This window comes from Zobellella taiwanensis (genome assembly GCF_003012795.1).
In the GTDB taxonomy this organism is placed as follows: domain Bacteria; phylum Pseudomonadota; class Gammaproteobacteria; order Enterobacterales; family Aeromonadaceae; genus Oceanimonas; species Oceanimonas taiwanensis.
On record NZ_PXYH01000010.1, the window covers coordinates 1 to 56804 of the forward strand.

The 56804-nt window shown below is 58.5% G+C and carries 52 protein-coding genes and 3 pseudogenes (1 of these 55 running past the window's edge); 21 read left to right on the forward strand and 34 right to left on the reverse strand.

What is annotated here, in order from left to right; translation table 11 throughout:
* Positions 1 to 140 precede the first annotated feature (140 nt).
* Complete coding sequence (locus C7I36_RS08580) at positions 141 to 1049, reverse strand: LysR family transcriptional regulator (RefSeq protein WP_219899625.1); 909 nt, start codon at positions 1047 to 1049, stop codon at positions 141 to 143.
* Positions 1050 to 1215: 166 nt separating this feature from the next.
* Between C7I36_RS08580 and C7I36_RS08585 the strand changes: the two genes are divergently transcribed.
* Positions 1216 to 2010, forward strand: a complete 795-nt coding sequence (locus C7I36_RS08585; protein ID WP_106453311.1) for an SDR family NAD(P)-dependent oxidoreductase — start codon at positions 1216 to 1218, stop codon at positions 2008 to 2010.
* 3 nt (positions 2011 to 2013) lie between these two features.
* On the opposite strand, the gene C7I36_RS08590 is transcribed toward C7I36_RS08585, so the two are convergent.
* On the reverse strand, positions 2014 to 2892 hold the full coding sequence (locus C7I36_RS08590; protein ID WP_106453312.1) for an aldo/keto reductase: 879 nt from the start codon (positions 2890 to 2892) through the stop codon (positions 2014 to 2016).
* A 143-nt stretch (positions 2893 to 3035) separates the two neighbouring features.
* Here C7I36_RS08590 and C7I36_RS08595 point away from each other — a divergent pair, with 143 nt between their 5' ends.
* A complete protein-coding gene (locus C7I36_RS08595; protein ID WP_245880078.1) occupies positions 3036 to 3371 on the forward strand; it encodes a hypothetical protein in 336 nt (111 codons plus the stop codon).
* Here the strand turns inward: C7I36_RS08595 and murQ are convergent.
* From murQ to C7I36_RS08610, 3 genes are read right to left on the reverse strand one after another with little or no spacing between them, the layout of a single operon-like run.
* Complete coding sequence (gene murQ / locus C7I36_RS08600) at positions 3368 to 4282, reverse strand: N-acetylmuramic acid 6-phosphate etherase (protein ID WP_106453313.1); 915 nt, start codon at positions 4280 to 4282, stop codon at positions 3368 to 3370. The two genes, C7I36_RS08595 and murQ, sit on opposite strands and share 4 nt — an antisense overlap.
* 10 nt (positions 4283 to 4292) lie before the next feature.
* Positions 4293 to 5384, reverse strand: coding sequence for an anhydro-N-acetylmuramic acid kinase (locus tag C7I36_RS08605; protein ID WP_106453314.1), 1092 nt, complete (start codon positions 5382 to 5384; stop codon positions 4293 to 4295).
* 2 nt (positions 5385 to 5386) lie between these two features.
* Entirely contained in the window at positions 5387 to 5569 is a 183-nt protein-coding gene (locus C7I36_RS08610) for a hypothetical protein (protein ID WP_106453315.1), read from the reverse strand.
* A gap of 102 nt (positions 5570 to 5671) precedes the next feature.
* Between C7I36_RS08610 and C7I36_RS08615 the strand changes: the two genes are divergently transcribed.
* The gene (locus tag C7I36_RS08615) at positions 5672 to 6118 is read left to right on the forward strand and encodes an EVE domain-containing protein (protein ID WP_106453316.1); all 447 of its coding nucleotides are present in this window, start codon (positions 5672 to 5674) and stop codon (positions 6116 to 6118) included.
* A gap of 78 nt (positions 6119 to 6196) precedes the next feature.
* Here C7I36_RS08615 and C7I36_RS08620 read toward each other — a convergent pair whose 3' ends face one another.
* From C7I36_RS08620 to C7I36_RS08645, 6 genes are all read right to left on the reverse strand, one after another.
* Complete coding sequence (locus C7I36_RS08620) at positions 6197 to 6991, reverse strand: Cof-type HAD-IIB family hydrolase (RefSeq protein ID WP_106453317.1); 795 nt, start codon at positions 6989 to 6991, stop codon at positions 6197 to 6199.
* A gap of 44 nt (positions 6992 to 7035) precedes the next feature.
* Entirely contained in the window at positions 7036 to 8076 is a 1041-nt protein-coding gene (locus tag C7I36_RS08625) for an alpha/beta fold hydrolase (protein ID WP_106453318.1), read from the reverse strand.
* Between the two features lie 87 nt (positions 8077 to 8163).
* The gene (gene spoT, locus C7I36_RS08630; protein WP_106453319.1) at positions 8164 to 10281 is read right to left on the reverse strand and encodes a bifunctional GTP diphosphokinase/guanosine-3',5'-bis pyrophosphate 3'-pyrophosphohydrolase; all 2118 of its coding nucleotides are present in this window, start codon (positions 10279 to 10281) and stop codon (positions 8164 to 8166) included.
* A gap of 96 nt (positions 10282 to 10377) precedes the next feature.
* On the reverse strand, positions 10378 to 10653 hold the full coding sequence (gene rpoZ, locus C7I36_RS08635; RefSeq protein ID WP_106453320.1) for a DNA-directed RNA polymerase subunit omega: 276 nt from the start codon (positions 10651 to 10653) through the stop codon (positions 10378 to 10380).
* A 49-nt stretch (positions 10654 to 10702) separates the two neighbouring features.
* A complete protein-coding gene (gene gmk, locus C7I36_RS08640) occupies positions 10703 to 11332 on the reverse strand; it encodes a guanylate kinase (RefSeq protein WP_106453321.1) in 630 nt (209 codons plus the stop codon).
* A 264-nt stretch (positions 11333 to 11596) separates the two neighbouring features.
* Complete coding sequence (locus C7I36_RS08645) at positions 11597 to 13510, reverse strand: LTA synthase family protein (RefSeq protein ID WP_181256328.1); 1914 nt, start codon at positions 13508 to 13510, stop codon at positions 11597 to 11599.
* Positions 13511 to 13708: 198 nt separating this feature from the next.
* Between C7I36_RS08645 and C7I36_RS17430 the strand changes: the two genes are divergently transcribed.
* Positions 13709 to 14023: a DUF6482 family protein gene (locus C7I36_RS17430; RefSeq protein WP_181256330.1), complete on the forward strand. Its 315-nt coding sequence runs from the start codon at positions 13709 to 13711 to the stop codon at positions 14021 to 14023.
* Positions 14024 to 14150: 127 nt separating this feature from the next.
* Positions 14151 to 15308, forward strand: coding sequence for a cytochrome P450 (locus tag C7I36_RS08650; RefSeq protein ID WP_106453323.1), 1158 nt, complete (start codon positions 14151 to 14153; stop codon positions 15306 to 15308).
* Here the strand turns inward: C7I36_RS08650 and C7I36_RS08655 are convergent.
* The 5 genes and pseudogenes from C7I36_RS08655 to greB (C7I36_RS08675) form a co-directional block, all read right to left on the reverse strand.
* Entirely contained in the window at positions 15292 to 16098 is an 807-nt protein-coding gene (locus tag C7I36_RS08655; protein ID WP_106453324.1) for a glycosyltransferase family 32 protein, read from the reverse strand. The two genes, C7I36_RS08650 and C7I36_RS08655, sit on opposite strands and share 17 nt — an antisense overlap.
* 657 nt (positions 16099 to 16755) lie before the next feature.
* Positions 16756 to 17136 (reverse strand): annotated as a pseudogene (locus tag C7I36_RS08660) (S1 RNA-binding domain-containing protein); the annotation flags it as partial.
* Positions 17137 to 17291: 155 nt separating this feature from the next.
* Positions 17292 to 18746: a S1 family peptidase gene (locus C7I36_RS08665; protein WP_106453325.1), complete on the reverse strand. Its 1455-nt coding sequence runs from the start codon at positions 18744 to 18746 to the stop codon at positions 17292 to 17294.
* 434 nt (positions 18747 to 19180) lie between these two features.
* Positions 19181 to 21523, reverse strand: a complete 2343-nt coding sequence (locus tag C7I36_RS08670) for a Tex family protein (RefSeq protein ID WP_106453326.1) — start codon at positions 21521 to 21523, stop codon at positions 19181 to 19183.
* Positions 21524 to 21526: 3 nt separating this feature from the next.
* Positions 21527 to 21868: pseudogene (greB, locus tag C7I36_RS08675) on the reverse strand (transcription elongation factor GreB); the annotation flags it as partial.
* 105 nt (positions 21869 to 21973) lie between these two features.
* Here greB (C7I36_RS08675) and gmtY point away from each other — a divergent pair.
* The 8 genes from gmtY (at position 21974) to C7I36_RS08705 (ending at position 32218) form a co-directional block, all read left to right on the forward strand.
* A complete protein-coding gene (gmtY, locus tag C7I36_RS08680; protein WP_106453327.1) occupies positions 21974 to 23302 on the forward strand; it encodes a gamma-mobile-trio recombinase GmtY in 1329 nt (442 codons plus the stop codon).
* Positions 23286 to 26027, forward strand: a complete 2742-nt coding sequence (gmtZ, locus tag C7I36_RS08685; protein WP_106453328.1) for a gamma-mobile-trio integrase GmtZ — start codon at positions 23286 to 23288, stop codon at positions 26025 to 26027. Before gmtY ends, gmtZ begins: the two co-directional genes overlap by 17 nt.
* Complete coding sequence (gene gmtX, locus C7I36_RS08690; RefSeq protein WP_106453329.1) at positions 26027 to 26632, forward strand: gamma-mobile-trio protein GmtX; 606 nt, start codon at positions 26027 to 26029, stop codon at positions 26630 to 26632. The genes gmtZ and gmtX overlap by 1 nt, the downstream gene beginning before the upstream one ends.
* A gap of 6 nt (positions 26633 to 26638) precedes the next feature.
* The gene (greB, locus tag C7I36_RS08695; RefSeq protein WP_106453430.1) at positions 26639 to 27115 is read left to right on the forward strand and encodes a transcription elongation factor GreB; all 477 of its coding nucleotides are present in this window, start codon (positions 26639 to 26641) and stop codon (positions 27113 to 27115) included.
* 86 nt (positions 27116 to 27201) lie between these two features.
* Positions 27202 to 28383 (forward strand): antiviral reverse transcriptase Drt3a, encoded by a 1182-nt coding sequence (gene drt3a, locus C7I36_RS08700; RefSeq protein ID WP_106453330.1) that lies wholly within the window; start codon positions 27202 to 27204, stop codon positions 28381 to 28383.
* A complete protein-coding gene (locus tag C7I36_RS17260) occupies positions 28376 to 28894 on the forward strand; it encodes a hypothetical protein (protein WP_146137321.1) in 519 nt (172 codons plus the stop codon). Before drt3a ends, C7I36_RS17260 begins: the two co-directional genes overlap by 8 nt.
* Before the next feature lie 11 nt (positions 28895 to 28905).
* A complete protein-coding gene (locus C7I36_RS17265) occupies positions 28906 to 30675 on the forward strand; it encodes a hypothetical protein (protein ID WP_146137322.1) in 1770 nt (589 codons plus the stop codon).
* A 181-nt stretch (positions 30676 to 30856) separates the two neighbouring features.
* Positions 30857 to 32218: an IS1380 family transposase gene (locus tag C7I36_RS08705; protein ID WP_106453331.1), complete on the forward strand. Its 1362-nt coding sequence runs from the start codon at positions 30857 to 30859 to the stop codon at positions 32216 to 32218.
* Between the two features lie 287 nt (positions 32219 to 32505).
* Here the strand turns inward: C7I36_RS08705 and C7I36_RS08710 are convergent, their stop codons facing one another.
* Complete coding sequence (locus tag C7I36_RS08710; protein ID WP_106453332.1) at positions 32506 to 33474, reverse strand: chromate resistance protein ChrB domain-containing protein; 969 nt, start codon at positions 33472 to 33474, stop codon at positions 32506 to 32508.
* Positions 33475 to 33554: 80 nt separating this feature from the next.
* Between C7I36_RS08710 and chrA the strand changes: the two genes are divergently transcribed.
* Together chrA and dmeF are read left to right on the forward strand one after the other, a co-directional pair.
* Positions 33555 to 34931, forward strand: coding sequence for a chromate efflux transporter (chrA, locus tag C7I36_RS08715; RefSeq protein WP_106453333.1), 1377 nt, complete (start codon positions 33555 to 33557; stop codon positions 34929 to 34931).
* Between the two features lie 147 nt (positions 34932 to 35078).
* Positions 35079 to 36086, forward strand: coding sequence for a CDF family Co(II)/Ni(II) efflux transporter DmeF (dmeF, locus tag C7I36_RS08720; RefSeq protein ID WP_245880079.1), 1008 nt, complete (start codon positions 35079 to 35081; stop codon positions 36084 to 36086).
* A gap of 4 nt (positions 36087 to 36090) precedes the next feature.
* Here dmeF and C7I36_RS08725 read toward each other — a convergent pair whose 3' ends face one another.
* From C7I36_RS08725 to zigA, 3 genes are all read right to left on the reverse strand, one after another.
* Positions 36091 to 36366, reverse strand: a complete 276-nt coding sequence (locus C7I36_RS08725; protein ID WP_085919469.1) for a metal-sensing transcriptional repressor — start codon at positions 36364 to 36366, stop codon at positions 36091 to 36093.
* A 194-nt stretch (positions 36367 to 36560) separates the two neighbouring features.
* Positions 36561 to 37112: a hypothetical protein gene (locus C7I36_RS17975; RefSeq protein ID WP_425445040.1), complete on the reverse strand. Its 552-nt coding sequence runs from the start codon at positions 37110 to 37112 to the stop codon at positions 36561 to 36563.
* Between the two features lie 59 nt (positions 37113 to 37171).
* Positions 37172 to 38371: a zinc metallochaperone GTPase ZigA gene (gene zigA, locus C7I36_RS08735; RefSeq protein WP_106453334.1), complete on the reverse strand. Its 1200-nt coding sequence runs from the start codon at positions 38369 to 38371 to the stop codon at positions 37172 to 37174.
* Between the two features lie 97 nt (positions 38372 to 38468).
* Here zigA and C7I36_RS08740 point away from each other — a divergent pair, with 97 nt between their 5' ends.
* On the forward strand, positions 38469 to 39095 hold the full coding sequence (locus C7I36_RS08740; protein WP_106453335.1) for a DUF1826 domain-containing protein: 627 nt from the start codon (positions 38469 to 38471) through the stop codon (positions 39093 to 39095).
* A 217-nt stretch (positions 39096 to 39312) separates the two neighbouring features.
* Positions 39313 to 41478 carry a methyl-accepting chemotaxis protein gene (locus C7I36_RS17435; RefSeq protein ID WP_219899626.1) on the forward strand — a complete coding sequence of 722 codons (2166 nt, stop codon included), beginning with the start codon at positions 39313 to 39315 and terminating at the stop codon, positions 41476 to 41478.
* A gap of 1 nt (position 41479) precedes the next feature.
* Here C7I36_RS17435 and C7I36_RS08750 read toward each other — a convergent pair whose 3' ends face one another.
* The 9 genes from C7I36_RS08750 to C7I36_RS08790 form a co-directional block, all read right to left on the reverse strand.
* Positions 41480 to 41725: a Rho-binding antiterminator gene (locus tag C7I36_RS08750; protein ID WP_106453336.1), complete on the reverse strand. Its 246-nt coding sequence runs from the start codon at positions 41723 to 41725 to the stop codon at positions 41480 to 41482.
* A gap of 16 nt (positions 41726 to 41741) precedes the next feature.
* Positions 41742 to 42227, reverse strand: coding sequence for an Lrp/AsnC family transcriptional regulator (locus tag C7I36_RS08755; RefSeq protein ID WP_106453337.1), 486 nt, complete (start codon positions 42225 to 42227; stop codon positions 41742 to 41744).
* Between the two features lie 309 nt (positions 42228 to 42536).
* Positions 42537 to 42893 carry a RidA family protein gene (locus C7I36_RS08760; protein ID WP_106453338.1) on the reverse strand — a complete coding sequence of 119 codons (357 nt, stop codon included), beginning with the start codon at positions 42891 to 42893 and terminating at the stop codon, positions 42537 to 42539.
* 52 nt (positions 42894 to 42945) lie between these two features.
* Complete coding sequence (locus tag C7I36_RS08765) at positions 42946 to 44346, reverse strand: FAD/NAD(P)-dependent oxidoreductase (protein WP_106453339.1); 1401 nt, start codon at positions 44344 to 44346, stop codon at positions 42946 to 42948.
* Positions 44333 to 44665, reverse strand: coding sequence for a (2Fe-2S)-binding protein (locus C7I36_RS08770; RefSeq protein WP_106453340.1), 333 nt, complete (start codon positions 44663 to 44665; stop codon positions 44333 to 44335). Before C7I36_RS08770 ends, C7I36_RS08765 begins: the two co-directional genes overlap by 14 nt.
* Positions 44643 to 45767, reverse strand: coding sequence for an NAD(P)/FAD-dependent oxidoreductase (locus tag C7I36_RS08775; protein WP_106453341.1), 1125 nt, complete (start codon positions 45765 to 45767; stop codon positions 44643 to 44645). Before C7I36_RS08775 ends, C7I36_RS08770 begins: the two co-directional genes overlap by 23 nt.
* A gap of 52 nt (positions 45768 to 45819) precedes the next feature.
* The gene (gene dctP / locus C7I36_RS08780) at positions 45820 to 46821 is read right to left on the reverse strand and encodes a TRAP transporter substrate-binding protein DctP (RefSeq protein ID WP_106453342.1); all 1002 of its coding nucleotides are present in this window, start codon (positions 46819 to 46821) and stop codon (positions 45820 to 45822) included.
* Positions 46822 to 46839: 18 nt separating this feature from the next.
* A complete protein-coding gene (locus C7I36_RS08785) occupies positions 46840 to 48138 on the reverse strand; it encodes a TRAP transporter large permease (RefSeq protein ID WP_106453343.1) in 1299 nt (432 codons plus the stop codon).
* Complete coding sequence (locus C7I36_RS08790; RefSeq protein WP_106453344.1) at positions 48131 to 48688, reverse strand: TRAP transporter small permease; 558 nt, start codon at positions 48686 to 48688, stop codon at positions 48131 to 48133. Before C7I36_RS08790 ends, C7I36_RS08785 begins: the two co-directional genes overlap by 8 nt.
* A 162-nt stretch (positions 48689 to 48850) precedes the next feature.
* On the opposite strand from C7I36_RS08790, the gene C7I36_RS08795 reads away from it, so the two are divergent.
* The gene (locus C7I36_RS08795) at positions 48851 to 49795 is read left to right on the forward strand and encodes a LysR substrate-binding domain-containing protein (RefSeq protein ID WP_106453345.1); all 945 of its coding nucleotides are present in this window, start codon (positions 48851 to 48853) and stop codon (positions 49793 to 49795) included.
* On the opposite strand, the pseudogene C7I36_RS08800 reads toward C7I36_RS08795, so the two are convergent.
* From C7I36_RS08800 to hslR, 4 genes and pseudogenes are all read right to left on the reverse strand, one after another.
* Positions 49788 to 49925, reverse strand: a pseudogene (locus C7I36_RS08800) (Lrp/AsnC family transcriptional regulator); the annotation flags it as partial. The gene C7I36_RS08795 and the pseudogene C7I36_RS08800 overlap by 8 nt on opposite strands.
* Positions 49926 to 50501: 576 nt before the next feature.
* On the reverse strand, positions 50502 to 52115 hold the full coding sequence (pckA, locus tag C7I36_RS08805) for a phosphoenolpyruvate carboxykinase (ATP) (RefSeq protein WP_106453346.1): 1614 nt from the start codon (positions 52113 to 52115) through the stop codon (positions 50502 to 50504).
* A 282-nt stretch (positions 52116 to 52397) separates the two neighbouring features.
* A complete protein-coding gene (gene hslO, locus C7I36_RS08810; RefSeq protein WP_106453347.1) occupies positions 52398 to 53264 on the reverse strand; it encodes an Hsp33 family molecular chaperone HslO in 867 nt (288 codons plus the stop codon).
* A gap of 20 nt (positions 53265 to 53284) precedes the next feature.
* Positions 53285 to 53677: a ribosome-associated heat shock protein Hsp15 gene (gene hslR, locus C7I36_RS08815; RefSeq protein ID WP_106453348.1), complete on the reverse strand. Its 393-nt coding sequence runs from the start codon at positions 53675 to 53677 to the stop codon at positions 53285 to 53287.
* 159 nt (positions 53678 to 53836) lie between these two features.
* Between hslR and nudE the strand changes: the two genes are divergently transcribed.
* Together nudE and cysQ are read left to right on the forward strand one after the other, a co-directional pair.
* On the forward strand, positions 53837 to 54397 hold the full coding sequence (gene nudE / locus C7I36_RS08820) for an ADP compounds hydrolase NudE (RefSeq protein WP_106453349.1): 561 nt from the start codon (positions 53837 to 53839) through the stop codon (positions 54395 to 54397).
* Between the two features lie 2 nt (positions 54398 to 54399).
* Entirely contained in the window at positions 54400 to 55215 is an 816-nt protein-coding gene (gene cysQ / locus C7I36_RS08825; protein WP_106453350.1) for a 3'(2'),5'-bisphosphate nucleotidase CysQ, read from the forward strand.
* Between the two features lie 165 nt (positions 55216 to 55380).
* Here cysQ and metJ read toward each other — a convergent pair whose 3' ends face one another.
* Complete coding sequence (gene metJ, locus C7I36_RS08830; RefSeq protein WP_106453351.1) at positions 55381 to 55707, reverse strand: met regulon transcriptional regulator MetJ; 327 nt, start codon at positions 55705 to 55707, stop codon at positions 55381 to 55383.
* A 177-nt stretch (positions 55708 to 55884) separates the two neighbouring features.
* Here metJ and metB point away from each other — a divergent pair, with 177 nt between their 5' ends.
* On the forward strand, positions 55885 to 56804 hold the 5' portion of the coding sequence (metB, locus tag C7I36_RS08835) for a cystathionine gamma-synthase (RefSeq protein ID WP_106453352.1). Its footprint extends 241 nt past the window's final position; 920 of the gene's 1161 nt are visible here — the first part of the coding sequence; it begins with the start codon at positions 55885 to 55887; the stop codon falls past the right edge of the window.

The window sequence follows — 56804 nt, forward strand, 5'->3', positions numbered from 1 at the left end:
TGCGAAGGTCAAAACCGGCATCACTGTCCCCGAGTTCGGGGTAAGTTAATGGCATGAGCCGTATACGTGGCCCGTATGTACGGTTCTGTGAGAGGGATGAGGCGGTAACGCCTCACCCTACTCGATGTGCCCGCGCGGCTTTATTTCGGCGGCGCGACCTGGCCGGGCTGGCAGGGCGAACGGGCAAAGGCGTCAATCAGGTAATCGATCATCGCCCTGACCTTGGCGGGCTGGCGCCGGTCGGGAGGAAACAGGACATGAAGGCCGCCCAGCTCCAGCGTCGGCTGGTCCAGCGGCAGGGCGACCAGCTCTCCGCTAGCCAGGGCCTCGCCGACGATAAAGTTGGGCTGATAGATAATGCCCAGGCCTCCCACCGCAGCCGCCAGCAGGGCGTCGCCATTGTTGGCGCTGAGGCTGCCCTTGACCGGTATCTGGATTTCGCCCTCAGTGCCAAAGCGCCAGCTGCCCGCATTCTGGGACGATGACAGGGTATAACCCAGGCAGTTGTGGCCGGACAGCTCGCTGACCAGCCGGGGAGTGCCGTGGCGTTCAAGGTAGGCGGGTGCGGCGCATACCCGCAGTGGGCAGTCACCCAGGCGGCGGGCACGGAGCGGACTGTCGGCGAGGTGGCCGACACGGATGGCCAGATCCCAGCCCTCGCGGATCAGATCGAGCTGGGAGTCGCTCAAGCCAAGCTCTATTTCCACCCTGGGGTAGCGGTGGCTGAAGGCCGGCAGCAGCGGGGCGATAAAGCGGGTGCCGAAGGAGAGGGGCACCGTCATGCGCAGCCTTCCAGCCGCCTCAGTGCGTTGTGCCACGACTTCCGACTCCGCCTCGTCAAGATCCCGCAGTATCCGTCGGCAGGCCTCCAGGTAGTCGGTGCCGGCCTCCGTCAGCGTCAGGCGCCGGGTGGTGCGGTGCAGCAGCCTGAGCCCCAGTCGAGCCTCCAGGGCGTCCAGGTGTTTGGTGGCCATGGCCGGCGACATACCCAGGGTCCGTCCCGCAGCCGACAGGCTGCCGAGCTCGGTGGCCTGGGTGAATATCTTCATTCCGGTAAAGCGGTCCAGCATATATTTCCTACTTATGGTTAACACTGTTACTCAATAATGCCGGGTTATCCCACTCCTGCAAGGAAGTTATAGTGTCGCTTCAATACCGCCACTGCTCTTGGCAGCCGGTGTGTCGCCCTCCATCAGTACAGTCAGGAGAACCGTGATGAAAATTGAACTTTCCGGCAAAAATGCCCTGGTGACCGGAGCTTCTGCCGGCATCGGACTGGCTATCGCCTCCGGCCTGGCCCAGGCCGGTGCCCGTGTGATCCTGGTCGGTCGCGATCCGGCGCGGCTGGAGCAGGCCGTGGCCAGGATCCGGCAGGCCAGCGGCCATCATGACGCCAGCGGCGTGGTTGCCGATCCCGGTACTGCAGAGGGATGCCGGGCAGTCATAGCGGCGTACCCCGAGGTGGATATCCTGGTGAACAACCTGGGGATCTATGGCGAGCGTCCGTTTTTCGATATTGATGATACCGCCTGGGAAGAGATCTTCCAGGTCAATGTGATGAGCGGCGTGCGCCTTGCCAGACACTACGCCAGGGGCATGCAGGAACGTGGCTGGGGACGGATACAGTTCATTTCCAGCGAATCGGCGCTCAATATTCCCGCCGAAATGGTGCACTATGGTGTCAGCAAGGCGGCATTGCAGGGGGTGTCCCGTGGCCTGGCCAAGGTGCTGGCGGGCAGCGGGGTGACCGTCAACACCATATTGCCCGGCCCGACCCGAACCGAGGGTGCTCTGGCGATGATGGCGGATCTAGCCGCCCGGCGCGGGGTATCGGTGGAGGAGATGGAAAGCCTGTTCCTGAAGGAGCATCGTCCTTCCACCTTGCTGCGCCGCTTTGCCACTCCGGAGGAGGTGGCGCACCTCTGTGTTTATGCGGCGTCTCCCCAGGCCAGTGCCACCACCGGGGCCGCCCTGCGGGTTGAGGGCGGCATTGTCGAGAGCATTGCCTGACCGTCAGACGATATCCAGCGGTTCCTTGCGCCGGAGCGGCGGGAAGGCGGCATCGAGCCGGGCCAGCAGATCGTCGTTAAGCCGCAAGCGCAGCGCTTCGGCGTTTTGCTGCACATGGGCGGGCTGTACCGCTTTGGGAATGGCGATGACATCCCGCTGGCCGTCGACCGGGCGGATGGCCCAGGCCAGCAGCAACTGGGCCGGGGTGGCGCCGAGCTCGGCGGCCATGGCCTGCAGTTCGGGATGGCCGAGCAGCTCCCGGCGCAGCCGGCCGCCCTGGGCCAATGGGCAGTAGGCCATGGTGGGCAGGCCCCGTTCGCGCTGCCAGGGCAACAGGGAGTGCTCTATGCCCCGGGAACCCAGGTGGTAGAGTACCTGGTTGACCGCGCAATGCCCGCCGCCGGGCAGGGACGCCAGTGCCTGCATTTCGTCGATATCGAAATTGGACACGCCGAAGCGCCGGATCTTGCCCTGCGCCTGCAGCCGCTCGAAGGCCTCCAGGGTTTCGTCCAGCGGAATATCGCCCGGCCAGTGCAGCAGGTAGAGATCCAGGTGATCGGTGCCCAGGCGCCTGAGGCTGCGCTCGCAGGCGGCAATGGCGCTCTGCCGGCCGGCGTTCCAGGGATAGACCTTGGACACCAAAAAGGCCTGCTCCCGGCGTCCCTTGAGTGCCTGGCCAACCACCTCCTCGGCGCCGCCGTCGGCATACATCTCGGCGGTGTCGATAAGGGTGAGGCCGAGATCCAGCCCCTGTTGCAGTGCCCTGACTTCATCCTGCCGCGGGCTGAGCCCTTCGCCCATGTACCAGGTGCCCTGGCCGATGGCGGGCAGCTCGATGGCCGGCTGGCCGGCCCTGGCCTTGAGTGTGACGGTGGCGTCCATCTGTCCCTCTCTTTTTTGGAAGTCGATTCCGCATTATGGTGGCGCAGCCCAGGCGGCTTTGCAATGTCCCGGCCGCCTTGCTTTTGAAATGGCTTTGCGCTTGACTCGGTCTTGCCATTCAGGGAGAGGAACAGGAGCTATCCATGACCATGTCAGCGGGCGACGGCCAGGGCGAATCCGCCCTGGTCCGGCGCCATCTCAGGCTCGACCATATGAACCAGCTGCAAATCGAAAAGCTGGCGCGGGTGTTTGACGCCGAGCCGGGGGTGGCCAGGGTGGTGGTGCGCAAGCACTGGCTGGACATTGACTACGACGCCGCCGTACTGACCCTGGACCGGGTGATTGCCCTGCTGGAGGCCTACGGCGGCGAGCTGTCCCACGACTGGTGGACGGCGTTCAAGGCCCACTGGTACCGCCGGCGGGAAGAAAAACTGCGGGCCCGTCTGGTCCGGGAAGATGAGGAGTCTGACGAGCCCTAATCTTCCAGTGCCCGGCGCAGCACGCCCTGGCCCCGCTGCAGCCGGGCGCGGGCCTCGGTTTTGTTCAACCCCGACAGCAGCATCAGTATCGCCAGCTTCACTTCGCTGTCCGCCGCCGCCAGGGCGTTGGCGGCGGTGGCCTCGTCCGCGCCGGTGGCCTGCATCACGATGCGGATGGCGCGGGCCTCCAGCTTCTGGTTGCTGGCGTGCAAGTCCACCATCAGGTTCTGATAGACCTTGCCCATCCTGATCATGGCGGCGGTGCTCAGCATATTGAGCACCAGTTTCTGGGCGGTGCCCGCCTTCAGCCGGGTGGATCCGGTGATCACCTCGGGCCCCACTTCGGGCTCGATGGCGATGTCCGCCTCCCGGCCGATGGCCGAGCCCGTATTGCAGGCCAGCGCCACAGTGCCGGCGGCCAGACTGCGGGCGTAGCGCAGGCCGCCGATCACATAGGGGGTGCGGCCGCTGGCGGCGATGCCCACCACCACGTCCTTGCCGGAGAGGTTGATATCGCGCAGATCCTGCTCGCCTTGCCGCGCATTGTCTTCCGCTCCTTCCTGAGCCTGGAACATGGCCGCCTCGCCGCCGGCGATCAATCCCACCACCAGACCATGAGGCACGCTGAAGGTGGGCGGGCATTCGGAGGCATCCAGCACCCCCAGCCGGCCGCTGGTGCCGGCGCCGGTGTAGATCAGCCGGCCGCCCCGGCGCAGGGCGGATTCAATCATCTCCACGGCGGCGGCAATGGCGGGCAGCACCTTTTCCACCGCCGCCGGCACCTGCTTGTCCTGGGCGTTGATGGCGGTAACAATGTCCAGGGCGCTTTGGGTGTCGATGTCGAGGGTATCCGGGTTGCGGCCTTCCGAGGTGAGGCGGGCCAGATCCTGAAGCAGCGGGTTGATAGGCATAACAGTCTCGTCAGTCGGGAAAATGCACGGCGCCGAGCACGGCGTGGCGCCGGGCGCCGGTCACCTCGGGCAGGTTGCCGGGCAAACGGTGCAGGGTCTGGTGGGCCAGCCAGGCAAAGGCCATGGCCTCCATGGCGTCCATGTCGACGCCGGCGGCGTTGGTGGTGTTCACCTGCCAGCCGGGCAGCAGGGCGGTGAGGCGTTCCAGCAGCAGCGGATTGTGGCCGCCGCCGCCGCATATCAGCAGCTCGCCCGCCGGCCACCCCTGCGCTTCGCGGGCGATGGCGGCGGCGGTGAACTCGGCCAGGGTGGCCTGCACGTCGGCAACGGCTTCGTCGCCGCTGAGCCGGGCATCGAGCCAGGCGTCGTTAAACAGCTCCCGGCCGGTGCTCTTGGGCGCCGGCAGCGCCAGCCAGGGCTCACTCATCAGGCGCGCCAGCAGGGCGGGCAGCACAGTCCCCCGGCGGGCCAGGGCGGCGTCGCGATCAAAAGGGACACCGGTATGGCGCCGGCACCAGAGATCCATCAGCATATTGCCCGGGCCCACGTCATGGCCCATCACAGGCCGGCCCGGAGCCAGCACCGAGATATTGGCGATGCCGCCGATATTGACCACGATGCGCAGCCGCTCGGGGTGGGCCAGCACACACTGGTGAAAGGCGGGCACCAGGGGCGCGCCCTGACCGCCCAGGGCCATGTCCTTGCGGCGAAAATCGGTGACGGTGGTAATGCCGGTCTCCGCCGCCAGCCGGTTGCCGTCGCCCAGTTGCAGCGAGAACGGCAGTTCGCCATTGGGCTGGTGCCACACCGTCTGGCCGTGGCAGCCGATGGCCCTGATGTCGGCGGCCCGCCGGCCGGAAGACGCCAGCAGTTGCCGGGTGATGTCGGCATAGGCTCGGCCCAGGGCGGTGTCGAGCTCGCCCCATTGCCGGGCGGTGACGGCGCCGCCAGCCGCCAGGGCCAGCAGCCGGTCGCGCAGCCCAGAGGCAAAAGGCGCCGTGGTGCGGTCAAGCAGGCGGACTCGTTCGCCGTCGGTCTCGACCAGCACGGCGTCGATGCCGTCCAGGCTGGTGCCGGACATGATGCCGATGTAGTTTTCCATCCTTACCAGCTCTCGGGGACTTCCAGCACCGGGCTGACCGGCACGCTGATCACCCCGTTTTCAAAGGGTTGCGGCTCGGGCTCGGCGGTCACCACCGGGGTGGGTGCGGGCGCGGGCGGCGGCGTGGGGCTGCCGCCGCAGGCGGCGAGCAGCAGCGCCAGGCCGAGCCACAGGGGTTTGTGCATTGCGTATTTCTCCGTGAAGGGTCACTATTTTGAGCCCACAAGGTTGCCATAGACCGATAATGGCCGCCAGCGGGCGGTAACAATAAATGACGAGGGGATCCCATGGCCTGCTGGCTGTTCAAAACCGAACCCGATACCTTTTCCATCGACGATCTGGCCCGGGCCAATACCCTTTGGGAAGGGGTGCGCAACTACCAGGCGCGCAATTTTCTGCGCGACCAGGTCAGGGAAGGTGACGAGGTGTTCATCTACCATTCCAGCTGCAAGCAGGTGGGGATCGCCGGCATCGGCCGGGTGGTGCGGGCCGGCTTTCCCGACCCCTTTGCCTTCGACCCCGACAGCCCCTATTTCGACCCCAAATCCAATCCGGACCAGCCGCGCTGGTATGCGGTGGAACTGGCCTTTGTACGCAAGCTGCCGCTGCTGCCCCTGGCGGCGCTCAAGGCCAACCCGGCCCTGGCCGGGATGCCGCTGGTGCAAAAGGGCAGCCGGTTGTCGGTGATGCCGGTTACCGAGGCCGAGCGGCGCGCCATTCTGGCTATGATGTGAGCGTCCGGTTGCCGCGTTGCGGCAATTTGCGGGCGGCCGCCTGCACGAGTGCCGGCAGGCGCTCGGTGTGACTTAACACTACAACTCAAACACCCGGGCCAGGTAGCGCGCCACGCCGTCTTCGTCGGCGCTCAGGGTGCGTTCGTGGCGCGGCAGGGCATCCCGCAGCCGGGAGTGGGCGTTGGCCATCACCACGCCGCGGCCCACGCCGGACAGCATCTCGTAGTCGTTCATGCCGTCGCCGAAGGCGATCACCCGTTGCAGGGGAGTGCCCTGCAGTCCCATCAGCGACGCCACCGCCGAGCCCTTGTTGACCTCGCCGTGCATGACCTCCAGGCAGATGGGAAGGGAAAAGGTGATGTTGAGCCGGTCGCCGAAGTGGGCCAGCAGCATGTCCTCCAGCTGCAGCAGCCGTTCGTGGTCGCCGGCGTAAAACACCTTTTCCACCCCCTGTTTGGAGGTGGCGCGCAGATCCGCGAGCTGGTAGCGAAAGTCGCTGTCGGGACTGAAATCGAGCAGGCCCGGCATGGCTTCTTCCACCAGCCAGTGTTCGCCCCGGTACATGTTGAGGTGCACTCCGGGCAGGCGGAAGCGCCCGACCAGCTCCTCCACCATCTCGGCGGGGATGGTCTGGTTGTAGATCAGCTTGTCGTCCGGGTTGTGCACCATGGCGCCGTTGCTGGTGATCAGGCTGACGTCCAGGCCCAGCTTGTCGCGGATGGAGCGCACGTCCACATAGTGGCGGCCGGTGGCGACGATGAGTTCGATGTTGCGGGCCGCGAGGGCGTGCAGCACCTCCCGGGTATAGTCGGAAACCTGATGGTGGCTATTCAGCAGCGTACCGTCCAGATCGGACACTATTACATCGTACATGGCATTGTCCTGTGGTTGCGGGCCGGCGGCCCGGGTTATCCGGCTCAGGGATATTGTTCGAAAAACGACAGCACCGCTTCCAGTGCCTGGTTGCGTTGACTGTCCTGCTCGATAAAGAGTTCGTGGGCGGCGCCGGCGATCACCAGGGGCTCACCGCCCCGGCAATGGCCCAGGGCCCGGCAGAAGTCCCGCTGGGCCTGGTTGTCGACCACCACGTCGGCGCCGGCCTGCAGTACCAGCAGCGGAGTGCCGATGCGCCCGGCCCTGGCAATGGCGGCATCGCCGGCGGCCAGGCCCTCGGCCAGCCATTGCAGGCTGACCCCGCCCAGCTGCAGCTCGGGGCGGGTGCGGTACAGCTCGCGGAACAGCCGGTAGCGCAGTTCGCTGTGGGTGAGCTCGTTGTCGGCAAACGGCGTTTCCTCATAGTCGCCCTGGCCCGGGGCGTAGCAGGCGGGTTTGCCCAGCCAGCGGCAACCGGTGCCGAGCGCGGCCACCAGGCTGTCGGCCAGCCAGCGCGGCAGGGGGCCGAGGTAGATGCCCATCATGGGGGAGGACAGGGCCGCCGCCTGCAGCCGGACCCGGGTATCGGCCAGCCACAGGGCCGAGATGGTACCGCCCATGGAGTGGGCCAGCAGGTACCGGCGCGGCGGCGCGGTGGGCAACACCACCTGCTGCACAAACTGTTCGAGATCGCGGACATAGTGGTTGAAGGCGGGCACATGGCCCATCAGCGGATCCGGCAGCAGCCGGGGGGCCAGGCCCTGGCCCCGGTGATCGTAGAGGTAGACATCGTAGCCGTTGCGAAACAGATCCCGCGCCAGCTCCTGGTATTTGAGGTAGCTCTCGGTGCGGCCGTTGACCAGGATCACCGCCTTGTCGTGGGCGGTGGAGGCCAGCCTGGCGTAGGGCAGGGAGAGGCCGTCATGGCCGGCGAAATGCCCCTGCTCCGCCTGCTGTTGCCAAAACCGGTCGAGCCCGTCCAGGCCGAGCCCGGCCAGCTCGGTTTCGGTGGTCAGGCGCGGGGCCGAGGCGATGGCGGTGTTCATAAACAGGCAGATCCCGAGCAGTAACAGGCGACCGAGCATAACAGGCTCCGAGCGGGGGCGACAGATGAGGCAGTGTAACCCCAAACGCCCGGCAGGCAAATGTTGTTGCTTGATCAACAGTCCCTGTTATTTGCGCTGGCGGTAGACCTTGAGCACGTTGGGGGTGACCCGGATTTTGCGCATGATGTTGGCCAGGTGGATCCGGCTCTTGGTGGTGATCAGCAGCTCCACCACATAGACCCGGCCGTCCTTTTCCTCGGTGCTGATGCTGTGGATATTGGCACCTGTGGCGGCGATCACATTGGCCAGCTCGGCCAGGGCGCCCTGGTGGTTGACGATTTCGATGCCGATTTCGGTCTTGAACTCGAAGTCGAAGTCCTGCTCCAGATCCCACTGCACCGGCAGGTATTTGTCGGGCTCCCTGGCGTAACCGCGGATGTTTTTGCACGACTCCAGGTGCACCACCAGGCCCTTGCCCGGGCTGATATGGGCGACGATGGGATCGCCGGGAATGGGCCGGCAGCAGTTGGCGAAGTTGAGCAGCATGTCGTCGGCGCCGCGGATCGGCATTTTTTTGGTCGCCTTCTGGCGTTCGGTGGGAACGTCCTCCAGCTTGCCCAGCAAGCGGCGCGCCACCACCACGCTCATGGCGTTGCCCAGGCCGATGTCCGCCAGCAGGTTGCTGAGGGAACCGTGTTTGGTGTCCTTCAGTACCTGTTCGATGCGTTCGACCTGGATGTCTTCCAGGTTCTTGGCGCCCAGGGCGTGGTTGAGCAGCCGCTTGCCCAGCAGCACCGATTCTTCGGTGCGCAGGTTCTTGAGGAACTGGCGGATCTTGGTGCGGGCGCGGGAAGTGACCACGAAGTTGAGCCAGGCGGCGTTGGGCCGGGCGCTGGGGGCGGTGATGATCTCTATGGTCTGGCCCGAATGCAGCGGCTGGCTGAGCGGGAAGGGCTGGCGGTCGACCCGGGCGCCGACGCAGGCATGGCCGATATCGGTGTGCACCGCGTAGGCAAAATCCACCGGTGTGGCGCCGGAGGGCAGCTCCAGGATGCGCCCTTCCGGGGTGAACACGTAGATCTCGTCGGGGAAGAGATCGGTTTTGACCCCCTCGATAAATTCGAAGGAGGAGCCGGCGCTTTGCTGCAACTCGAGCAGGCTCTGCATCCAGCGCTGGGCCCGTACCTGGGCGGTGGTGCCGGAGCTTTCGCCGTTTTGCTTGTAGGCCCAGTGGGCCGCGACCCCCTTGTCGGCCATCTGGTCCATGTATTCGGTACGGATCTGCACCTCCACCGGCACCCCGTGCGGCCCCACCAAGGAGGTGTGCAGCGACTGGTAGCCGTTGGTCTTGGGAATGGCGATGTAATCCTTGAACCGGCCCGGACGCGGCTTGTACAGGGTGTGCATCTGGCCCAGCACCCGGTAGCAGGTGTCGATATCCCGGACGATGACCCGGAAGGCGTAGATGTCCATCACCTCGTGGAACTGCAGCTCCTTTTTCACCATCTTGTTGTAGATGGAGAACAGGTTTTTCTCCCGTCCCTTCACCTGGGCCTCGATGCGGGCATCGTCCAGCCGGCCCCGGATTTCCTCCAGGATGGACTGGATGATTTCGCGCCGGTTACCCCTGGCCCGGCGCACCGACTCGCGCAGCACCCGGGTGCGCATGGGATAGAGGGCTTCCAGGCCCAGCTCCTCCAGCTCGTTCTTGATGCTGTGGATACCGAGGCGGTTGGCGATGGGGGCGTAGATTTCGAGGGTTTCCCGGGCGATGCGCCGGCGCTTGTCCGGGCGCAGGGCGCCCAGGGTACGCATGTTGTGGGTGCGGTCGGCCAGTTTGATCAGAATGACCCGAATATCCTGGGTCATGGCCAGCACCATCTTGCGGAAGTTTTCGGTCTGGGCTTCCTTGCGATCCCGGAACTTGAGCTTGTCGAGCTTGGAAACCCCTTCCACCAGATCGGCGACCGGCTTGCCGAACTGGTGTTCGAGCAGTTCCTTGGTGACCGGGGTATCCTCGATCACGTCGTGCAGCAGGGCGGCCATCAGGGTTTCGTGGTCCAGGTGCATCTCGCCCAGGATGCGGGCCACCGCCACCGGATGGGTGATGTAGGGCTCGCCGCTGGAACGGGTCTGGCCCTGGTGGGCGTCGCGGGCGACGATGTAGGCAGCCTTGAGCTGCTCCATCTGCTCCGCGGGCAGATAGGTGGCGGCGAGTTCTTTGAGCGGTTCGAACAAATACAAGAGATACCCCGACGGTCAATGCCGTTTACACAATTCAGAGCAAAAGGGCCCGCGAACGGGCCCGCCGGCACTGGCCGGAGGGCAATACCGGAGAGTTTAGTTGCGGCCTTCGGCGATGGCGGCCACGGCGGCCAGCTCGGCGGCTTCCAGTTCCTGTTGTTCCTGGCGATCCTGGGCGTCCATCACGGAGTGATTGACCAGGCCTTCCTCGATCTCGCGCAGGGCGATCACGGTGGGCTTGTCGTTTTCTTCGTCCACCAGCGGCTCCTTGCCCTGGGTGGCCAGCTGGCGGGCGCGGCGGGCGGCGACCAGCACCAGATCAAAGCGGTTGCCAACCTGTTCTACGGCATCTTCAACGGTAACGCGGGCCATTACGGACTCCCATGATTAAAAAAGGTGCAAAATTCTAATGGATCTTAGCTTATTCCGCCAGTAGCCGGGAAAGCAAGTCCTGGTAGCGGACCGCCTGCTTGCCGGTATTGGCGCGCTCGGCCTCGATAATGGCGCTGAGCTGGTTGAGGGCGTGTTCGAAGGTGTCGTTGACCAGCAGGTAGTCGTATTCGTCGTAGTGGGACATTTCCGACACCGCCTTGGCCATACGGCCCCGGATCACCTCGGCGCTGTCCTGCTGGCGGGCGTTGAGCCGGCGCTCCAGCTCTTCCCGGCTGGGCGGCAGGATGAAAATGGACTTGGCGCTGGGCGACTGCTCGCGGATCTGGCGGGCACCCTGCCAGTCGATGTCGAGCAGGATATCGATACCCTGGGCCAACTGGGCGTCTATCCACTCGCGGGAGGTGCCGTAGTAATTGCCGAAGACCTCGGCCCACTCATAAAAGGCGTTCCTGGCGATGAGCCGCTCGAATCCGGCCTTGTCGATAAAATGATAGTGCACCCCGTCTTCCTCGCCCGGACGCATGGGCCGGGTGGTATGGGAAACCGACACCTGCAGCCGGCCGTCGGCGCTGGGCCGCTCGAGCAGGGCCCGGATCAGGCTGGACTTGCCCGCGCCGCTGGGGGAGGAAATGATGAATAAGGTACCGATATGCGCCATGCTGTTGTGCCCGTTCGAGTGATCTTGCCAGCGCCGAGCGGGGCGCCGGAGCCAGGGGCGGCAAAGCTTACCAGAAGCCGGCGGATAAAAAAATGGCCGTTGTATGGACAACGGCCAGTCAAAAGTAACTATAGCTTGCTGCGGAAGTGCCCTCCACGCAGATTTCATTATGATCAGCCAGCCGGTTCGGCTCTATCAGTTTTTTCCTGCAGAAAACCTCGTTAAAAACGAATTGTTATGCGAACGTTATCTCGCTGCCGGCCTTCAGGGGGCGGGCGCGGACGTGCCCAGCCGGGCGGTCTGCCCGTCGTCGTCGCCCGTCAGCCCCTGGGCGAAGTGGCCGGTTTTGCCCTTGAACAACAGCGACTGGGTATAGCGGGTGTAGGCCCTGGCCCTGTGTTCCCGCGGCCGGTCCGCTTCGGTACAGGCGGCGGGGCTGATGTCCAGGCCGTTTTCCGCCACCTGGAAACAATCGGCACCCTGGGCGGTGGTAACGTCGAAGCGCAATAGCCGCTGCCCTTCAATCCAGCTGACGATGCGTCCGCGGGAATAATGGGCGAAGCCCTGGTCCGGATCCCGCAACAGGGAGCGGCCGGTAAACCAGGGGGCGTGGCCGCCCAGCCAGTCGAGGATGGAGGGGGCAACGTCCAGCTGGCCGGCGCGGGCCGGGCTGTGTTTTGTCGGCAGCGAGCCGTCGGTGGCGTACATCAAAAAGGGGATGGCGTTGCGCTCAAGCCCCACCGGTGCCGATCCCGAGGTATGGTCGGCAACCAGCACCACCAGGGTCGGTTCGCTCAAGACCTCGGGCAGGCGTTCGATAAAGCGCTGCAGCGCCGCGTCCGCATGGTGCACCACGTTGCGGCGCAGGGCCGTCCGGTCGGCCTTGCCGAACACATAGTCGGCCTCGTCGGGCAGATAAGTGTCGTGGGTGGTGCCGGTATTGACGGTCACAAACCAGGGGCCGGGCAGCCCCCGCAGCCGGTCCAGGGTGAAACGGTAGATGTCGTCATCCATGTAGCCCCAGTAGTTTTCGGTGCCGTCGAAGCCATAGTCGGTCTTGCCATAGGAATGGGTGAACCCCAGGCTTTGAGCGAAGGCGCCGACAATGCCCTTGCCGCTACCCTGAATAAAGCGGGTATCCCAGCCCTGCTCCTTAAGCAGGCGCGGCAGGCAGCGGTAGTCGGCGCCCTGCAGCTGGGTGCCGGCCACGCCGCCGCCGACGGGGTTGGGGAAAGAACAGAAGGTCGCGAACATGCCTTCCACGGTGCGATAGCCGTCGGCATACATGGCGCGGGTGGAAAAACTGCGGGCGCGCAGCCGGTCGAAGTGGGGTGCCGCGTCCACCTCGCCTCCGTAGCTGAGCAGGTCCGCTGCCGTCCAGCTTTCGAGTAGCACCATCAGCACATTGGCCCGGCGGGCCGGCGGCTGCCAGGGCGAGGTGGTGTCGTGGTAGTCGGCCAGCCGTGCCAGATCCGCCGCCGTGGGCTCGGCGGTTTGTTGCTGTGCCGCCCGCTTGCTCCCCTTGGCGAGGTAATAGCTGATGGCATAGGGAGCGCTCCAGGCCACGGCGGCCAGTTCCGGGTTGCCTATCTTGTAGGCGCTCATGGGCGACTGGGGGGCGTCGCTCCAGCCGCCGCGGATGGCGGAAACCGCGAACAGCAGCCAGGCCAGCAGGAAGGCGCCATCCCGGTGCCAGCGGCGTCCGGCGGCGTCCGGCCGGGACAGGGGCAGCCGGTAGACCGCCAGGGTCAGGGCCAGCAGCAGTCCCAGCGCCGTCAGGCTGTGGGCGGCGTAGCCCGTGAGGGCGGTGGCAACCAGGCCGCCTTCGAGCCCCTGGCCGGTAAATACCTCGAAGGTGACGTGGCGCCCTGCCTCCAGCTGATAAATGGCGTCGGCGGTGGTGGTCAGCACCAGCCAGCCGCCGGCCAGCAGCAAGGGAGGCCGCAGCCAGCGGGGCGAAGGGCCCCAGCGCCGTCCGGCCAGCATCAGCAGTACCAGCAGGGTGGTGAGCGCGGCGGCGGCGGTCAGGTCCAGGCGCAGGCCCCATGCCAGGGCGCGGGCGCCCTCGGCGCTAAACAACAGGGACGACTGATCGGGGCTGAGGATCATCATGGCCACCTTGCTGGCAAAAGCGGTCAGCAGCAGCAGCAGTAACATACGCAGGGTATTGGCAAACACAGTGTTATCCCGTCTGGCGACCGGTAGCGCGGTCTGTTGGCTTAAAACAATAAGGGCCGCCCGGGAAGACCGGGTCGGGCGCAGGGGGGCGATGATCCCGGGCCGGGCAAGAAGTGTCAAACGAAAAGCGGGAACCGGGCGCAATCTTTTGATGGCGGTCGCGGTCCAGATGCCAAACACCAAGGGAGGACAAAGGCCATGGCCACATTGCATCAACTGCTGACCGACAGGCCGGTTATCGACAGGGTGACGATAAGCTCCCACCAGATGAGCATCTATCTGGTGGAGTTGATCCTGGACGGACAACCCGTGCTGCTGCGCGATGAGCAGGGGCGACCGCAGATGTTTCGCAGCCTGCAGCAGGTGAAGGACAGCCTGGCGCCGTTGTCGATCCGCCGGGTGCTGCTCAGGCAGGACTCCGCCTTTCATGAAATGGCCGGACTGCCGGCCCAGTCCGTTGCGGCCATGGAACTGCCGCTGCACTGGAGCCGGGAGGCACCGACGGGCTTATAGTTGCATGTGAAGAGTCAATTATGTGTGATCTCGATCAAGGACCTTAGCGGGCATTTGTGCGGCAATGGTATCCCCTGTTGTTCACAATGCCGGCGGCCCGCGCCGGCGGCCGAAGTAAGGAGCTGCAATGCGCGACAGAGTCCACGCCGACTGGGATCCCAGAGACGAATCCGTACAACAAGACCAGATTGCCGCCTACGACGACCTGCGCCGCCGCTGCCCGGTGGCGCACAGCGATTACCTGCACTGGTCGGTACTGAGCCACAGCGAAGTGCGCCGTATCCTGGAGGATCACAGCACCTTCAGCAGCGCCGTCTCCCGCCACCTGTCCGTGCCCAACGGCATGGACCCGCCCGAACATGGCGACTACAGGCGCATTATTGAACCCTATTTCAGCGCCGCCAACATGCGCGACTTTGAGCCCCGCTGCCGGGAGATCGCCCGGGAGCTGGCCCGGGAGCTGGCCACAGAAGTGGAACTGATTGGCGCCTTCGCCCAGCTGTTTTCGCTGCGTGTGCAATGCGCCTTTATGGGCTGGCCCGCCAGCCTGCACGAGCCCCTGCGCCAGTGGACCCTGAAAAACCACAGGGCGACCCTGGCCGGCGACCGGGCCGAACTGGCGGCGGTGGCCACCGAATTCGACGGTTATATCCGCCAGTTGCTGGACGAACGCCGGGCCCAGGGCGAGGCTGCGCCGGACGACGCCACCAGCCGGCTGTTGCGCGAACGAGTAAGGGGGCGAGCGCTGACCGACGAGGAACTGGTCAGCCTGCTGCGCAACTGGACGGTGGGAGAACTGGGCACCATTACCGCCAGCGTGGGGATTCTGGCCCACTACCTGGCGGAGCACGGCGAGCTGCAGCGCCGGCTGCGCCTTGAGCCGGCGCTGCTGCCGGCGGCCATCGACGAAATACTGCGTATCCACGGCCCGCTGATCAGCAACCGGCGCATCACCACCCGCGAGGTTGACATCGGCGGGCGCCGGCTGGCGGCGGGCGAGCGGGTATCCATTATCTGGGCTTCGGCCAACCGGGACGAGGCGGTGTTCGGCGATCCGGATGCCTTCCGGCTGGACCGGGACCCCGCCGACAACCTGCTGTACGGCGCCGGCATCCATGTGTGCCCGGGCGCGCCCCTGGCCCGGCTGGAGCTGCGGCTGGTGATGGAGGCGCTGCTGGCGGCGACGGAGCAGTGGTCCCTGCTGCCGGGGCGGACACCGCTCCGGGCCCGCTACCCGGGCAGCGGCTTCAGCGAACTCTGGCTGGCGGTTACGCCGGCCCGCTAGTATTGCCGGGCGGGGGATCCTGGCGGACCACGTCGGTCTTCTTTTGCTCCTTGGTCCACTTGCCCTGGGGCTTGTCGATGTACTGGAAGTGTTCGTTGGTGAAGCTGCCCTGGCTGCAGGTATAACGATAGAAGGTGGTGGGCACCTGGCGGTAGTCCAGTACCTGGTTGAACACCCCGGGGCCGGTCAGGTTGTAGACCCCCGTGATGGTGTTCTCCCGGATATTGTTCCATACCCGGTCGATCAGCCGGGCCAGGTTGGGATTGTCGGGCTTGCTGGCAATGAAGTAGTTGGTGAGTTCGTGGTTCTGGCGGATGATATAAAGCTCTTCGTGCCCCGGCTTGATGATAAAGCCGAGCGGCCATACCGCATGGGCGTCGATATCCAGGTAGACGCCGCCGTATTTCTGCAACACCAGCAACCGCCAGAAATCCGCCTGGGCCGCGCCTATCTGCAGCCGGGAATACTGTTCGAAAATCTCTGCCGGGTAGTGTTCCCGGATAAAGTCGGCCCGCGCCTCGGTGATCATGAAGCGGTACTCGAAGGTGGGCGAGATCAGGCGGTTGAACAGGTAATTGAGGTAGACCGGCAGCGTGACCCTGTTGGTAAAGTTGGTCTGCCAGATGATGCGCGGAATCGGCCGGCGACTGCCCCTGAGCAGGGCGGGAGCCCGTTCCGGCAGGGTAAAGCGCCGGTTGGGAAGAACGGCATGGAAGCCGTAGCTCAGCATTTTGGTAAGGTTGGCGAACAGCTTGATCAGTTGGCGGGTTAGCAGGATATGTGCCTTCACAAGGGCTCCGTTATACGGCTTGGGTTTATCGCTCCCAATTTAGCACGATAATCTGTGGTGACGACCCTGCCGGTGGTTTTTTTGGCCGCCCGCTCCCGGCCCAGTCGTACAGCGCCCAGGACCAGGCGGCACGGTTTTTAAGGGTAAGGATGGTCATGGGCTGGGGAGCCTCGAATGGGGGGCCGATCATCGCATGCCTCCCTTACCGTCGGGTATCGGCCGGCGAGGGCATCCGACCCCGCTCGGTGCCGGTGCCACAGGCCGCTTGGGCCGCCTGCTTAAACGATCTTCTCCATTCTGGCCGCGATTGCGGGCCGCCACCAAGGTGACGAGGTGTTTTTGTGGGACGCTGGATTGCTGAGTTAGCTTTCCCGTTTTGTAAGCTGGCATGGCCCACCTCTCTACGTTATCGAGGTGTGTCCGTTAAAATGGGTGAGGCAGCTTAGCGGCAGGTGCCAACAGGGTCTAGCCGGTGGTGTGGTTTTTGTGTTTTAAGACAAAGATTGGTTGATAAATAACCGATTGGTGTGCGGGGTTAAGTGCGTGGCCGGATATCGGGACCATGCCCCGGTTTATGGACCCCCGCCTTGGCGGGGGCGACATCCGAAAGAGGCCTGCGGGGGCGTGTAATGGCCCGGGTTGCCCCGGGCCTTTTTATTACTTTTTCTTTTGCAGGGCGGCGGCCAATGCGGCGCCCATGGCGCCCTGGGGGGCGGGCTGTTCGCGGCGGGCGGGGCGATTGCCGGATTGGTTCCTGTTATCGCCAGCTCCCTTGCCGCCGGGCTTGCTCCGCTCATCCCGGCGCTGGCCGCCGTTATTACCGCTGCCATGCTCGGCGGCGCTCTGCTCCAGGCGCATGGTCAGGGCAATGCGGTTGCGCTGCAGGTCCACCTCCAGCACCTTCACCTTGACGATATCGCCGGCCTTTACCACTTCCCGCGGATCCTTGATAAAGCGGTCGGTTAGGGCCGAGATATGCACCAGGCCGTCCTGGTGCACGCCGATGTCGACAAAGGTGCCGAAGTTGGTGACGTTGGTCGGGTCACTACCCCTTCGAGGATCATAACCTCGGTATAAGTGGTGTCGGATCTTTATTTTTGCATCAGGTATATTAATAAAGAAAGGAAATGAAAAGGCAAAGCATGACCTCCATATCCGGCGGCTGTAGGACTTTGGTTACAAGTAGTGAAGGTTCACCAGCAGAGCACAGGTGTGACCGCTTTCTGAATGCTTTCGGGAATGCCGTTTGTAAGGTCGATTGGGGTGGCCTGACCACTGGGGAATACCACGCCAGAGCGGCGAAGAAAGTAGATAAGCTCCTCACCCGTGACAGCATAGTTAATGTTCTGAGGAAGGGTCCCTGTTGCCTGGGCAATGGCTGCCTCGGAAAGCCTTGCGCTGATAACTCCTAAGATTTCCCCTTTTTTATTGAGTAATGGACCTCCACTATTACCTGGCTGTACTGGTGCGGTTATTGAGATAAATCGATGATTGTCACTATAGCCGGCCAAGGCACTAACATTCCCGGCGGTCAGGTTAAGTGATGTGCCGGTCAGCATGTAATAGGGGTAACCAAGAGCATAAACTTGCTCTCCCAATAGTGCCTTTCCAGTGATGGATAGAGGTAGCCAGTGACGAGAGCGGGTGGGGGAGTTTAATATAGCTAAGTCAATGTTTTTGTCGCTTGAAATTAAATCAAGTTTTACACCGTTGATGAGAGTAACCAAGGAGCATTGGTATACAACATGCTCTGCGGTCACCAGATCGGTGTTGTTGATGTAAAAGGCAGTGCCAATGCTGGTTGGTATGTTCTTATTATTTGGTGAGGGTTTGTAAGTGTTGCTTCCAGGAGGGCTTTCTGTTGGTGTGTTTTTTTCTCTTATCACAGTGAGGCCTTGTTTTATTACTCTGTCGAGTAATGAGTTTTTTGGTATATCCCAGCTTCGAGGGGCCCCGTAATGAATGCTTGAGCTGATGGCGTGAAGCATATTGTGTTGTTCTTTGCTTGAGCTGATAAATATCGTATTCCATAATTGATGTATTTTATCTGTTCTCAAATAAAATACACGACCTTGATTGTTTGATACCTTGGTCACTAGACGGCTTGGTAGTCGAAGGGAGTAAGGTTCATCTGGTGATGCATGTTGTTTTTTTATGGTGTTATGAATATCAATTGCATTCTTATCTGAAGTGGTGAAGTGTTGGATTTTTAAATCACCATTCTTGGTGGACCACTCGGAAACAGAAGTCTTGTCGTTTCTTTCTTGATGTAGTAACCCCCAAGGGGCAGCAATGGACAAGTTTGCTTCAGGTATGTATTTATCATTCCATCCGGTTTCCTCATGGATTTGTACTATTTTCAATAAGAGAGTGAATGCATGATAGAATTGGACTCCGGTGTAATCAGAGAACTCTCTTTTTGAGTAATCTTCCAACGCCATTTGGCTTCCTTTTCCCCAAATCCCATCTATTAGGCCGACATAGTGACCTTCTAGTGCTAGTCCGGTTTGAAGTAATCTTTTTTCGGCGGAGTTCATCTGTCTGGCATCAAACTCCATGAATAATAAATCGAAGTTATCAGTAAAGGCTTTAGGAGAGACCAACAGCAAGGACAAGACGATCATGCCTGTTATAAGTACTGCCCGCATTGTAACCTCCCTGTTTAGGTCTTTTTATCGAGCAAACCAATACATATTGTAGGTAGAGCAGGCGTTGTTGAGCAAACTAGAGCCTAAAATGCCCGTCCCTAAAGGTCTCCGGAGGTTAAGTAACTGATCCTAATAGCGCTACATCGACCGGGTCCCGCATGCAGACACGCCGTGACAGTGCTCTGGGGGCTCCGTCGCGCTATCCCTGGTGCGGAGGGTCTCCAGTCGCTGCCGGTAGTGATCTCTACCATTCGAAACAGTTATTTAACTGTGAGGCGTTGTCGTGCTTTAAGGTAACGGTTGGTTGATAAATGACCGATTGTCGTGCAGGTTGAAGCGCGCGGCCAGATATCAGGACTGTGCCCCGGTTTATGGACCCCCGCCTTCGCGGGGGAGACAGTTTGTAATGGCCCGGGTTGCCCCGGGCCTTTTTATTACTTTTTCTTTTGCAGGGCGGCGGCCAATGCGGCGCCCATGGCGCCCTGGGGGGCGGGCTGTTCGCGGCGGGCGGGGCGATTGCCGGATTGGTTCCTGTTATCGCCAGCTCCCTTGCCGCCGGGCTTGCTCCGCTCATCCCGGCGCTGGCCGCCGTTATTACCGCTGCCATGCTCGGCGGCGCTCTGCTCCAGGCGCATGGTCAGGGCAATGCGGTTGCGCTGCAGGTCCACCTCCAGCACCTTCACCTTGACGATATCGCCGGCCTTTACCACTTCCCGCGGATCCTTGATAAAGCGGTCGGTTAGGGCCGAGATATGCACCAGGCCGTCCTGGTGCACGCCGATGTCGACAAAGGCGCCGAAGTTGGTAACGTTGGTCACCACCCCTTCGAGCACCATGTCGGGAACGAGATCCGCAGGCTTTTCCACCCCGTCCATAAAGCGGGCGGTCTTGAACTCGGGGCGCGGATCCCGGCCCGGCTTGTCCAGCTCCTTCAAAATGTCCTGCACCGTGGGCAGGCCGAAGTGCTCGTCGGTGTAGTCGCGGGCGTCCAGGGTCTTGAGCAGTCCGCTGTTGCCGATAAGGCCGTTCACCGGCTGTTGCAGCCTGGCCAGGATGCGCTCCACCACAGGGTAGGCCTCGGGGTGCACGGCGGAGGCGTCGAGCGGGTTCTTGCCTTCGCGGATGCGCAAAAAGCCGGCGCACTGCTCGAAGGCCTTGGGTCCCAGGCGCGGCACCTTCAGCAGCTGCTTACGCTCGGCAAAGGCGCCCTGTTCGTCGCGAAAGGCCACTATGTTCTGGGCCAGGGCCGGGGTCAGGCCCGACACCCGCGCCAGCAGCGGCGCCGAGGCCATGTTCACGTCCACTCCCACGGCGTTCACGCAGTCTTCCACCACCGCCTCCAGCTTGCGCGCCAGCTGGGTCTGGGACACGTCGTGCTGGTACTGGCCCACGCCGATGCTCTTGGGATCGATCTTCACCAGCTCGGCCAGCGGGTCCTGCAGCCGGCGGGCGATGCTCACCGCGCCGCGCAGGGACACGTCCAGATCCGGGAACTCGTTGGCGGCCAGCTCCGAGGCGGAATAGACCGAGGCGCCGGCCTCGCTCACCACCACCTTCTGCAGCTTGAGCTCGGGCGCCTGCTTCATCAGCTGCTCCACCAGCCGCTCGGTCTCGCGGGAGGCGGTGCCGTTGCCGATGCTCACCAGGCTCACCTGGTGGCGGCGGCACAGCTCGCCCAGGGTGCGCAGGCTCTGCTCCACCTTCTTGTGCGGCTCAAAGGGATAGACGGTGGCCTGCTCCAGCAGCTTGCCGGTGCCGTCCACCACCACCACCTTGACCCCGGTGCGGATGCCCGGATCCAGGCCCATGGTCACCCGGGCGCCGGCGGGGGCGGCCATCAGCAGATCCTTGAGGTTGAGGGCGAACACCCGTATGGCTTCTTCCTCCGCCTGCTCCCGGGCCTGGCCCAGCAGCTCGGTTTCCATCTGCAGCGAGAGCTTCACACGCCAGGTCCAGCTGATCACCCCGGCCAGCCATGGGTCGGCGGCGCGGCCCTTGTTCTGCCAGCCCACAAAGCGGGCGATAATGCCCTCGCAGGGGTGGCTGTCGGCCTCGGTTTCCACCACCAGGCTTAAGCTCAGTACCCCCTCGTTGCGGCCGCGCAGCATGGCCAGCAGCCGGTGGGAGGGCACCCGGCCGATGGGCTCCTGGTGCTCGAAGTAGTCCTTGAACTTGGCGCCGCCTTGCTCCTGGCCGGCGATCACCCGCGCCTGCAGCAGGGCGTGCTGCCACATATGGCGGCGCACCGCCTCCAGCAGATCCGCCTGCTCGGCGAAGCGCTCCATCAGTATGTATTTGGCGCCGTCCAGCGCCGATTTGGCGTCGTTTATGCCGGCATCGGCCTTGATATAGCCCTCGGCCAGCCGCTGGGGATCCTGGCCCGGGTCGTTGAACAGGGCGTCGGCCAGGGGTTCCAGCCCGACCTCGATGGCAATCTGCCCCTTGGTGCGGCGTTTGGGCTTGTAGGGCAGGTAGAGATCTTCCAGCCGGGTCTTGGTGTCGGCGGCCAGCAGCTCGGCCTTAAGCGCCTCGGTGAGCTTGCCCTGTTCGTCGACGGACTTGAGGATGACGGTGCGCCTGTCTTCCAGCTCGCGCAGGTAGCCGAGGCGGCTGTCCAGGTTGCGCAGCTGGGTGTCGTCCAGGCCGCCGGTCACTTCCTTGCGGTAACGGGCAATAAAGGGCACGGTGGCGCCTTCGTCCAGCAGGGCCACGGCGGCGTTGACCTGGGCTTGCGCAACGGCGAGTTCCTGCGCCAGTAATTGGTTGATATTGGTCATAATTCAGTCTTCGAAGGGGCTGTATCTAATGTGGTTGATGTACCACTCCCGGACGCCCGAGGGGGTGTTGACCCGCACCTCGTCGTCCACCTGCTTGCCGATCAGCGCCCGGGCCATGGGCGAGTCGATGGTGATGTGGTTGTTTTTGGTGTCGATTTCGTCGGGGCCAACGATGCGGTAGCGCACCGTTTCGCCTGCTTCGTTTTCCAGCTCGACCCAGGCGCCGAAAAACACCTTGCCGTTCTGGCGCGGGTCGTGATCGACGATTTTCACCGCTTCCAGCCGCTTCATCAGGTAGCGGATGCGGCGGTCGATTTCCCGCAGCCGCTTCTTGCCGTAGATGTATTAGAACCCCTATATAATACATACTATTAGTTAGCATAGATAGCCTTTACCTTTGGTTTTTAGGTGCTACGCTTCATGAAGTAACCCTATAACAGATATACTAATATGAAGTATTCCTTGAAGCTAGCTGTAAGCTATACAGACACAGCAAGTGGAAACCGACATCAGTTACCAGCTGTCTACACTCGTAACGGGATCTTGATCTCGCATCTCCGTTATCTTGCTTGGTATTCAGAGAAAAGTGATTCTTGGAAAGAAAAATCCATTTTTTCAGTGAGACTGTTGATTGACTATATAGAGGCTACTTCTCGCTTCAAAAAAATAATAACTCTTTTGAAGAATTTCACTGAAGCTCTGGTGACAGGAACAATTGATTATGAAGCTTGCGATGATTCATTAGGTTTATTCTGGAAGCCAAGGAATTTGAGTGATGCTAATACCATTCTTTTTCATATAACAGCGTACACCGATTTTCTAGCTCGACAAGATGAATATGAAGAGAGTCGTATAAACCCATTTAGGAATGCAAGCAGTTGGGAAGAACGCATGAACTGGTGTGCTTACTATCACAAGCAAGCCAATGTCTTTCTTAATCATTTATCTTCATATGCTGAAGCAAAAAAAGCAGCAGCTCGAAAACGTTTGATCTATACGCCAGCCCAGCTAGTGATAAGTAATGATAAAGCCGAGCGCTTTCCTGAAGATAAAATAGAAAGCCTGATTCATGATGGCTTTGTTTGTAAAGGGAGAGTTGACTATCGTTCTCAGGCTATGACTATGCTCCTTAATTATGGTGGTCTCAGGAAGAGTGAGCTTTTCCACATCTTTACTTCAGATATCACAATTCATCCAAATCATGAGGGTGAAGCTTTGGTCAGAGTCTATCATCCTTTATATGGACGATCACCAGATCCAAAGTATAAAAATAGATCTGAGTATTTGCGGTCTGAAACTGGTTATCAGCCAAGAAATCGATATCGTATAACAGAGCGTCTTTACTCTGGCTGGAAGAATCCTCTGATGACCAGTAAAGATGGATACTTCGAAGTTATATTCAACCCAACGTGCAAAGCAAAAGAATTTCTTATTGTATGGGTGAACTATCTCAAGTATCAAAGAGTTGAACCAAGTGATAATCACCCGTTTGCCTTTACTAATGACCGGGGTGAACCTGATACATTAAAAAACTTTCAGCGCCGACATAAACGTGCTGTAGAGCGCATCGGGTTGGATTATAAGAAAGAGTTAGGTACAACAGAGCATGGTCATCGACATGCATATGGTTATCGTGGCAGGAAGTTAGGGCTAAGCCAGGTTGAACTGCAGAAGGCGATGCACCATAAGAGTCCTAATTCCTGTTTGGTTTACATAAAGCCTACCAGTGACGATATAAGAACAGAAATGAGAGAGTCTGAAAATGAGCTCAAGCAATAGGAAAAATTACAATATACCCTCCATTAGTGCATCTAGTTTGGAAGAGCTAAAAGCTATTTGTAAGAAACATGGTATAAAAAACTCCGTTGATTATAGGCAGCGTTATAAAGATATCCCTAGTCTTCCAGCCCACCCCGAAAGGCTGTTCCGTGATGAGTGGACCAGTTACTCTGAATTTTTTGATCTGCCTAAGATTAAAAAGTATGATGATTTAAAGGAAGAAGTGCAGGAAAGGGAAATTAAATCAAAGCGAGAGTATATATCTTGGGTTAATTCATTAAAAGATCCTTCTTATCCTAGAGCACCTGAGACTTTTTATGAAGAATGGGAGAGCTGGTATGATTTTTGTGGTAAAGAAAAGCCATTTAAGCCAGAGTACATATCAGAACCCTTTAAGTTATGGGGTGAAAAGATAAAGGAGTTTATGAAGCAAGCACATGGTGGTGGATCTAAAATAAATCATCTTTGTCGCTTTGTAAGATTTTATATTGAAAAGCATGATAAAAGTACTTCGCCACAAAGCTTTCTCACAAAAGAAAAGGTTAATATTCGTCCATTTAGAGAAGAGTTGAAAAAGTTACCTACTGATAATTATCGTAGAAACATCATCATGGCTGTTAATGAGTTTATGAACTTTGTTATCAGTAACGATTTAACTGATGAAGATGAAGAAACAGGTGAAGTAGTGCGCGTTATGAATGCACGAAACCCGTTTCAGTTATTGCTTGAAGATAAAAGTGTCACTGCACCTGTTAGAAGTGAGACAACAAAGCCCTGTTTGCAATATTATTTTGTTAGAAAAGCTCAAGAATGGATTATTCCAGAAAAAGCGAGGCATTTTGGAGACCTGAAACACTTGCAGAAGTTTGACGCTGATTGGGTGAAGATAACACCTGATCTAGTAGATTACTCTGATCCTGACTGTGTTGTGAGAAAACAAGGAAGTCAATATTATTTATGGTGTCCAATAGACTGGGTTCATACTTATGCTCTTACTAAGGTACCTTTGAGAGGTCGGCAAATTGCTTATAATGATTCCGGTGAAGGGGACAAAGAAATCGCTGACTTGGATCAGTCTGGAAAGTTGTTTTGGGTGAAAAATACCAGTCCAATGGCGGGCATGACGAAATCTCAATCTTTTATTAAAAAACTACCAGATGGTCATATGGGGATGTATGTTACTACCAACAAAACCAGCAACGGTGGTGTGGGGTACTCTATCCCTTGGATGCCAGAGGACCTTGCTTATTGGCTTGTGAAACTTCGTAAGTGGCAACAAAAATACAACCCGATTAATGGAGCTACCCCTTGGACTAAATGCATTCGAACTAACCTAAATGAGTCACAGCTTAAGAGTAAAGGAGTTAACTGCTTTCTGTTCAGAGCATTCGGTGATGTTGAACCAAAAAATCCAGGGTTAGCGCTTACTATGCGTTTGGCCGCCACTCTATATCATGTTCAGCCTTCCAGTTTAAAGCTGGCTGAGTTGAGCGGAAATGATTATGGACTTTCAAATTATAAGTCTAAATATACCCCACACTCCATGCGAGTAAGTCTGATTACAGCTTATATTATGGAAATGGGAATGCCAGTAGAGATTGTCATGAAGGTGGTTGGTCACTCATCTATCGTCATGTCTATTTACTATTGCAAAGTTACTCAAAGAGATATTCGAAAGCGGTTTGAGGCTGCTGAGAAAAAAGCTCTAAAGACTCAGGCAGAGGCGACTCAAGCAGAGATTGAGCAGAATAATATAGAGTCAGTAAAGAATCAGTTGGTTGGCAATAATCAAGAATTGCTCCAATCACTTACTAATGATGTACCAGCAGGGAACTATGTCTTTAGAGACTATGGAATCTGTCCATTTGCTGCATCTCGCTGTGATGATGGCGGAGAAGAAATTGGGGCAAGCAAAGTGCGCAGTCCGGTATCTTCTGGATATTTAGGTTTTCAAAACTGTTTGCGTTGTCGGCATTTTATTACTGGACCAGTGTTCATAGGTGGTTTGCTATCGATTACCAATGAAATACTGTTAGAAGCAAATGACCAGTCTGATAATTGTCAAAGCTTGCAGAATGACATCGATTTTATTAATTCAGAGTTGAGAGATCTTGATAGACTTGAGTATATTTCTAACCTAAAAAAGGAAGACTTTGATGTCAGCAAAAGAAAGCCTCTTGAGTTTAAGTTGAGGAAATTAGAGTCAGAATATGAAAGTGCAGCAAAAAAAATGGATATGCTTTTGTGTGATCTTCAAGCAGCTTATAAACTGATACAATTGTCACAGTCGATAACTAATGGTCAGCTAAGCACTGATGACTCTAATTTAGCTCTTATAAAAATGTCTGATTCAGAAATTCAGATCGAGATTGAAGATGGCTCTAATTTCCAACAGCTTCATGAAATATGTGAAAATGCAACCATTTATGAAAGCTGTAATGCATCACGGGCCATCATTCCTAGATCTCAGTTAATTGATAGAATGGCAAGCTTTAATGATCTTGCTCCACGCCTTTTTTTACTTTCAAAAGAGGAACAGCTTAAAGTGGGCAACCAACTGGTATCTTTGTTCAAGTCACGTCTGAAAACTTGGGAGAAAGTTAATAAACTTATTGATGGGCAGCTTAAACTTTCTGATTTAGTTGGTCCGGAAAAAATAGAACCTTCTGAAATTGAGCTAATCAGTAAGGAGTCAAACTCAGTTATACTTTTAGGAGGTGCGTAATGAAACCAGAAATTTTATTGGAAAGGCTTAAGGAAAGTGCCACGCCAAAAGCATGTAAAACACTTGATATCATTTATGAAATCTGTGTGGAGCAAGAGAAAAGAGAGGTTTATGACTTTTCCGTAGCAACTATAGCTCGACTTGGCTATAAAAGAGGTGTGCCTAAAGCTCAGAGTTTACGTAATAAAACAGGAGAGAGCTACAGAGCTTTACTCCGTTCCTTTGAAGAGTACCACCATAACAAAAAAAATAATGTAGTATCTAAGAAGGAAGATGACTGGATTGAAGAGATCCAGAACCCAAAACATAAATTGCTTGTTCGAATGCAAGCATCTGAGTTAGCTGCAGCAAATAAAAAGCTTCGCGAATTTAACCCGCCTGGTACACGTATTGAAGTAAGAGATTACCAAAATGAGAAGTTGGATGAAGATTCAGCGTTATCCAGCTTGGAACGTCGTGCTCTTGAATATATAATTTCGGAAGAGTTTCTTGGTAAGTGGGACTTTTCTATTTCAGAGTTTGGAGAGGTGGTAGATAGTTCTGGAGCCGTAGTTCTCCGTGCAGCTACTATTGATGCTGTGAAAAAAGCTCTCATTAATCTATAGGTGATCATGAATACCAATATTATCACGCCAGAAGGTTACGCTAAGCTGGAAAGAGAACTCAACCAGCTTTGGCGAGAGGAACGGCCGGAAGTTACTAAGAAAGTGCAGTGGGCCGCAAGTTTGGGCGATCGCTCTGAGAATGCAGATTATCAATATAACAAGAAAAGACTGAGGGAAATTGACCGGCGGGTAAGGTTCATTAAGAAAAGATTAGAGGTTCTACGTGTCATTGAGTATAACCCTACTCAAGAAGGTAAAGCATATTTTGGAGCATGGGTTACCTTGGTTGATGATGATGATAAAACCTTAACATTTAGAATTGTTGGGCCCGACGAAATCTACGGCAGAAAAGATTATGCCTCAGTTAACGCCCCCATCGTCAGAGCTTGTCTTGGGAAGGCTGTCGGTGATGAGGTCGTGGTTAGAACTCCTGAAGGCAGCAAAGAGTGGGAAGTTGAAGCTATCAGCTACAGAGCGGGATGAAACTTTGTTAATAAAGTTGAATGGGTGATTGAGTAATGTACTGCTCGATAAAGTAAACCAATCAATTAAATAGAAAGAAAAAGATAATGCTGAAACAAGTATTTGATAAAAATCAACTTGCTAAAATTCTTACACCGCAAGATGTAAGAAAGTGGAGGCTGTTGTCGAGCAATGATAATGTCGATGTGGCGATAGGTGATATTGTAAGTCACTGGAATAAGCACAACCTGAAATTACTGCCATTTGAAAAGAAGATAGTAAAAAGGAAGTCTGTTTTTAGTCCTTCTATAGTAGAAGATGACTTATCTATTAGGTTGCTCGATAGATTTATCCGAAGGATTTATAAAGTTAGACAATCAGATCGTAATAGGATAGTAAGACAACTTATTTCTCTCCTAAAAGATTCTGGAAATTATCATGTCCTGAGGTTGGATATCAAGGATTGCTATGAAGATATCAAGCTAAATAGACTAATTAATAAGTTTGATAATGACTTGATTTTAGCTCCAGAATGTATGCAACTACTTAATCAGATTCATAGTCATCTCCAAGAAATTCATAATGTAGATGGTTTACCCAGAGGGCTAGCTATCAGCCCGACACTGGCCGAACTGTATTTGGAATTATTGGATAATAATATAGCATCCCACAAGAGTGTTATTTATAGTGCCAGATATGTTGATGATATAATTATATTAGTGCCTCAAGGGAAGGAGGTGGATGTCGAAAAGTATGTCAAATCTCTTACAGAAGATCTGGGCTTAAGTATAAATAAAAGTCCTGGTAAATACTATAGTGGTCATTCGAGTACAGCATCTTTCGACTATTTAGGTTATTCAATAAAGGTTTCTTCTGTAAAGAATAAGCCAAACAAAGTAAATGTTGAAATTTCGACATCTAAACTTAACAAAATAAAATCTAGAATAATAAAAGGATTTTGTGATCATAAGAAACAAAAAAATATAAACCTTCTAAAGAAGCGGCTTGAATATCTATCAATGCTAAAAATCGTAAAAAAAGGAAATAATGGAAATTTACTGGGTGGAATCGCTCATAACTATCAGTATGTCACAAATGATTTCGAATGCCTAAAAGGCATCGATGGCTTTCTTTGTTGTCAGATTAACTCCCCTCGTTTTGGATTGAGTGCTGAAGAGCGTGATAAAATAAGAAAAATATCAGTGTATGGAAATGTAAAGAATAAAAAGGTTGGGAACTTTAGCAAAAGCCAGACAGTTAGAATTATGCGGGTGTGGAAAGATGTCTAGTATCATCAAAGTTGACACAAGTGATAAATTACGAGTATTACTGACAGATGTATTGCCTTACGAGTTGCCTCTATGGTTTTCTAACTTTACTCTGTACCAGAGGTTTAAGGATAAGAGATATATAAATTCATACGGTGAAATTTCAGGGCTTAATTTTCAAAGTAACGGTGGCACTTATATTCCACTAGATTATTATGTTAGTCGAGGTGGCAACAAGACGCCAAGAACTATATCAATAATGCATCCAGTAGCTCAATTAAGTGTTTGTGATTTTTACAATGAATATGATGACTTAATTGAATACTACTGTACAAAGTCAAAGTTTTCATTGAGACACCCATATCGAAAATCGACTAAATTTTATGGTAAGAGTCAAGAGGGCTCCAAGCTATCTGATGGTGTAGAGAGCTCAGATGAAGAACGAATTGTTTCTAGCTCTTACTGTCATTTTCAACAATTGTTGCGACTAAACAATAATTGCTGCGACAATCTCTATGTTGAGTTTACATAGAGCGCGCCCTTGTGACCGTTTCTCTCAAACAATGCAGAACTTTTAGCTTCCCAGATGGCACCTTTAAAGACGAAGCTGAGCGCTTGGTCGTTTGGTGGTATGGGCCTATCTTCAAGAATAATCGCTTACGAAGCGTCCCTAAAATCCATATCTTCTTGAGAACCATCGACCATGAGAATAACTTAGGAGGCTTGGTTAGACGTGAGACAGTCTTAACGCATGTGGGGCTATTGAGAATCGGCTCCGTATGGGAAAAGGGCGTGAGTAACTCCCGTATTGCCTACGAGGAGAGAAAATTCCCCGTTTCGTTCTCTCCAGGCGGCTGGCGAATCGTCTCCCTAGACGACTTGCTCAGAGAAGGGCGCAGCCTCTATACCTCCTTTCATGATTCGAACTACTTACCCCAGAAAAGTCAGCACAAAACGTACCTGATTGACTTTGACCTCCCGGATGACAAACATCTGCTCATCCCTTGTACAGAGTTTTTTGCACGCTGTTACGGTCGCTCTTCTGAAATTAAGCGTGTCCTCGCCACTTACCGTTGGGAAGAGGTCAAAGAACGGCTTTATCGACCGCTTAATGCACCTGCATCACCGGGCACATGGCCCGTCAGATTTACTCATCGAGTTCATAGGCACGATGCGATTTTGCTCGCACACATTTTGTACGATCCCTATGCCGAGCGGGCTGCCAGAAGAATTTATTCGCAGATTGAAGCCAGCTTCACCCCAGACCAGATGCTTTTAGAGGTTACCCCTTGGTTCCAGGGGGACGGGGAGATCTCTGTTTCTGGAGTACCTATTGATGATGGCAACGCATTTCTAGGCTTGCAGATATTAGGCTGTACGCAGCCCGATGGTGCCACGATCCACCGTGAAAGAGAGAAATCAACGACAGTACCAGCCACCGATGGCGACGATACCCCCTCTCAGTTTCCCTATCATCAGCTTCAAGACATCCCCGATGTCATTGACCTCACGGATGATGACGAACCCGACCATGGTTCTTCTTGGCTAGACCTTCCTGAGGACGAATTCGTTATATTAGGTAAGCCTCGCGCCGTCTTGGATAAACGATATACCCGAAAAAACGTGCCCGATACACGAGGCGTCCCCGTTCCTGGCGACGAAACCATTTTCTCCACCGGGGAGCCACATGGATCAGGAAAAGGGGTCGGACAGGCCTCTATTCACGCTCCTATTACACTGGAGTCGCAGGGCTTTCTACGTGATATGTGGAATGCGCTTCTTTATTTAAAATCGGCTTATCCCGAGACGGTTCATAGCGTCAGCTGGTTTACCTTTGAAGACGGCTTTAGCACTTCCCCCGACCCTCGGTTGATCAGCCTGGAACCTTTCGAAATAGACGACGAGGTGGAAACGTCAGTCGCTAATTGGGTTTACATTGATACTCAGACCAAGGTGCCTCGCGGGGTACTCGTCATTAGAGTGCATGTGTTAGATCAAACGCTCTATCTCATGGAGATCCAACGCCGCCCTCCTAAACCTAGAGCCGGCGGTAGTGAGGAGGCCTCCAAACCTCCCTCCTACAAAGGTTTAGTATTCACACTGAGCCCTCAAGGCAGCTTTGAACATTGGCTGCGCCAAGTGCTTTCTAACGTGCGGCACGTAGAAGGTGTCGTTCAAAAACTGGTTCGACACTGCCCAGGGTTCGCCGATACGTTCAAACACCCTAAAGCCAAAAACGAAAACGTTCCCTGCGAAGCTTCAGTGTTGAATGCCTTTAGCAAGATCGGTATCACGCGAGGAGACCTAGTGTAGTATCAAGCTGGCTCGATGGATAAAAGCAAGGTGGACACTCGTTGATATTTTAAAGCGTGTACTCCCTCTATCGATGTGTCTACCTGGTACCTGAATCCGTGAGACCGGCCCCCGGAAGCACTTCTAACCCACTGACCTGCATGGCAATATAGCCATTATCGCCATTCACCCAGACAGTGCCATGCCCAACATAAAGTTCCGCGCCAGTTGCCGCACCCTCACCAGCCACGCCGGGCTGTCCATCATCGGGCAATGCTTCGAGATCGCTGGCGTCGACAGCATCGACAGCCGCTTCCCCACCACGCTGGGCATGCGCACCAGTGACGTGATCAAGAGCTACCTGGGCCTGCTGTGTCTGGGCATGAGCGACTATGACGCTGTCGAGAACTTCCGCCGCGACAAGCCCTTCCAACAACTGCTGACCCTGCAGAAGGTGCCGAGCGCGGCGACACTGCGACAGCGGCTGGAAAAACTTGCCGCCAACGACCTGCAGGCGCGCACCGCCACCTGGTCCACGACCCTGCTGTCACTGATCGAAGCACCGATCACCGCCGAGACGACGCACGTCTGCCTGGACATCGACACCTTCGTCATGGACAACAGCAACTCGAAGAAGGAAGGCGTCTCGCGGACCTACCAGAAGGTCGATGGCTACACCCCGATCGCCGCCTATCTGGGCAACGAAGGGTGGTGCCTGGGTCTGGAACTGCGGCCTGGCAAGCAGCACACCATGAAGGAGAGCAACGCCTTCCTGGAGCGGGTACTGCCTCGCGCCCAATGCTTGACCAAGCAACCGATCCTGTTACGCGAGGACAGCGGCTTCGACAGCCAGGCGCACCTGGCGCTTCTCGAACAGCAACGCCAGGTCTTTGCCGACGAGGGGCGCCGGCTCGACTATGTCGTCAAATGGAACCCGCGTGGCTCGGCCACGGCTGATCGAGATACCTGGCTGGCGGTGGCGGCGGACTACTGGGAAGAGCTGCGTCCTGGCAAGCGCCAGGCGCTGTGGTCGCAGACCGTCTCGATCCACGACGACAACAAGACCGAATACGTCGTCCAACGCGTGATGCGCCTGGTAGAGCGCACCGCCGATCGCGATGGCCAGTTGCTGCTCGAACCGGACTATGAGTTGGAAGGCTGGTGGACCAGCCTGGACGAGGCGCCGGAGGCGGTGATCAAACGCTACCAGGCGCATGCCACCCATGAGCAGTTTCACAGCGAGATCAAGACCGATCTCGACCTGGAGCGCTTGCCGTCCGGCAAGTTCGCCACCAACGATCTGATCCTGCATCTCGCCCAGTTGGCCTACAACATCCTGCGCCTGATGGGACAGCTGGGCATGACCGGCGAGCTGAGCCCGGTTCGCCACCCGACCAAGCGGCGCCGGCTGCGCACCGTGCTACAAGAGCTGGTGCACCGTGCGGCTCTCGTGATTCACAAGGCACGGCAGATCATCCTCGACTTCGGGCAGGATATCGGGCGCATGACGGTGCTCAAGACGCTGCGGAGCCGAGTGCGTTATCCACGAGGAACGCCATGCTGACCGTCAATCGGCGACACTCTATCCACAAGCAGTTCCAAGCGACACGCGATCGCCAGATATGTCGTGCCTGGCGGGTGGAAAGGCATGACAAAACGGGCCGTCAGCACCGATCAGCACGGTGGGTTTTGGCAATAACGGGCTTGCGAAAGCCAACTTGCACGGGGCGAATGATCAAAAAGTGCTCGCTGGCGGTGATAGGGAAAGTGTCGGCGCCGGCTTCACGGATTCAGGTGGTAGAGCACAGCTCATCTGTGTTGTGTGACAGCTTGTTCACTATTAGCGCATGCTCACTCCCGGCCTGGGTCTCCTGCCAAATACGCCTGGTAAAGGTCATCAAACAACATATCGGTATGTTGCAGTAGGGCATCATCGTCGTCACAACGCTCCTTGGCCCCGGCCAGCATAAGTTTTAGCCCCACGGCCTCCGGCACGGGGGTGCCCCCCACATCCAAGTAGTGGACTAGCTCCGCAATTCTGCTCAAACCTGTCTGCGACTCAAGGCTAAAACTCGCGAGCAGCACTTCAAACGTCACCTTGTCATCAACATGGGTGAAAGGGGCTCCATCAAAATCAAACCCCAGCGCGTCTTGCGGACACTGGTTTGGATGCTCAAGCCACACGAAGCGAGCCTCGGGATCAATAAAGCGCTTGATCAACCAAGCCGATGCTAGCCTGTCCACCCAAGGGCGACAGCGCGTGGCCCACGATCTCCCACGAAATGCAGCGTGATCAAGCCGCGGGATCTCGGCTTGGATCGGCTGGGGCTCGTCTGGCACAAAATAGCGATTAAAGACGGTCTCCGCCTCTGCCAAGGCCATAATGGCGCGCTCGCTTTCTGACCCTGGAAAAAAATCGATCTCCACAATGCCTTGTAAACGTCGTTGCAACTGGGTCAATTGACGCTGCGCTTCTCGCTCCTCCAACTGAGGGCATGCCTGCTGCCACTCAACCACCGCCGCCCGTAAGGCTTGAAAATCTGGCTCTCGATCAAAGAGCGAAGGCAACGCATCGACGCTATCTATGGCTGAATCGTCTACCTCGATCAACAGCGCGTTACCCCCCAGCTCCCGAATAGCGCCGACTTGCTGCTCCAGCGCTTCCCTTCGCGAGGGGCTAGTAGGCAGTAAGTACACACCATCTCTGAGTACCACGGCACCTAAACCACGAAGCGCCCGCCAGATCCTCATACGGGGCGTGCCCGCCCGCCCACTGAGACGCATGATCAGGATTAACCAGTGTTGTACGTTATCTGTCATACCGCCTCTTTCGTTGTATGTATAACCTAACTGTTATACATTCTACAAAATAACACCCCTACATCGCTAAAGAGTGTGCCATGCCGCCCAACATTGAGTCGCCCCATCAAGTACCGTTCCGTGAGGCCGTTAGGGTCTGGTTACGAATCGCACTATTGAGCTTCGGCGGCCCCGCCGGTCAGATAGCGGTGATGCATCGCATCCTTGTCGAAGAAAAAAAATGGATTGGCGAGCGCCGTTTTCTGCACGCACTTAACTACTGCATGATGCTGCCGGGGCCAGAAGCGCAACAGTTGGCTATCTATATCGGTTGGCTGATGCATCGTACCAAAGGTGGCTTGGTGGCGGGCAGCCTCTTTGTGTTACCTGGCTTCATCGCCATTCTGGCCCTGAGCTACCTGTATGCAGCTTTGGGCAATGTGGGGGCAGTTGAGGGGCTCTTCTTTGGTCTAAAAGCGGCGGTGCTGGCCGTGGTGCTTAACGCTGTCGTCCGTATAGGCAAGCGGGCACTAAAAAATCAGATAATGCTTGGCATCGCCGCTGCCGCGTTTGTCGCCATCTTCTTTTTTGAGGTGGCGTTTCCGGTGATTGTTCTAAGCGCGGCCCTTCTGGGGTACTGGGGAGGGAAGCGTGGCATGACAGCCTTTCAGGTAGGAGGTGGCCACGGTGATGCCGACGAGTCAGTGCTTAGCGACCGAGATTCCCTACTGGGAAAAGGGCTGCCTGCCCATGCACGCCCCAATCGCCAGTGGTCGCTACGCATGTCAGGCACGTTACTCCTATTGTGGCTAACACCGGTGGTGGTGCTATTGGCCCTATTCGGCAGCGAGAATGTGTTCAGTCAGATCGCATTCTTCTTCAGTAAGATGGCGGTGGTGACCTTTGGCGGTGCCTATGCGGTGCTGGGTTACGTCACTCAAGAGGCGGTGCAAAATTATGGATGGTTGGCACCGGGCGAGATGCTGGATGGCCTGGGCATGGCGGAGACGACACCGGGCCCGTTAATTCAAGTCGTGCAGTTTGTTGGGTTTATGGGCGCTTATCGTGAGGCCACAGGCCTTGATCCCATGTTGGCGGCAACGCTGGCCGCATTGCTGACCACGTGGGTAACGTTTGTTCCTTGTTTTCTTTGGATATTTTTAGGGGCTCCCTATGTGGAGCGTCTACGTGACAACCGCGCCTTAAGCGCTGCGCTGTCCGCCATTACCGCTGCGGTCGTCGGGGTTATCCTCAACCTAGCCATTTGGTTTGGACTTCACGTTATCTTCGCTGACGTAGGCGAATGGCACGTGATGGGGGCACGACTTTTAGCGCCGAACTTAGCGTCCCTCGATTTACTGGCGTTATTACTGGCGGCAGGCGCGATGGTCGCGATTTTTCATTTCAAGGTGGGCATGCTCAAAGTGCTGGCAGGGTGCGCGCTTATTGGTGTCTTAGCGTCTCTTGTGGTTTTTTAGCCAGCAGTCACCCGCTGATGGCGTTTCCGGCTCGCCTGTATCGCCTTTTGTGTTTTGCTGTGCTTGCTATCGCAAGTCCGGTTGTGAACCCACCTGATCTCCACTAGTATCCCACCTATCCCCCCAGGGGGGATAGGTGGCGTCGCAATGCTCGATAGCGCATACGCTGAACATGTTCTTCTTCCATTAGGTACGCTAGTCATGCCTCACCATCGCCTTGACCAATGGCAGCACGATCATACGTTTGGCCAGAACCATAAACGCTCCGGTGAGTTGCGGACGCTCATTGTGGTCGGGCTGACCCTGGCCATGATGGTTTGGGAAATTACGGCGGGGGTGATCTACGGGTCAATGGCGCTGCTAGCCGATGGGTTGCATATGGGCTCCCATGCGGTGGCACTGGGTATTGCCGCCTTTGCGTATGCCTATGCCCGTAAGCATGCTACGAATGACCGGTTCTCGTTTGGCACCGGAAAGGTCAACGCGCTGGGGGGATTTACCGGCGCGATACTGCTGGCCGTGTTCGCCCTTTACATGGTGATAGAAAGCGTGGGCCGCTTTATTCAACCCGTTGAGATCTCGTTTAACGGGGCTATTTTTGTCGCTTTCATCGGTTTGGTGGTCAACGGTATTTCTGCTTGGATATTAGGCGAGGCCGGTCATGATCACCATCATGGGCACGATCACGATCATGACCACAGCCATCATCATGACCATAATCGTCGTGCTGCTTACCTGCATGTATTGGCGGATGCACTGACGTCAGTGCTCGCGATTGTGGCTCTGCTGGCGGGTAAATATGCGGGTTGGGGTTGGATGGACCCTGCCATGGGAATCGTGGGCGCTATCTTGGTCACCCGCTGGTCATGGCAGTTGCTTAAAGAGACATCGACAGTACTGCTGGATCATCAGCATCAATCGATGGAAAACGCCATCAAGCAAGCTGTTGAGAACGATGATGCCCGTGTTACTGATCTTCATGTGTGGTCGATCGGCCCCAATATATTTATGCCGCTATCGTCTCCATCGTGGCCCATGAACCCGAGTCGCCCACGGCTTACAAACGCCATATCCAGGCCCACTGTTCCTCTCTCGTTCACATCACGGTTGAGATATTGCCCTGTGAGGAAGACCAGAGCGCTGGCCTGGCGTTAGCTCCTCACAGATAACGCGCAATCGCTTTGAAATCGTCGACATGGTGTTGCTGTTCCGGTGAGAGCGGCCTAAGGGCGTCATCCAGACAGTGCTCAATATGGTCATGGATCAATACGCGCTTAGCCTGCTGGACAGCTTTCTCGACCGCGTGGAGCTGCTGCGCAATGTCAAGGCAGTGACGACCCTCTTCCATCATGTGCGTCACGCTTTGTAGATGGCCGCGAGCGCGATTGAGCCGCTTGATGATATCGGGATGCGACTGGTGGGTATGCGGTGTCATGTTCTTTTCCTTTTCATTGTTTCTATCCCCCTAGGGGGGATGGTAATCTATTGGTATCATGCTGCCAACGCTCGCGCTGAAACAGCATGTGTTGCTTGGTTATCACTTTCACTCTGGTTGTTTTGTCATGCTCCATCGGCTGCGCCACCGTCTTGGCTACCTTATGTTCTTACTATTGTTCTTGCCGAGCCTGGTCATCTCCAGCCTCGGCGAGGCGCAAGCCCATGGGGCGGCGAGCGTTGCGTCGTTTGACCACAAGAGTGATCTAAGCGGCCATGGGCATACCCATGGCCACATGCATGAAGACGGTCGCCAGCTCCCTCATGAGAGCGGCAGTCACTTCCACGAACAAGCGGATCGGTTGGGGGCGAGCATTGCCCTGGCACCCAACGTCCGTCATGCCCTGCGGCTAGGCGAACGACACGCTTTTCCCCTGCGTCGTGTCTACCGCTTGGAGCGGCCTCCACGGCCAGTCGTCGCTTGATGACTGGGGCCATCCATCCGATGGCCAAGACTAATGACAGACCCGTGGAGGTTGCATGTTTCCATCCCAAGTAAGGGGTGCGCTCGGCTTGCCTATGATGGCCCGACGCCACGCCTGCGGCTTCGGCATTTTCGCTGCGATCGCCAAGGGCGGCGGCTTCCGACACCGCCTGTGTCACGGCGGGACGCTCCACCTTCCACAGGTGCTTGAGCTCGTCGTCCAGTTTGTGCCAGCCGGCACGGGTGATCAAATTGGTTTTCATTGAACGGACTCAATGGCTCGACAATGGCGGCTATTGTGCGCCAGCGGGGTCCGTGCCGTCTACTCCCAGGCCGGGAAGGGATCGGGCAGTTGTTGCCAGGCGGCGGGGCCCTGGTGCAGTTCCTCGTCGGTCAGCAGGCAGGCGTCCAGCTCGCGGCACAGCCCGGCCTGGTCCAGGCCCTGGCCGATAAACACCAGCTCCTGGCGGCGATCGCCATGGGGCTCGGCCCAGCTGGCCAGGATATGCTCCCGGCTTTCTTCGTCCTCGGGCCAGTCTTCCTCGGGCACCGCCTGCCAGAACAGGCCGGCGCCGCCGTGGTAGGCGATGCCGCCGGCCTGGTTCCACTGGCCGGCAAAATCCGGGCGGCTGGCCAGCCAGAAAAAGCCTTTGGAACGCAGCAGCCTTCCTTCGTCCCGGGGCCGGTGCAGACAGTCGAAGAAACGTTGGGGGTGGAAGGGGCGGCGGGCGCGATAGACGAAGCTGCCTATGCAGTATTCCTCGGTTTCCGGGCGGTGCTTGCCGCGCAGCTCCTGCAGCCAGCCGGGGGCGCGGGCGGCGCGTTCGAAGTCGAAGCGGCCGGTGGCCAGCACCTTGTTCAGGTTCACCCGGCCCTGGCGGATGGGCAGGATCTCGGCCTCGGGGTTGAGCCGGGCGAGGATGGCGGTCAGCTCCGCCAGTTGCGCCGGGCTCACCAGGTCGGTCTTGCTCACCAGCAGCAGGTCGCAGAATTCCACCTGCTCGATCAGCAGGTCGGCCACGCTGCGCTCGTCGTCCTCGCCCAGGCTCTCGCCCCGCTCGGCCAGGGCCTGGGCGGCCTGGAAGTCGGCCAGGAAGTTGACCGCGTCCACCACCGTCACCAGGGTGTCGAGCCGGGCGATGTCGTGCAGGCGGCTGCCGTCTTCACCCTCGAAGGTAAAGGTTTCGGCCACCGGCATCGGCTCCGAGATGCCGGTGGATTCGATCACCAGGCAGTCGAAGCGGCCCTCGCCGGCCAGCCGGCGCACCTCCAGCAGCAGATCCTCGCGCAGGGTGCAGCAGATGCAGCCGTTGCTCATTTCCACCAGCCGGTCCTCGCCCCGGTGCAGGCTCACCTGCTGCTGCACCGTGGCGGCGTCGATGTTCACCTCGCTCATGTCGTTGACGATCACCGCCACCCGCAGGCTCTGGCGGTTGTTGAGGATATGGTTCAGCACCGTGGTTTTGCCGGCGCCGAGAAAACCGGACAGCACGGTCACGGGAAGGGGGGAAGGGCTGGACATGGTGTTTGCTCCGCTTGCTTGCCATGGCTTATGATGAATTTGTTGTTATAACATAACATGTGTTGTTTATCCCCTGTATCAGCAAGGAGCCCCGGTCATGAGCATTACCGATCAGCTGTCGTCCTGTTTCGCCCCCGTCAGTGTGCAGGGCGGCGATCCCGCCACCCTCACCCGGATCTATGAGCCCGACTACAACCTGGCGGTATGGCAGCGGCCCCTGCCGGCCGGGGCGGCCGACTATGTGCAGCGGCTGCTGCAGGCGGGCAGCCGGGTCAGCGTGCGCGAACTGGTGCCCGCCGAGGCGGTGGCGGGGGAGCTGGCCGGGCAGTTGCCGGATCTGCCCGGCCGGGAGGCCCTGGCCGCCGACGTGCAGCAACTGGCGGAAATGTTCGCCTGCCTGTTCGATCTGCCCCGGGTGGGCGTGCGCCTGGCCAGCCTGCAAACCGCCATGTGCCCGCGTTTCCATGTGGACCGGCTGCCCTGCCGGCTGGTGAGTACCTATTCCGGCCCGGGCACCCACTGGCTCAACCAGGAGCAGCGCAACCAGCTGCTGGCGCAAGGGGGACGGGAGCCGGAGCAGTGGCAGCAACTGGCGGTGGGCGACGTGGCGCTGATGAAGGGCGACGGCTGGGAAGGGGAAGAAGGCCGGGGCCTGTGGCACCGTTCGCCGCCGGTGCCCACCGGCTACCGGCGGCTGTTCCTGTCGATGGATATTGCCGACTGAGCCGAGCCAGACAGGTGCGTTCGCACCATTTTGGTGTTCTGTTATGGTGCGCTGCCGGGCGGCGGGGGCGGCAGCGCCGGATAAAGCACCACGAATACCACCAAGGGGGTGCCATTAATGCTTGGAAATGGTCCGAACGGGGCAGCTCCGTCTTTTCCACGCCATGGAACGCTTCTTGCTAAATGTGTTGAAAAATCACTAAAAACAAGGAGTTTGCATGGAATCGGCAGCCATGAGCGGTCAGTTTGTTTCCCCCCATATGGCCGGTCGCGGCCCCCGCATGAGCCTGGCCCTGCGGCTCAGGATGAAGTGGGCCAACTGGCTCAACCGGCGCAGCATCGCCGGCCTGGAGCAGGTGTTCGACGGCTTTGCCGCCACCCGGGTCAGTTTGCTCCAGCGCTGGACGCGCCAGCAATGGTACTTTCTCGAAACCCTGGGCCCGCGGCTGGACTGGCGGCAGCCGGCCGCCAACGGCGCCCTGCTGCGGGATCTGTGTCGGGAAAGCGGTGATTGCTCCGAATTGTTCATGTTGTCGGCCGAAGGGCAGGTGCTGGCCTCCAGCCAGGCCGGACGGGAGGGGCAGGCCGACACCGACGCCAGGGTGCTGGCCGAGGCCGGGGTCAGACCCTTTTTGCACGGCCCCTACGCGGATCCGGTCACCCTGCGGCTCGGCCCTTCCAGCTCGCGCTTTCACGACGCCATGACCCTGATGTTCTACTTTCCGGTGCGGGTGAAGGACGAGCTGCGCGGCCTGCTGTGCGCCCGGGTGCCGAACGACGTGATGAGTGACCTGATCCAGCGCGAAGCGGGGCACATCTACCCCGATTCGGGCGACAACTACCTGTTTATGGTCGAATCCCGCTTCGACTCGCGCATCGCCCCCGGCACCGCCCTGTCCCGCTCCCGCTTCGAGGACAGCACCTTCGGCGGCGGCGAAAACCTGAAGGAGGGCATCAACACTCCCTGGGGCCAGATCCGCATCCACCACCATACCGAGCTGGAGCTGCGCTTCACCGATCCGGCCACCGGCGAGCTGCACCCGGGCGTAAAGAGCACCATAGAACGCGGCCACAACGGCTTTGTGCGCTACCCGGGCTATGCGGACTACCGCCATATTCCGGTGGTGGGCAAGGGCGTCACCTTCTCCCTGCCCGGCTCGCCGGATCGTTTCGGCATGATGTGCGAGGCGGATCTGGCCGAAGTGTTCGGCCGCCGTCCTTTGGGCTGGCAGCTGCAGGCCGGTTACCAGGCCTGTGTGCTGCCGGTGCCGGCCTTCAACCTGGCGGCGGCCGGGCTGGATCTGCCGCTTGCGTCCCTGCTGCTGGGCAACCTGCTGCTGCTGCTGCTGTCCGGCTGGTGTTTTGCCCGGCTTGGGCCCCGGCGGTTGTCGCGCCGGCTGAACGAGATGACGGGGGTGGTGCGCACCCTGGCCGAAGGCGAGGGCAACCTGCGCCAGCGGCTGGACAAATCGCGCCTGGGGCGGGACGAAACCGGCGAGCTGGGCATGTGGATGAACAGCTTTATCGACAATCTGGACGGCATGATGGGCTCGGTGATCGCCATGGCGGAGCGGCTGGAGCAGAGCAACCAGGGGCTGTTCCGGGTCAACCGGCAAACCCAGGATCACTCCCGCACCCTGTCCTCCGCCATCGAGCAGATGCTGGCGGCCCTGGCCAGCCAGCAACAGCAACTGGATCTGGCCAGCGCCACCGCCGGCGAGATGAAGCAGGCCATGGATCAGGTGGTGGTGCGGACCCAGCAGCAACTGTTGTCGGCCCGGGACGGCAACCAGCGCATCCGCGAGGTGGTGTCCGGCTCGGCGGCGGCGGTGCGGAGCCTGGACGGCCGGGCGACGGAGATCGACGACATCGTTTCCGCCATCAGCGACATCACCAAGCAGACCGAGCTGCTGGCGCTCAACGCCGCCATCGAAGCGGCCCGGGCCGGGGAGTTCGGCCGGGGCTTTTCGGTGGTGGCCGACGAGGTGCGCGCCCTGGCGGCCCGCACCGCGGTGGCGGCGGAAGACATCCGCCACAAGGTGGAAGGCATGCAGGGGGAAACCCGGGCGGCGGTGGCCATGATGGAAAACGGCGTGGCCGAGGTGGATCAGGGCCTGCGCCTGGTGGACCAGGGCGGCGAGGCGGAGCAGTATTTGCAACAGAAGGTGGAGCAGATGTTCACTGTTATAAATGACCTGGCCGAGACCCGCGAGCAGAACCGCCAGGCTACGGCGCTGATCGCCGATCTCACCGGGGAGATGAATGTGTCCTTCGGCGAGCTGCAGCGCAGTACCGAGCAGGTGAAGGGCACCGCCTTCGGCCTGCAGCAGCTGGTGGGCAGCTTCGAGGTCAGCCGGGGCGCCGGTACGACGCGACCGGCATGACTCAGTCGAAGTCGACGGCCCGGAAGTGGGGGTTGTCGGTGAGCGCCTCCATGCGGGTCAGTTCCGCCAGCCGCACCAGTTGCTCGGCCCCGTCGGTGCCCAGCAGCAGGCACTCCTGCCGATCCCCGTCGCGGCGGGTGTCGAGGGCGATGCCCGTCAGCTGATGGCCCGAGGCCAGGGTCAGCCGGACCCGGTAGCGGTACAGGCAGGCGATTTCGAGGTAGTCATGCTGATCGCAGCTCATCATGGCGTGCTCCTCCGGTTCAGCCCAGGTGTTCCAGCGGCAGGGCGGTGTCCTGCTTGATCCGCCGCAGCACGAAGCTGGAGCGCACCCCGGTCACCCCCTCCAGCCGGGTCAGCTTGCCCAGCAAAAACTGCTGGTAGTGCTCCATGTCGCGTACTATCACCTTGAGCTGGTAATCGGCCTCGGTGCCGGTGATCAGATCGCACTCCAGCACCTCGGGAAAGCCCAGTATGGCCGCGTCGAAGGCCTCGAACCGCTCCGGGGTGTGCCGGTCCAGGGAGATGTGGATATAGGCCTGCAGGGTCAGCCCCAGCCGGGCGGCGTTGAGCCGGGTCACGTGATCGAGGATGAGGCCGGCTTCTTCCAGTGCCTTGACCCGGCGCGAGCAGGGCGAGGGCGACAGGCCGACCCGCTCGGCCAGCTCCAGGTTGCTGATGCGGCCGTGGCGCTGCATCAGCTCCAGGATGCGCCGGTCGGTGCGGTCGAGTTGTAGGAGGTTGCTCAAGAATCTGTCCTTATGGCAATAACTGTTCTTAATGGATTATAGGTGGGGAGAGTTATTGCGTTAAGGGGCGAAAATGACTTTATCTTTGCAACCACTCGTCAGAGCTTCGAGGTTACTATGTTTACACCTTAACAGGAACAGCAGATCGGCATTACCGGCCCCTGCCGCAAGCCGGAATACCCTTTCGGTGAGCACCGCAAGCGCGGCACTCCAAACAGGAGTGCAACAGCGTGGGAATACGGACTACAAGTTCGCAAAGGGCACAAAAAGCCAGCCATCGAGGGCTGGCTTTGGTGTTTCTGTAGGAGGTCAGGCTTCAGGAATGGCGGCGATCACCGAGATCTCCACCAGTAACTCGGGGCTGGCCATGGCGGCTTCCACGCAGGCCCGGGCCGGGGCGTGACCGGCGGGCACCCAGGCGTCCCATATCTTGTTCATCTCGGCAAATAGACTCATGTCCTTTACATAGATGGTGGCGCTCAACAGGTGCTGGCGATCACTGCCGGCTTCGGCCAGGAGGGCATCGACCTTGGCCAGCATGGTTCGGGTCTGCTCGGTAATGTCCTGGCTGCGATCTTCGGCCACCTGGCCGCAGAGGTAAACGGTGTTGTTGTGGATGACGGTGCGACTCATGCGCTCGCCGGTGTGATGGCGTACTAGGGACATGCTATCTCCTCAAAAAGACAAGGGCACCGTGCAGTGGGCACGGCGGTCAAGGTCAGGGCTGGGGCTGATCGGTATTGTTCAGGTTGGCCAGTTCTTGCAGGGTTAGTGGTTTTATGGGTGAACGAATGCGGTAATAACCCACTTCCGCCGGGGTAGTCTGGCGCGTATCGGCGATGATCTGCGATACCGTCAGGCCACACATGCGACCCTGGCAAGGTCCCATGCCCACTCGGCTGAAGGCTTTGGTCTGATTAGGGCCGGTGCAACCCATTCGGGCGAAGCGGCGAATATCGCCAGCGGTGACTTCCTCGCAGCGGCACACCAGAGTGTCGTCGGCTGGGGTGAGAAACTCTCCGGCGGGTTGATAGAGCACATCGAGAAAGGGACGAATGGCCAGTACCGGCGCCAAGGCGCGACGCACAGGCACCGCCAGCCGGTCCCGCTCTTTGGGGCTTAGGCGGTCCAGTTGGCAGGCGACTTGCCAGGCGGCCAGGCGGCCGGCTTGTTCGGCGACAACGGCACCGCCGATGCCCGCGCCATCACCGGCAATAAAGATGCCTTCGAGGTCGGTTTCGCCCCAGGTATCGGTGGAAGGGCGCCAGCACAGCTGCAGCTCGTCCCACTGGTGGCCGATGCCGATGGCCCGGCTCAGTTGCACATTTGGCACCACACCCTGGTGCACCAGCAGGCTAATGGCGTCCAGCGTCCGTGCCTGGCCCTTGTGGCTGAAGTGGACCCGGGCCAGTTTGCCGTCACTGCCAGCTTCACCCCGCAGTCCGCTTACCTGGCTCAGGAATGGGATACCTGCTCCCTTGAGCTGGGCTATATAGTTAAGTCCCTTGAGCAGCATCTTCCAGCCACGCAGGGCGCCACCAAAATGACGGCTGGCCTTGAAGTAGTTCTCTTTCGGGGTGGTGTCGAGCACAGCGGCAATTTCGACTCCGGCCCGGTGCAGTTGCAGTGCAATCAGCAGCAACAGTGGGCCGCTGCCGGCCAGTATCAAGGGGACTGGTGGTGTCAGACCGCTGGTCTTGAGCATGATCTGGGCGGCACCACAACTCATGACGCCGGGCAGTTGCCAGCCGGGAAAAGGGGCAGGGCGTTCCTGGGCTCCGGTGGCCAGAAGGATTCTCTCGGCTCGTAGGGTGCGGGCCTGTCCCTGTGCCGAAAAACGTACTTCCCGTTCTTTGGTAACTTCCCACACGGTGGCAGAGGAAATATAGTCCACACCGGCCTGGCCGAAGGGCCCCAGCAGCCGGCGGCCATGGTAATAGTCTGGCCCCAGAATACCTTCATCCCGAGGCGCCGGGGCCGAGATGGCGCGGTATATCTGCCCGCCGGGAGCGGCCTGTTCATCCAGTACGGCAACGGTCAATCCCTGTTCGGCCGCCGCAGCGGCTGCCGCCATGCCGGCAGGGCCAGCGCCTACAATCACCAGATCATACTGCTTCATGAAAGTTTCCCTCTGTTAGCTCTCGGGCGCCCGACTGACGATGCACCTTCATGCCTTCGGTGACCTGCACCATGCAGCCCTGCACATTGGGCAGACCATCGACTTCCACCAGACACTCGAAGCACACGCCCATCATGCAGTAGGGCGCGCGGGGGCTGGCGGACACTGGGGTGGTGCGAGACGGGATGGCGCCTGCGGCCAGCAGGGCTGCGGCGACCGAATCGCCCTCACGGACGGTAAAGGGCTGGCCGTCGATCTCGATGATGACGGAACCGGCAGGGGCCGTGTCCAGCCGGTTAAATGGGGAATCGGTCTGCACTGAACGCCTCCAGGGAAATCTCTATGTCTTTGCCAAGCAGCCAGTTGACCAACGGACCTGCGTGCACGGCCCCCAGGGTGACGCCGCTGTGGCAGGTCACCACATAGGCACCGGGATGCCGGCTCGACTGTTGGTAGATGGGGTAGCCGTCCGGGGTCATCACCCGTAGTGCTCCCCAGGCACGGATCAGTCGCACCTTTTCCAGCACTGGGTACATGCGGATGGCGCGGGCGGCAATCTTGCCAAGTTCTTCTGCAGTGGTGCCGGTGTTGAGGCCCACATCCTCCTTGGAGTCGCCCAGTTGTACCGTGCCTTCGCCGGTCTGACGGACATGGCCGGTGGGGTAGTGAATAAAAGGCTTGAGTCGCTCGGTAATCAGCACTTGTCCCCGATTGGGTTCTACCGGAGCATACAGGCCAAGCTGTGGAGCCAGCGCCTTATTGCCGAGTCCGGCAGCCAATACCACTTTTCCGGCTGTCAGGCTCTTGTCCTGCAGCCGTACTTCAAAACCGTGCTGCAGTGGCTGAATATGTTGTACTGGCTCGCCATTAACCAAGTTTCCGCCTCTCTGCTTGAAGGCTTGGTGCAGGGCGCGGAACAGCAGCAACGGGTTGAGGTGGCCATCCATGGGAGACCAGGTGGCGCCGGCGATGTCGGGGCCCAATGCAGGCTCCTTTTCCCGTGCCTGCTCGGGGGTGAGCACCTCGAAGGGATAGTCTCCGCCGGAATCCTGCCGCATACGGGCCAGCATATCGGCCCTTTGCTGCAGGCTTGGCTGATCCAGGCAGACATAAAGGCCGCCATCCTGCCGCAGCTCGATATCGATGCCGGTCTCCTGTTGCAGGCTTGCGGCCAGCTCAGGCCAGAGCCGGGCCGACAGCCGGGTCAGATGGGCGTAGTCAGGGCAGGAGTCTCCCTTGCCCTGTACCCAGACCAAGCCGAAGTTGCCGCGAGAGGCCCGCAGCGCCTGATCGCCTTCGTCGAAAACGGTCACTGTTTTACCCTGACGCAGCAGGCCATAGGCCAGGGACATGCCCACCAAACCGCCACCGATGATGGCCACATCAGTGTCGTGGCGGCTGGCATGGTTGCGAACCGACATCACGTTCTCCTTTGGCAAATGAGAAAGCCGGGCCCGGTTGGGCCCGGTAGTATTACTTGAATTGAGACAGAACCTGCTCGGCCCAGTCTTGGCCGATATCTTTAATGATTTCAGGCCAGATACGTTCACGGGCCACATCGGCATAGGCGTTGATGTCGGCTTCGGTCACCTCGACAATGGTGGCGCCGGCATCGGCCAGGTATTGTTCATTAGCTGCTTGATCGGCACGGGCAGTCTCCCAGCGGCGTTGTTCAAAGTTCTGTGCGGCTTTATCCAGGGCAGCACGATCTGCATCATCCAAGTCGGCATATCGCTCGGCATTGATCTGCAGGAACCACACTTCGAAGTGGGTATTGAGTGGAACATAGGACTTGGTCACATCGCGGAAAGAGGCATAGTACCCCTCGGCACCCGAGCCCATAACACCATCCACCACGCCGGTCTGTACCGCGGTAAAGGCTTCGGAGAAAGGCAGGGGAGAGCCGATGAAACCGGTGCTATCGGCCAGCATCTGGAACGACTTCATCGGCGGCACCCGCAGTTTTGCTCCCTTGTTATGGGTCGGGTCGGTAACCTGGCCCACCTCCCTGTTTAGGGCTATACCGCCGAAGTAGACCGGCCATGCTGCCAATACCTTGATATCTTGCGATTGGTACAGTTCATCGATGGTGTTGCGCAGTGGCGAACCCGGGGTATATGCCTTGCGTGCATCGTTCCAGTTTTTCACCATGTAAGGCATGTAGATCACCTGGAAACGTTTGTCGGCACTGGCTGAGGGCGGCTGAACCGCCATATCGATGGCGCCCAAGCTGACTCGTTCCTGTACCACTGTGTAGTCACCCAAGGCGTTGGCCGCATATACCCTGAGTTCGAGAGCACCATCGGTGGCGGCCTTTAGCTCTTCAGACAGCTGATGCACATCTTCGTCGATAGCTGTACCCTGAGGCCGCACGTGGGAAATTTTGAGAGTAGCAGCCTCGACGGCAGTACCGGCCAAGGTCAGCGCCAGCAGCATACTTTTGGCGATGGTGCTGTATTGAATCCTTTTTTTCATCATCATTCTCCTTCAGGGTTAATAGCCAAACAGGGCTGGAATATATTCGGACAGATCGGGCCATACCGAGACCAGAACCACGACCGGCAGATAGCCGAACAGAAGCAGGATCATGGCTGGCTTTATTACTTGGGTGAACGGCACTTTGCCGATTCGAGCCCCCATGTAGAGGATGCTGGCATAGGGGGGCGTTACACCGCCCATGGCAGTATTGACGCCCATGATGGCTGCAAACTGTACCGGGCTGACGCCCAGCGCCGACATCAGAGGCAGAAGCAACGGAGCAGTCAGGATGATGGCGGTTACATCATTTACTACCATGCCGATCAGGAACAGGAGCAGGTTGACCATGATCAGCAGCACTACTTTGTCGGTGGTGATTTCAAAAATAGCGTCCACCAGGGCTTGGGGAATGTCTTCCATTACGTAAATCTGGCTGAGCATCAGGCTGAACAGCACCATGATTAGAATGGCCCCCACCGCTGTGGCAGACTCCTTGCCTGACTCGACGAAGTTGCGCCAGGTAAGCCCCTTGTAAATTAAGAAACCCACCGGAATGGCATAGATGACGGCAATGGCAGCGGCCTCGGTCGGGGTCATGATGCCACCGTAGATGCCTCCCAAGATGATGACCGGCATCAGCAGGGCTGGCAGGGCATGTACGGTGCGGGACGCGCCTTCGCGGATCACCTCGTTAAAGGGCTTGGGATCGTCCAGTATCAGCGGAAACTTGCGTGCCATAATCAAGTTGACTAGAGCGAAGTTGAGCATGATCAGCAAGCCTGGCCCGAGAGTGGCGAGAAAACTCGCCAGAATCGACGTCTCGGTAACCCAGCCATACACGATCATGGTAACGCTGGGTGGGATCAGCAGGCCCAGGATGGACGAGTTGGCAATCAGTGCGGTGGCATAAGCACGAGGATAGCCCTGGCGCTCCATTTCTGGGATAAGCAGAGGACCAATCGCCGCGATACCAGTCAGACCACTACCTGAAATGGCGCCGATAATGGCACAACTGAATGACGCTACTACCCCAAGTCCTCCACGAATGCGACCGACAAACAGGTTCACAAATTTGAGCAAGCTACCGGCGATGCCGCTGACGCTCATCAAGGTGCCGGCAAAGACAAACAGCGGTACGGCCAGCAGCACTGGGGTGGCTAGCTGGTTAAATCCCCACAGCATGGTGCCTTTCATGGTGGCGTCCCCGACCAGGGTCATGACCATCAAGCCAGCACCGAAGCAGTAGGGTAACGGCACGCCGATGGTGAGCAGGATCACCAACACGGCAAAAGCCAGAATTGCAACTTCAACCATGGAATTTTTCTCCTTTCTGTTCTTCCGTGAGCAGACGGAATTCAGTGACCTCTGCCGGTTCGGTAATGGTATCGACCGGGCGTGCTTCACCACCGGCTGTCAGGGTGCGCAGATGTTTCAGCAGGTGCCAGCCGGTATAGAGAGTCATGATCACCAGTCCCAGCAGTAAGGCGGACTCATAGATGATGGTAGGAATGTAGAGGGTCGGGCTTTCTTTCCAGACTCGTTTGGCATACTTGAAGTAATCCCAGGCCCACCAGGTCAGCCAGCTCGAGATAGCCAGGCTGATGGTTTCGGCGATTACAAACAGCCAATGGCGTGCCTTATCTGTTTTGAGGAAAACCTCTAGCACATTGGCCCTGATCTGGGTGTCTTCCCGAGAAGCATTGACAGCTCCCAGTATGTACAACCACATGGTGGGGATCAGGGCCATTTCCTCCAGTCCCATCATGGGGGTTTCGAACACGTAACGCGAAATTACCTGCACTGCCTGAAAACCGGCAACCGTGGTAATCAACAGTGTCAGCGTGTATCTGAATACCGTTTCCATATCCTTGTCCTTATTCGGTTAATCTGCAGAAATCGGCGATGGACACCCTTTCTGTCTGTTGTTCATTTTGCATTCACAATAAAATAACAACAAATCGTTTTTTATAGATTTTGTATAACACAATGTTATCCTAAGAGATTGGCAGTATTCAGGGACAGAACCATGACCAAGTTAAGCTATCGGCAGGTGGAAGCCTTTCGGGCAGTGATGATCGCCGGGACCACTACGGGGGCGGCGGAGTTGCTATACATTTCGCAACCGGCGGTGAGCCGGCTACTTAATGACTTTGAAGCGACGGTTAATGTCAAACTGTTCGAACGGCATCATAAGCGACTGGCGCCTACACCAGAGGCGTTGTTACTGTTCGAGGAGGTGGAGCGTTCTTTCATCGGTATCGATAGACTGGCAACCATGGCAGAAGAGCTGCGCGATTTTCAGCGCGGTAGTCTTAAGGTAGCGGCCATGCCAGCCATTGCCCTTGGTTTTTTGCCACGGGTGATGCAGAAATTTAGCGATTCACATCAGGGCGTTAGCCATACCTTACAGGTTCGTAGCTCCCAGCAAGTGGCCGATTGGATAGCGACCCAGCATTTTGATGTGGGTATTGGAGCTATCAATGTGGTGGATCCAGCGTTATCGGTAGAGGTTCTGGGTGAAGCTGCGTTGGTCTGTGCTTTGCCTGCCCGTCACCCGTTAGCCAAAAAGGCCGTTATCGTGCCAGAAGATCTGCGTGACCAGCCTTTTATCTCACTGGGGCCGGAGCAGAGTGTGCGTTACAAGGTGGATGAGGCCTTTGAGCAGGCTAGAGTCAGCCGCCAGTTGGTATTTGATACCCAGCTATCTCATGTAGCCTGTTCGTTTGTGGATGCAGGGGCGGGGGTGGCGCTGGTTGACCCTATAACAGCGCTGCATTTTCCGTCTGCGAATCTGGTGTTCCGGCCCTTTGAACCTTGGATTTCATTTTCATACCATCTGCTTTTCCCTGCCTCCCGGCCCCGCTCTCGCATCACTCAGGAATTTAGTCAGTTACTGAGAAGTGAATTGGCATTGCTTACCGAGCAATCCAGCGGACTGCTCAGACTCAAGGATATGCTTAACACGCCTTGACCCGGCGCGAGCAGGGTGAGGGCGACAGGCCGACCCGTTCGGCCAGCTCCAGGTTGCTGATGCGGCCGTGGCGCAGCATCAGCTCCAGAATGCGCCGGTCGGTGCGATCCAATTGGATAGGGTTGCTCAAGATAATCCACCTTATGCAATGATTAATATTAATTTAGTTTATACGGGGTCAATGATTGCTTAAAGAGACGTTTAGTATGCGATCTTTGCAACCACTCGCCCCGGGTTAAGGGGTAAGATGGCTTCACCTTCTGGGAACAGCAGGCCGACACCCTCGGACCCTGCCGCGAACCGGGCACACCACCCCGGCCAGCGCCACCAGCGCCGTTTGCCTTATCGGGCACCGGGCGTGGAGCCGGAGCCACAAGCTCCGGGCGAAAGGAAGGCAAGGCGGCCAGCGGCCGGCAGTAAAAGAGCGCCCCGAGCGCTCTTTTTGCGTTTATGGCCGGCACAAAAAAGCCCCGGCGCTGGCCGGGGCTTCAGTTTGAGTGACAAAATTCATTACCCGCTATGTCGACGGGGCTTTCCCTTTATCACTGCCATTTCATCATCGTCATCTCCGCGAAGGCGGAGATCCACGACATACGGCATTGGACTCCCGCCTTCGCGGGAGTGACCACAGAGAAATTCGCAGCTTTGTCCGCAGCGTGAAGCCCCGGCGCTGGCCGGGGCTTTATGAGTTACCGCGTGGTTCCGCTTACAGCTGCGGGCCGGCGGCCACCAGGGCCTTGCCCTCGGCGGTGTCGGTGAACTTCTCGAAGTTGTTCACGAAGCGCTGGGCCAGATCCCGGGCCTTGGCGTCCCACTGGGCCGGCTCGGCATAGGTGTTGCGCGGATCCAGGATGGAGACGTCGTCCACGCCCTGCAGCTCGGTGGGGATGGCCACGTTGAAGTAGGGCAGGGTCACGAAATCGGCGTTCTCGATGGAGCCGTCGAGGATGGCGTTGATGATGGCACGGGTCGCCTTGATGGAGATCCGCTTGCCGGTACCGTTCCAGCCGGTGTTCACCAGGTAGGCCTCGGCGCCCACGGCGTCCATGCGCTTGGCCAGCACCTCGGCGTACTGGGTCGGGTGCAGGCTCAGGAAGGCCGCGCCGAAGCAGCTGGAGAAGGTCGGGGTGGGCTCGGTGATGCCGCGCTCGGTGCCGGCCAGCTTGGCGGTGAAGCCGGACAGGAAGTGATACTGTGCCTGGTCACGGGTCAGCTTGCTCACCGGCGGCAGCACGCCGAAGGCGTCGGCGGTGAGGAAGATCACCTTCTTGGCGTGACCGGCCTTGGACACCGGCTTGACGATGTTGTCGATGTGGTGGATGGGGTAGGAAACCCGGGTGTTCTCGGTTTTGCTGCCATCGTCGAAATCGATGGTGCCGTCGTCCAGCACGGTCACGTTCTCGAGCAGGGCGTCGCGGCGGATGGCGGCATAGATCTCGGGCTCGTTTTCCTGGCTCAGGTTGATGGTCTTGGCGTAGCAGCCGCCCTCGAAGTTGAACACGCCGTCGTCGTCCCAGCCGTGCTCGTCGTCACCGATCAGCTGGCGGTTGGGGTCGGTGGAGAGGGTGGTCTTGCCGGTGCCGGACAGGCCGAAGAAGATGGCCACGTCGCCGTCCTGGCCCACGTTGGCGGAGCAGTGCATGGAGGCGATGCCCTTGAGCGGCAGCAGGTAGTTCATCATGGAGAACATGCCTTTCTTCATCTCGCCGCCGTACCAGGTGCCGCCGATCAACTGCATGCGCTCGGTCAGGTTGAAGGCCACGAAGTTTTCGCTGTTCAGGCCCTGCTCCTGCCAGTCGGGGTTGGTACACTTGGCGCCGTTCATCACCACGAAGTCGGGCTCGAAGCCCTGCAGCTCTTCCTCGGTGGGGCGGATGAACATGTTCTTCACGAAGTGGGCCTGCCAGGCGACCTCGGTGATAAAGCGCACGGACAGGCGGGTGTCCGGGTTGGCGCCGCAGAAGGTATCGACCACGAACAGCCGCTTGCCGGACAGCTGTTGGGTCACCAGGCCCTTGAGGTGGGCCCAGGTATCGGGGCTCATGGGCTTGTTGTCGTTCTTGCCCTGGTCGGCCCACCACACGGTGTCGCGGGTCACATCGTCGCGCACTATGTATTTGTCTTTCGGAGAGCGGCCGGTAAAGATGCCGGTGTCCACCGCAACGGCGCCCAGATGGGTAACCACGCCCTTCTCAAAGCCGGACAAATCGGCACGGGTTTCTTCTTCGAACAACTGCTCGTAGGAGGGGTTGTAAAGGATCTCGGTTACGTCGGTAATACCGTATTGGGAAAGGCCTAATTGTTGCGCCTTGGACGTCATTGTTATCTCCTGGGTACAGAGGGGTTGGGTGTTTCGTTATTAGTGTTGTTTTAGAGCAAAAGAATATCAGTAATCGGCGGCTATTTAGGGGATCAGCTTCAAAATTTGCAATTTTGCGCGACGAATTAAGCCCGGGGCCGTGAAAATACGGCTTTATATGCAACCATCATGTTAATGGTTTGTTTTTTATTTAGTGCTTTCAAGGAGTTGGAGCCGGATAAGGAAGGTCCGTGGCGGAGGCGGGAAAAGAAAAGGGACCGGCGTTGCCGGTCCCGCGCCGGCTCAGTGCAGGGTGTGGCCGTTGAACAAATCCTGCAGTTCGCTGCTGTCAAAACGGTAATGCCGGCCGCAATAATCGCAGTGCATTTCAATGTTGCCGTGTTCGCGCAGAATATCGAAGGCCTCGTCCCGGCCAATCTGCAATAGCGCCTGTTCGCATTTTTCCTGGGAGCAGGTGCACTGGAAACGAACCAGTTGGGGGTCGAACACCCGCACCGCTTCCTGGTTGTAGAGCCGGTACAGTACCTCGTGGGCGTCCAGGTGCAGGATTTCCTCCGCCTTGATGGTATCGGTGAGGGTCTCGAGGTGGGCGAAATCCTGTTCCTGATCGGCGTTGCCGGCAGGCAGTGCCTGCAGCAGCAGGCCGGCGGCGGCCTGCTGTCCGGCGTGCGGCTCGGTGAACAGCCAGATGCGGGTGGCCAGCTGTTCCGACTGGGCAAAGTAGTTTTCCAGGCTCCTGGCCAGGGAATCGGCGTCCAGCTCCACTATGCCCTGGTAGCGCTCGCCCTCGTCGGGGGTGATGGTGATGGCCAGGTAGCCCTTGCCCACCAGATCCGCCAGCCTGGCGCTGTCGGGCAAGGGGCCTTCCCAGCGGGCCACGCCGCGCAGCTGTTGCAGGTGGTCGCCGTTGACCACCGCCAGTTTCACCGGGCCGTCGCCCTGCAACTGTACCGTGATGTGTCCCTCGAACTTGAGGGTGGCGGTGAGCAGGCTGGTGGCGGTGAGCAGTTCGCCCAGCAGCCGCTGGACCGGCGCCGGATAGGCCTGGGCTTCCAGCATCTGGCGAAAGCTCTGCTGTAGTTGTACCAGTTCGCCACGGACCTGGTAGTTGTCGAACAGATAGCGGTGGAGTTGATCGGGTTTGTTCATAAGGGATCCTGTGAAGGCGACTAGTCGCCCTGTTTGATTTTTAGCAGGGTGCGCCGCTCCTTTTTGTCCGGGCGGCGCTCTGGGCTGGGTGCGAACTGGGTATTGAGCTTGCGGGCCTCGGCGTTCTGCTCCCGCTTGCGCAGGCTGTCCGGGGTTTCCCGGTACAATTGCTGGGCGATCTCCGCCTTGCTCCGCTGCTCGGACAGCGCCAGCACCACCACTTCCTTCTCGTCGTGGCCCTGGCGCAGGCGGATGGTGGCCCCCACTTCCATCATCTTGCTGGGCTTGGTGCGCTGGCCGTTGTAGTGCACCTTGCCACCCTCAATCATGGCGCGAGCCAGGCCGCGGGTTTTGTAGAAACGGGCGGCCCACAGCCACTTGTCCAGGCGGACGGCGTGATTTTCTCCGTTCATTGCGCTCGCTCACACGAAAACAGGGGCATGATTATACCAGATGGCCGGGGCTCTGGAGTATAAAGGACAGATCTCTGCCGCTGTCATCACGTTGCGGCAGACGTTGGCCGGCAGTTGCGATAACCTCGGGGCAAGGCGAGCCAGAAGACGGGACAGGGCATGACGGATCACGACAAACAAAAACCCCAGATACTGCACACCGAGCTGGTGGCCGAGAGCCGCCTGTTCAAGGTGGAATCGGTGCACCTCAGGTTCAGCAACGGCGTGGAACGGGTCTATGAGCGTATGCGCAGCGGCGGCCGGGGGGCGGTGATGCTGGTGCCCATGCTGGACGACGACACCCTGTTGTTGATCCGCGAATACTCCGCCGGCACCCACAGCTATGAGCTGGGTTTTCCCAAGGGGCTGATCGATCCGGGAGAAACCGCCCTGGAGGCGGGCAATCGCGAATTGATGGAGGAAGTGGGCTACGGCGCCCGCCAGCTTATCCCGCTCAAGCAGGTCAGCCTGGCACCCGGCTACTTTGGTAGTCGCATGGATATTTTATTGGCACGGGACCTGTATCCCGAACAGCGGGAAGGGGACGAGCCGGAGCCGCTGGACGTGGTGCCCTGGCCGCTCGATAAACTGGACGAGCTGTTGTCCAGGCCCGATTTTTCCGAAGCCAGGAGCATTTGCGGCTTGCTGCTGCTGCAGGCCTGGCTCAGTCACGAGGAATAGCCATGGACATAGAAGCCTTATTGCCCGGCGTGAAGGCGGCGGCCCGAGAGGCGGGTCGGCGTATCCTGACCCTGTACGACAGCGGCCGTTACCAGGCCGAGCGCAAGGACGACGACAGCCCGGTGACCAGCGCCGACCTGGCGGCCCATGCCTATCTTGACAAAGCACTGCGCGAACTGGCCGATGTGCCCGTGCTTTCTGAAGAGGGCGGCGATATTCCCTTGTCCGAACGGCGGAGCTGGCCGCGCTACTGGCTGGTGGATCCGCTCGACGGTACCCAGGAATTCATTGCCGGCAGCGGCGATTTTTCCACCATGATCGCCCTGATCGAGGGCGGCCGCCCGGTATTGGGCATGGTCTACGCCCCGGTGGCGGATCTGATGTATTACGCGGTGCGCGGCCAGGGCGCCTTCAAGGAAGCCGGAGGCCGGGTGGTACGCATCCACGCCCGCCACCACGATCCCGCCTGTCCGCCAAACCGGTTGCGTATCGCCATCAGCCGGCGGCAAAACGTGGACTGGGTGCGTTCCCGGCTGAGCGACGCGCTGGAATACCAGTTGCTGCCGCTGGGATCGAGTTCGCTCAAGTCCTGCCTGGTGGCCGAAGGGGCGGCGGATCTTTACATGCGCATCGGGCCCACCGGCGAGTGGGATACGGGGGCGACCCAGTGCATCGTGGAGGAGGCGGGAGGAAAACTGCTGGATTTGGGCCTGGGACGGCTCAGCTATAACCGGCGCGACAGCCTGATCAACCCCAACTTCATCACCCTGGGCGACGAAAGCCTGCCCTGGCAGGAGATATTAAAGTGTGAAGCCTGAAGCGAACCGAGAGCCGTCAGCCATACACTGTCGGCTGGCGGTGGTGGTGTGAGTGAACCCCGAGCTGTGCCTGCGAATGACACATGAATAGGCAGGCACGATTCAGGAGCCTCAATCAGCCGGGGATGGCTTCAAGCTTCCAGCCGACCGCTTCCAGCTTTGGTTTCAGTCGTCCTGCTCGAAATCTTCGATTTCAATGCCCAGCGCCGTCATGATGTCCCGGGCCCGGGCGGGGATCTGGTCGGGGACATCCTTGCGCAGGTCGTCGTCCTGGGGCAGGGGCTGGCCGGTGTAGGCATGCAGGAATGCCTCGCACAACAGCTCGCTGTTGGTGGCGTGGCGCAGGTTGTTGACCTGGCGGCGGGTGCGCTCGTCGGTGAGGATTTTCAGGACCTTGAGCGGGATGGAGACGGTGATTTTCTTGACCTGCTCGCTTTTCTTGCCGTGCTCGGCGTAAGGGCTGATGTAATCGCCGTTCCATTCAGTTTTCATTATTCACCTGCGTCAGGGTTAAAAATCCGGAACGAATTGTAACCCCTACCTTTTTTATTGGCAATCCAACAGCAAAGCCTTGCAGACGTCCAGAAGGCTTGACGGCTTTTTTGCGCTGGGTTACTGTGCGCCTTCTGCAAACACCCCATTGATCCTGCCATGTGCAAAGGAGAGGACATGCCTGACTACCAGACCCAGACTTATGCCGTTCGGACCGGTATCGACACCGATACCCAGCATGGTGCCGTGGTGCCGCCTTTGTACCTGACCAGTACCTATACCTTTGCCGACTACAACCAGCCGCGCCAGTTCGATTACACCCGTTCCGGCAACCCGACCCGGCAGACCCTGCTGGAAGCCCTCACCCGGCTGGAAGGCGGCGCCGGGGCCGCAGTCACCTCCACCGGCATGGGCGTCATCAACCTGATCGTCACCTCCCAGCTCGAACCCGGGGATTTGCTGCTGGCGCCCCACGATTGCTACGGCGGAACCCAGCGGCTGTTCAACTCCCTGGCGAAAAAGGGGCATTTCCACCTGGAGTATGTCGATCAGACCTGCCCTCAGGCCCTGGCCGAGGCCCTGGCGCGGCAGCCGCGCATGCTGTGGATTGAATCCCCGTCCAATCCCCTGCTGCGGGTGGTGGACATTGCCGCCCTCTGTGCCGCGGCGAAAGACATCGGTGCCCTCTCGGTGGTGGACAACACCTTCCTGTCGCCGGTGCTGCAGCAGCCGCTGGCGCTGGGTGCCGACCTGGCGGTGCACTCCACCACCAAATACATCAACGGCCATTCCGACGTGCTGGGCGGGGCCGTGGTGGCCGCCGACGCCGACCTGGCAGAGCAGTTGCGCTGGTGGGCCAACTGCCTGGGGCTGACCGGCTCCGCCTTCGACAGCTACCTGACCCTGCGCGGCCTGCGCACCCTGGGTGTGCGCATGCGCCAGCACTGCGAAAACGCCGAGGCCCTGGTGGCCTTCCTGCAGGAGCGGCCCGAGGTCAAGGCGGTGTATCATCCCAGCCTGCCCGGCAACCCCGGCCATGAAGTTGCGGCCCGCCAGCAGAGCGGCTTCGGTGCCATGCTCAGCTTCGAACTGGATGC

Coding starts and splice junctions, on each gene's coding strand:
- C7I36_RS08580 (WP_219899625.1), bottom strand. CDS start 1,049: ATGAAGATATTCACCCAGGCCACCGAGCTCGGCAGCCTGTCGGCTGCG.
- C7I36_RS08585 (WP_106453311.1), top strand. CDS start 1,216: ATGAAAATTGAACTTTCCGGCAAAAATGCCCTGGTGACCGGAGCTTCT.
- C7I36_RS08590 (WP_106453312.1), bottom strand. CDS start 2,892: ATGGACGCCACCGTCACACTCAAGGCCAGGGCCGGCCAGCCGGCCATC.
- C7I36_RS08595 (WP_245880078.1), top strand. CDS start 3,036: ATGACCATGTCAGCGGGCGACGGCCAGGGCGAATCCGCCCTGGTCCGG.
- murQ (WP_106453313.1), bottom strand. CDS start 4,282: ATGCCTATCAACCCGCTGCTTCAGGATCTGGCCCGCCTCACCTCGGAA.
- C7I36_RS08605 (WP_106453314.1), bottom strand. CDS start 5,384: ATGGAAAACTACATCGGCATCATGTCCGGCACCAGCCTGGACGGCATC.
- C7I36_RS08610 (WP_106453315.1), bottom strand. CDS start 5,569: ATGCACAAACCCCTGTGGCTCGGCCTGGCGCTGCTGCTCGCCGCCTGC.
- C7I36_RS08615 (WP_106453316.1), top strand. CDS start 5,672: ATGGCCTGCTGGCTGTTCAAAACCGAACCCGATACCTTTTCCATCGAC.
- C7I36_RS08620 (WP_106453317.1), bottom strand. CDS start 6,991: ATGTACGATGTAATAGTGTCCGATCTGGACGGTACGCTGCTGAATAGC.
- C7I36_RS08625 (WP_106453318.1), bottom strand. CDS start 8,076: ATGCTCGGTCGCCTGTTACTGCTCGGGATCTGCCTGTTTATGAACACC.
- rpoZ (WP_106453320.1), bottom strand. CDS start 10,653: ATGGCCCGCGTTACCGTTGAAGATGCCGTAGAACAGGTTGGCAACCGC.
- gmk (WP_106453321.1), bottom strand. CDS start 11,332: ATGGCGCATATCGGTACCTTATTCATCATTTCCTCCCCCAGCGGCGCG.
- C7I36_RS17430 (WP_181256330.1), top strand. CDS start 13,709: ATGGCCACATTGCATCAACTGCTGACCGACAGGCCGGTTATCGACAGG.
- C7I36_RS08650 (WP_106453323.1), top strand. CDS start 14,151: ATGCGCGACAGAGTCCACGCCGACTGGGATCCCAGAGACGAATCCGTA.
- C7I36_RS08665 (WP_106453325.1), bottom strand. CDS start 18,746: ATGCGGGCAGTACTTATAACAGGCATGATCGTCTTGTCCTTGCTGTTG.
- C7I36_RS08670 (WP_106453326.1), bottom strand. CDS start 21,523: ATGACCAATATCAACCAATTACTGGCGCAGGAACTCGCCGTTGCGCAA.
- gmtY (WP_106453327.1), top strand. CDS start 21,974: ATGAAGTATTCCTTGAAGCTAGCTGTAAGCTATACAGACACAGCAAGT.
- gmtZ (WP_106453328.1), top strand. CDS start 23,286: ATGAGCTCAAGCAATAGGAAAAATTACAATATACCCTCCATTAGTGCA.
- gmtX (WP_106453329.1), top strand. CDS start 26,027: ATGAAACCAGAAATTTTATTGGAAAGGCTTAAGGAAAGTGCCACGCCA.
- greB (WP_106453430.1), top strand. CDS start 26,639: ATGAATACCAATATTATCACGCCAGAAGGTTACGCTAAGCTGGAAAGA.
- drt3a (WP_106453330.1), top strand. CDS start 27,202: ATGCTGAAACAAGTATTTGATAAAAATCAACTTGCTAAAATTCTTACA.
- C7I36_RS17260 (WP_146137321.1), top strand. CDS start 28,376: ATGTCTAGTATCATCAAAGTTGACACAAGTGATAAATTACGAGTATTA.
- C7I36_RS08705 (WP_106453331.1), top strand. CDS start 30,857: ATGCCCAACATAAAGTTCCGCGCCAGTTGCCGCACCCTCACCAGCCAC.
- C7I36_RS08710 (WP_106453332.1), bottom strand. CDS start 33,474: ATGACAGATAACGTACAACACTGGTTAATCCTGATCATGCGTCTCAGT.
- chrA (WP_106453333.1), top strand. CDS start 33,555: ATGCCGCCCAACATTGAGTCGCCCCATCAAGTACCGTTCCGTGAGGCC.
- dmeF (WP_245880079.1), top strand. CDS start 35,079: ATGCTCGATAGCGCATACGCTGAACATGTTCTTCTTCCATTAGGTACG.
- C7I36_RS08725 (WP_085919469.1), bottom strand. CDS start 36,366: ATGACACCGCATACCCACCAGTCGCATCCCGATATCATCAAGCGGCTC.
- C7I36_RS17975 (WP_425445040.1), bottom strand. CDS start 37,112: ATGAAAACCAATTTGATCACCCGTGCCGGCTGGCACAAACTGGACGAC.
- zigA (WP_106453334.1), bottom strand. CDS start 38,371: ATGTCCAGCCCTTCCCCCCTTCCCGTGACCGTGCTGTCCGGTTTTCTC.
- C7I36_RS08740 (WP_106453335.1), top strand. CDS start 38,469: ATGAGCATTACCGATCAGCTGTCGTCCTGTTTCGCCCCCGTCAGTGTG.
- C7I36_RS17435 (WP_219899626.1), top strand. CDS start 39,313: ATGGAATCGGCAGCCATGAGCGGTCAGTTTGTTTCCCCCCATATGGCC.
- C7I36_RS08750 (WP_106453336.1), bottom strand. CDS start 41,725: ATGATGAGCTGCGATCAGCATGACTACCTCGAAATCGCCTGCCTGTAC.
- C7I36_RS08760 (WP_106453338.1), bottom strand. CDS start 42,893: ATGTCCCTAGTACGCCATCACACCGGCGAGCGCATGAGTCGCACCGTC.
- C7I36_RS08765 (WP_106453339.1), bottom strand. CDS start 44,346: ATGAAGCAGTATGATCTGGTGATTGTAGGCGCTGGCCCTGCCGGCATG.
- C7I36_RS08775 (WP_106453341.1), bottom strand. CDS start 45,767: ATGTCGGTTCGCAACCATGCCAGCCGCCACGACACTGATGTGGCCATC.
- dctP (WP_106453342.1), bottom strand. CDS start 46,821: ATGAAAAAAAGGATTCAATACAGCACCATCGCCAAAAGTATGCTGCTG.
- C7I36_RS08785 (WP_106453343.1), bottom strand. CDS start 48,138: ATGGTTGAAGTTGCAATTCTGGCTTTTGCCGTGTTGGTGATCCTGCTC.
- C7I36_RS08790 (WP_106453344.1), bottom strand. CDS start 48,688: ATGGAAACGGTATTCAGATACACGCTGACACTGTTGATTACCACGGTT.
- C7I36_RS08795 (WP_106453345.1), top strand. CDS start 48,851: ATGACCAAGTTAAGCTATCGGCAGGTGGAAGCCTTTCGGGCAGTGATG.
- pckA (WP_106453346.1), bottom strand. CDS start 52,115: ATGACGTCCAAGGCGCAACAATTAGGCCTTTCCCAATACGGTATTACC.
- hslO (WP_106453347.1), bottom strand. CDS start 53,264: ATGAACAAACCCGATCAACTCCACCGCTATCTGTTCGACAACTACCAG.
- hslR (WP_106453348.1), bottom strand. CDS start 53,677: ATGAACGGAGAAAATCACGCCGTCCGCCTGGACAAGTGGCTGTGGGCC.
- nudE (WP_106453349.1), top strand. CDS start 53,837: ATGACGGATCACGACAAACAAAAACCCCAGATACTGCACACCGAGCTG.
- cysQ (WP_106453350.1), top strand. CDS start 54,400: ATGGACATAGAAGCCTTATTGCCCGGCGTGAAGGCGGCGGCCCGAGAG.
- metJ (WP_106453351.1), bottom strand. CDS start 55,707: ATGAAAACTGAATGGAACGGCGATTACATCAGCCCTTACGCCGAGCAC.